The organism is Caproicibacter fermentans (assembly GCF_009746625.1).
GTDB lineage: Bacteria > Bacillota > Clostridia > Oscillospirales > Acutalibacteraceae > Caproicibacter > Caproicibacter fermentans.
Window position 1 is genome coordinate 1 of the sequence record NZ_VWXL01000058.1, and the last position, 57,671, is coordinate 57,671.

The window sequence follows — 57,671 nt, forward strand, 5'->3', positions numbered from 1 at the left end:
TCTGTAGCGTAGCCACTCCACTATGTTTTTAAGGCTTCATGATGAAGCCTTGTTTTCTATACCCTTTTTTAGATGCCAAACTGAGAAATTTTCTCCCGAAAAGGCTTGACATGTAATTAGCTGGACTATTTTAGCTAGCGGCTTGGGAAATGGAGGATTCCGATGTATCCAAAGCCGCATTTTCTTGTTCAGGAGGAGCTGACACTTGACAGTGTCGGCTGGATGTAGCAGAAGCTCTTCTTCATAATTTCAATAATTCATACCAATTCACAGGCGACTACTGCGCCCTTTTTTCATTCGACACCATTCGAGTAATTTTTCGGATTGGTGTTTTTTTGTACTTCGAGCCTCCGAAGCATAGCAGCCCCGGTTGCCGCTCTCCACCGCTCTCCGTTCATTACCCACTCACCCGCAAAAATGATGAACGGAGGAAAAACAATGGACAAGCCATTAGTAACAATAACATACAAAACCGCCAATGGAAGCCGGATTTGCGTTGAGGTATCAACTTCGGTGAAGGAACTGCTGGAACAGTCCGACCGACAAATCCGCTCCCAAAGGCGACAAGACAGGCGACATCTTGATTACATGGATTTCATAGACGGTTTGACAGGCGCGGCTATGAGCTATCCACAGGAGGACGCCGCCAATCTTCTGATAAGGATGGAAAGCTACCGCCAGCTTTATGCGGCGGTCAATCGCCTTTCCACAACACAGCGTCGGAGGTTACTTTTACACTTTTCGGATAATCTGTCTTACCGCCAGATTGCCGATTTAGAAGGTGTGAATCAGTCCGCAGTCGGCTGCTCGATCAAACGCGCCCTCCAGCAACTCTATAAGTACCTTTCCGACTAACGGCAATCTTGCCGGACGGCCCCGTCATTTTGGCGGGGCCGTTTGCTGTTAAAATTAGTTTATCAGAAAAGCACGGTATACGCAAGCGCGTATACGTTGAAGCGTATGGATTGATATGCTTATTCTGAAACTAACGGAAAGGCGGTGAGGGCATAAAGATTAAAGACGCTATTGCAGAGCGATTCAAACAACTGTGTGCGGAGCGCAATATTTCATATACGGAACTTGCGCGGTTGGCGGGAATAACGCCCTCAACTGTATACAGCATGTTACAGCCGGAACACAGGGATATAAGCGCGGTGACAGTAAAGAAGCTGTGTGACGGATTGGATTTGTGCATTATAGATTTTTACGATTGTGATCTGTTCCGAAATTTGCCCCCGGAAATTGAATAGCTCCCATATCAAAACGCCTTGCAGTAAAAACTGTCGGGCGTTTTTTTGTTGCACTTTTTTTAGCATCCGGGTGGTCAAAACGCTTTTCCCAGTCCTAATAAGCGAGAGGATAATTGCTTCTCACCTGATCTTTGACAATTTCATACCGATAACCCGGATACGTTCAAAGCATGAAGGAGCCGGGCCGCAGGACGCGCCATGACTGCCGTTTGACGGTACGAGCGACAAATGCCAACTGCGGCGGGGCGGGAAAGGTAAACCCGCCCGGCGACGATCTCACGCTTGATACAATGATACTTGCGACTTGAACGCTTCACAGCATTGGTCGCCGCGCCATCGGCATGGAGCGGGGTGGGATTCCCATGAGGGCGGTTGCCGCTGCCCGTCCGAGCTATCGTTTTTCATATATGAGGGTGAGCCGCGTCGGGAATTACTGTCTTGCGACAGGCCGAAACTTGCGGCGCGGCTTCTCCCGATTTTCATTTGATGAACGGAGTTTTCTTATGGATAAAGAATTACAGACATTGCTATATCAGCAATGGAGCAACGGCGCTTGCCGTGGCTATGTCATATACGCTATGGAAAACGGCGGCTTCTCTCCCGAAGATATTCAGCGTGTGGTGGGAGAACTCCACTACGTTTTCGATATGCGCGGCATAGAGGAAGCCGAACAGCATTACCAAAACAGCCCCTATTGACTTCGGGCCAAGTTGACCCGAAGTAGAGACGCACCAAAGGGCAGCACCTTTTAATGAGTGCTGCCCTTTGGCGTTTCCCTATGAGACACAGGGAGGCTTTCAGTATATCCGATTTCAACAAGGAGGCGCTTTGTATGGACGAGAAAACCACTTCTGCGGCTTCTGCGGAATATGAGGTCAGCGGTACAAAATATATCGTTACCCCTGTCTATAACGATAACGCACAGAAAGAGGCTCTTGAAGAAAAAATCCGGCGCTTAATTCTATCGGATAAGGCGCGGAAAGAGTAGGCGTGTCAGCACTTTGCGGCATCGACATCCTTAACATCACAGTCAGGCGAGGTATAATATAAGTGTAATAATCGTTTGTTTGACTGCCGGGAAGGAGGATTTATGAACAGCCAGTCAAACATTGTAACAGCCTTATATTGCCGCCTGTCCCGCGATGATGATGTGCAGGGCGACAGCAACAGTATTTCTAATCAAAAGAAGCTGCTTTCACAATACGCCAAGGAGTATGGTTTAACCAACACAAAATACTTCGTAGATGATGGGTATTCCGGCACAAACTTTGACCGCCCCGGTTTTATAGAAATGGCGGAGGCCATCGAAGCCGGATATATCGGTGCTGTACTGGTAAAGGATATGTCCCGGCTTGGCCGCGACTATTTGCAGGTCGGCATGTACACCGACAATTTTTTCCCGGAGCATAATGTGCGATTTATCGCGGTCAATGACGGTGTGGACAGCGCCGAGGGCGAAAACGAGTTTGCCCCGTTCCGCAATATTATGAACGAATGGTACGCGAGAGACATTTCCCGCAAGATACGCAGTTCTCAACGCTTGCGCGGCTCCGCCGGTGTTCCGCTTTCCCAACCCCTGTATGGGTACATAAAAGACTCGGAAAACCCAAAACGCTGGATAGTGGACGAGGACGCCGCCAAAGTCGTGCGCTATATTTACAAACTGTGTGTAGAGGGCTTGAGCGAATACCGCATAGCAGACCGCTTGGAAAAAGAGCAAATCCTTACCCCAACGGATACTGGAAAAGCAAGGGTATCCGCAGAAGCGGGAAAAAGGGCGGTTCGTTCAAAGACAGCCCCTACTATTGGTGCAAGACCACGATCAACAAAATCCTCAACGCCCGCGAATATATGGGGGATGTGGTAAACTTCAAGACCTACTCCAAATCCTTCAAGAACAAGCGCCGATATGAAAACCCGGAGGAAAATTATGCGATTTTCGAGGGCGTCCATGAGGCGATTATTGACCGTCAGACGTGGGAAATGGTGCAGCGTATCCGGGAAGGTACAAAACGCAGAGCGCCAAAGACGATGGAGAAGAATATGTTTTCCGGCCTTCTCTATTGTTCCGATTGTGGACGCAAGCTCTATTTCAATGTCAACCACCCGAACACCGACCTCAAGTATTTCAACTGCACCAACTATAAGGGCAACCGCGGCACCTGCAATTCTACCCATTACATCAGAGCGGACGCGCTGGAACAGGTGATGCTTTTGGAAATTCGGCGCATGACGGCCTTTTTGCAGGACAAAGAGGAAAGTTTTATCAAGCTCCTGATGGCTCAATCCATGCAGGAGGCCGAAAAGGACAGCAAGCGCAGGGAGCGGGAACTTCGGGCCATGTTGGCCCGCTGTGCCGAACTGGACAGCCTTTTCACCAAAACCTACGAGGACAACACAAGCGGAAAGCTCTCCGACGAACGGTTTATGATGATTACCAAACGCTATGACGATGAACAGCTTTCGTTGAAAAAGAAAATCTCCGCCCTGCAAGCGGAGATCGACGCGGAAGAAAAAAGCAAGCACAGCGCGGCGAGTTTTCTTCAGACGGTGAAAAAGTACACCGACATTCAAGAACTGACGCCAACGATCCTGAATGAGCTGGTTGAAAAAATTGTTGTCTATCAGGCGGAGGGAACGGGAAAGGGCCGGACGCAGCGGCTCGAAATCCATTATAATTTTATCGGAACCCTTGACACGCCGGAAGTGGCCTGTCTGCCGCAGAGTGTGATGATAGACACCCGACAGGGCGTAGCCGTTGAGTACATTACCCGCAAAGCCGGATAAAAAGAAAGATAGGAGCAATCTTTCGATTACTCCTATCTCCCGAATGTTCACTGTCCTTATGAACATTCGACATGGTGCGAGTGTTCTTACGGCATTTATTCAAAAAAGTCAGTAATACCAAGGGTTTACGGGCAATTAAGAAGCAGTATTTACCCCTAAAAATTGAATAACTTCATCATATTTTAAGGGCGTTCCGTGAAAAGGAACGTCCTTTTTCTATTTCAGCGGGAGGTGAAAAATCACATGACCAATGTAATTGCCGTTGCCAACCAAAAGGGCGGCGTCGGCAAGACCACGACTTGCGCCAATCTCGGCATCGGGCTAGCGCGGGAAGGAAAAAAGGTGCTTTTGGTGGACAGCGATCCGCAAGGTTCCCTGACCATCAGTTTGGGCAATCCCCAGCCCGACCAACTGTCCGTGACGCTAGCAACGATAATGGGTAAGGTGCTGAGCGAGGAACCCATTGACCCCGGTGAGGGACTTCTGCACCATGACGAAGGCGTTGACCTGATGCCCGCCAACATCGAGCTTTCCGGTATGGAGGTATCGCTCGTCAACGCCATGAGCCGTGAAAAAATCCTGAAGCAGTATCTGGACGGCGTGAAGCGCCAATACGACTACGTGATTCTGGATTGTATGCCCTCGCTGGGGATGCTGACCGTCAATGCGCTGGCCGCAGCCGACAGCGTGATCATTCCTGTTCAGGCGCAGTATCTTCCGGTCAAGGGCCTTGAACAGCTTTTGCAGACAATCAACAAAGTGCGGCGGCAGATCAATCCGAAGCTCAAAATTGACGGCATTCTGTTGACGATGGTGGACAGCCGCACCAACTACGCCAAGGAAATCAGCGCCCTGCTGCGGGATACCTACGGCTCAAAGCTGAAAGTATTTGACGTGGAGATTCCTCATTCCGTCCGCGCCGCCGAAATCAGCGCGGAGGGCAGAAGTATTTTCGCCCACGACCCAAAGGGAAAGGTTGCAGAGGCGTATCGGGAGCTGACGAAGGAGGTGTTGAAGATTGAAAAGCAGCGCCAAAAACATAAGTCTGAACAGCTACGATGATATTTTTTCCACGGAGGAAACCCGCGAGGATACCAAGCGGGAAAAGGTCACGAATATGCCGCTTTCGGAGCTGCATCCGTTTCCCGACCATCCGTTTCAGGTACGGGATGATGATTCCATGAAAGAAACCGTGGAAAGCATCAAGGAATACGGCGTATTGGTTCCCGCCATTGTACGCCCTCGCGCGGAGGGCGGCTATGAGCTAATTTCCGGCCACCGGCGCAAACACGCCTGCGAGCTGGCGGGGATTCCCACCATGCCGGTTATCGTCCGCGATCTGGACGATGACGCCGCGACCATTATCATGGTTGACAGCAACATCCAGCGTGAAAATATCCTGCCGAGCGAACGGGCCAAGGCATACAAAATGAAGCTGGACGCCATAAAGCGGCAAGGCGAGAGGACTGATCTAACTTGTACCCAAGTTGGGTACAAGTTAGAAGATGGCAAAAAGAGTGTTCAAATTGTAGCCGATCAAGCCGGAGAAAGTAGGACACAGGTGCAGCGTTTTATCCGGCTGAATGAGCTGACACCGCAGCTTCAGCAGATGGTGGACGATAAGAAAATTGCCATGACCCCCGCCGTGGAGCTGTCGTACCTCAAACCGGAGGAACAGACGCTTTTGCTCGACACCATCGAAAGCGAACAGGCCACCCCTTCACTCTCACAGGCCCAGCGGCTAAAAAAATTCAGTTCAGAGGGGCATTTGAACGAGGACAGTATGTTGGCCATCATGTCGGAGGAAAAGAAACCGGAGAAAAACGATCTGACCATCACGGGAGATAAGGTCCGAAAATACTTCCCGAAATCCTATACTCCCCAACAGATGGAACAGGTCATTATCCGGCTTTTGGAGGGCTGGCAAAAAAAGCGGCAGCGGGATCAGGAAAGGTAAAATAACCGTCGTTTCAGGCGTTCCGAAAGAAGCGCCTTTTTTCATGTCTGAATGAATGGAGGAAACCGCATGACAACTGAAAAAATCAACGAAAGCAAAGGTGAAAAGGAGGATAAAAAGCAAAAACGTAAATGGCCGTACATTCTTGCGCTTCTTCTGCTGTTACTGCTTCTATTGCTTCTCCTGTTGCGGAGCTGCGGAAATCAGCACCCTTGCCCAAACCCGCCGCCGTCCAGTTCCGCTCCTTCATCGTCCGCTCCGTCTCTGGACAATACCGGCAGTGCGGAATCGGGAAGCGGCAGCATCCCATCGCGGCAGGAAATCCTGTCCCGGCTTCAAAAGCAGGAAGTCACCGTCACCGACAAGGTGAGCGCGCAGGCTTCTTTTTCCAGCGGGGCGCAGGGCAGCACCGGCACATGGGAAGTGGAAAACCCGTCTTCAAACACCGTCATTATGCAGTGTGAAATTCTGCTGGACGGTAAAACCGTAGCGAAATCCGCACCAATCTATCCGGGACAGCACATCGACGGCCTTACTCTTTCCCAGCCAGTTTCATCTGGAAGCTACAGCGTGACCGCAGCAATCAAGTATTATAACAAAACAACTAAGGCATACCTCGGCATGGCTGACTACAAAATCCGTCTTTCCGTTTCGTAATCAGCCGGATGGTCCGGTTGATATAAAAATTTATAGGAGGCTTCTCAATGAAAAACAGGTTCAGAAAGATTCTTGCGGGCATCGTCACTTTTGCCATGCTCGGTGTGACGGCGGCAGTCCCGGCGTTCGCCGCCGACAAAACCGACACCGGCACGGGCATCGTCACGGGAGATGTGACGATCAACGGCTCCATCTCGCCGCTGACCATTTCCGTCACCCATCCGATCAACGTGGCCTATGCCATCAGCCCGGATGCCGAAACCTTTACCGCGCCCGACATCAAAGTGACCAACAACACCAAAGTCGCGGTGATCACCACAGTGGAATCCATGAAAGCTGCTTCGGGCGGTTCGCTGACTTTCATCGACGTTGATCCGTCCGCGAAAGCGTGGCGTTCTCTCAACCTCGCGGATTCCAAGAAGTACATTGCGCTCGGAATCTCCGCAAAGGCCAATTCCGGCTGGAACAGCGGGTACAGCACTTCCACCCATTGGGCGGTGAACGATTCGCCGTTGCAGGTCGGGACGCTGAACCAAAACACTTCCGGCACGCTGTCCCTCACGGCGGACTACGGTCTCGCGTTCGACGGGGCGTACACGGCCAACCATCAGCTCGTTTTCCAGTTCCAGCTTGCATAAAAAAAAAGCGCGGGAATTGGCCGGGATTTTCCCGGCCAACCTTCCACGCCGAAAGGGGGCTTCAATTTGAGGCAATCATTCAGGCGGCTTTTTCTCGTCCCGCTGCTTGCCGCCGGGATTCTGCTGTCCGGCGCTTCGCCCGCGTTCGCGGCCTCCGCTGCGCCGGTTCTGTCGCTGACCGCGATGCCGAATCCGTCCGGGAACTATGTGGCGCTGAACTGGACAAACAGCGACAAAAACCAACCGTACAGCTATATGCTCTATTCTAAGTCTGCACATGAATCGACCTTTCAGAGCATTCCCGCCAAAGACAGCGCGAAGGTTCTGAACATTTATCCAATCGTCGCGCCAACCGTTTCCTTTACGACATGGCAAGGCAAAAATTACACCCTTCCGAAGTCGGCATCCCTCAAAATGTGGATGGAAACGTCGAATGAATACGATCCCAAAGGCTACGGCAAGGGTCTCATTTCCGTGGATACCGTGTCGATTGCCGATTTCAACGCCAACCCGGACACTTACCTGAAAAATGCGGATGGCAGCTACAAATACGACGTTCTGTATTTCGGCGCGTGGGATGCTTTCGCAAGTCAGGATTTGTCCGCCGCAGCCGAAACCAAGGCAGACGCTTTTATCAAAACCGGGCGCGGCGTCCTGTTCGGGCATGACACGATGGTAGACAACGACCGAATTTCCATGCCGAATTTTTTCGAGCTCGCCCACTACTGCAATATTCAGACCATCCCCAAATACACGATACTCGGCGGTACACAGATCACAGTTGCCAAAAAGGGCCTGCTCACCAACTATCCGTGGAAAATCGGGAATGTGGGTACGGTCCTGAATGTTCCGATGTCTCATTCCAATCAGCTTGCTTTCGGGGATGTCTGGATGACGTATCAGCAGCCATACACCTATAGCGGCAGTACAGAAGCCAACGGAACGAACGGGCAAGGCACCAACACCTTTTATCTGACAAGCTGGTCTAACTGTGCCATGATTCAGACCGGCCATTCCGACGGCGAGGCCACGCCGGACGAACAGCGCGTTACGGCAAATACTCTGTTTTACCTTGCTCAGATTACAACCGACACAAGCTGGAACGACCACAAGGGGCAGGATCTGGATGCGCCGGACGAGCCGGCAATTTCGGGCGTTACGCACAATTTCGGCCGAACGCAGTACACCGTCAATTATTCTTCGCAGGACAATGCGACCGGCTATCAGTATTATGTGGAAGCCACCGGCCAGAACGACGGCGTGAAATATGATTCTCCGGTTATATCGACATCCCTAAAAACCGGGATGAAGGGTTATTCCATCGTGGTGGACAACAATCCCGATACCGTCCCTGACGGGAGCATTACCACGACATCCAGCAGTTACACTTTCCCTCGTCCGTCAGGGAGCAGCTTTTACATTCATATTGCCGCCGTGGACAACGCCGGGAACATTTCGGCTGTCACGCACTATCATACGGACGAGCTGGTATCCGTAACACACCCGATCAGTATCGGCTATTCCATTGACCCGAACAGCGATACGCCGTTCACCGCACCGGATATTCCGATTACCAACCATTCCACTTTCCCTATAAAGGTTTCCGTCGCGGGCCTGAAAGCAATTTCCGGTATCGGTGACGCCGCCCCCACGTCCTTTTCGGATTGGAACAGCCTGACGGCGGCACAGACCGGAAGCAGAATCGCGCTCGGTGTGGGGATCAGTAAAACCACCGGTTCCGGCTGGACGGCGGTTGACCGGGAATCTCCCGTTTACACGGGTGATCTTGTTTCGGAAGTGCCGTTGGGAACGCTCGGCGCGAATGGAGCGTCGGGGAATCTGGCGCTTACCGCCAAATTCGGTTTGGCATGGGCAAACGCGAAAACCGTTTCCCATGAACTGACGCTGGATTTCACGATTGCGGACTGAACCATCCGTACAGAAGGGAGTGATACAAAATGGCAGTTTTTCGTGTGGAGCGGACGCGGGATTACACGGTCATGAGCAACCATCACCTGAAAAACAGGGCCTTGTCCCTGAAAGCGAAAGGGCTGCTGTCCGTGATGCTTTCCCTTCCGGACGATTGGGATTACACCACGCGGGGCCTTGCCTCCATCTGCCGCGAGGGAGTGGACGCCATCGGAAAAGCGCTCAAGGAACTGGAAAACGCGGGCTATATGGAGCGCCGCCAGCTTCGCGGCAAAGACGGGCGCATCACGGACACCGAATACACCATTTATGAGCAGCCGCGCAAGCCGCCGGATACGCCTTTCCCGGATACGGATTTACCAGATACGGAAAAGTCGTATCTGGATAACCCGGATATGGGAAAACCGGATACGGAAAACCTCGCGCAATTAAATACTAAGGGAACTAATATTCCTAAAAAATCAAATACGTATGGAGTAAATCCTTATCAATCCAATCCGGTAGACCGAAAGCCGGAAGCCGACGCACCGGCTGATTCGATGGATGCGACGGATGCCTACCGCGAAATCATCAAAGAGAATATTTCCTACGACGTTCTGCGGCAGAGGTGCGACCCGGAACGCCTGGATGAAATCGTGGGCATCCTGCTCGACACCGTGTGCAGCCGAAAAAAGGAAATCCGGATCGCCGGTGAGAATATGCCCGCCGAAACGGTAAAAAGCAGGCTTTTGAAGCTCGACGACGGCCACATCGAATACGTGCTGGAGTGTCTGGACAAAAACACCGCCGACGTCCGCAATATCCGAAACTACATCCTTACCGCGCTGTATCAGGCTCCGACCACCATCAGCAGCTACTACTCGGCGCTGGTCAATCACGACATGTACGGAAACGGCCCACCCGGACGGTAAACGTCCCGCGCAGGCTGTTTTTGTACCCAACAAAAACCGGAAAGGAGTAATTTCACCATGAAACGACCCCTCGCATACATCACCGCCCCGTGGGGCGCGGATGAAATGAAAAACACCGAGGACGCGGCGCGGTACTGCCGCAAGGTCTATGACGCGGGCTTTTCGCCCATCTGCCCGGTCCTGTTCCTGCCGCTTTTTCTCAACGACGCCATTCCGCAGGAGCACAAGGACGGCGTTGACATCGCCTGCAACTTTCTGCGCCGTGCCCATGTGTTGGTGGTCTGCGGCAGGAACGTGGACGAAACCGTGAAAAACGACATCGCCACGGCGGAACGGCTGCACATCACCGTCACTACGCTGGACGGCGTCCTCACCGTCAAGGGACAGGGCCGGGAAAAAGGCGCAGAAAAGGAGCGGAGATAACGTGCCGGACTATCAGAAAATGTACCACTCGCTGTTCAACGACGTGACCGACGCCATCTCAAAGCTCCAGCAGGCGCAGCAGAAAACCGAGGAAATGTACATGGACAGCAAAGAAACCGTCCTCACACCGTTCCTGAAAAAGGGTGAGAAAAAAAGGCCGGACAGCCGGTCCGACGGGAAACCGGCTCCGGTAAAGAAAAAGCCGCCTTCCCATGATGAACGGTGACGGATGGCGAGTTTTCTCATGGCAGGAGGTGTTTTGATTGCAGGAAGAAATAGAAAATCGCTCCGTGACACTCATCATCAGTGGCACGAAGCTCACGGGCCGAGTGCTCAAAATGGCGATTACCAAGTATCTGGCTCACCGGAAAGAAAAGAAAAACTCCAAGGCCCGCACCGGTCCCGTGGTCCCCCACGGCAGGCAGACGGTGAAGCAGCTTGTCGGGCAGAACGCGGGCGTATCGAACATCGAGATTACCGACAGCAACATCCGCTCTTTTGACCGCGTGGCGCGGAAATACGGCGTGGATTACGCCGTCAAAAAAGACCGCAGCGTTTCGCCGCCCAAATATCTTGTCTTTTTCAAGGCACGGGACGCGGATGCCCTCACCGCCGCTTTCACCGAGTTTACGGCAAAAACGGTGAACCGGGCGAAAAAGCCCTCCGTCCTCTCACGTCTCCGGCAGTTCAAAGATCTGGTCAAAGCGAATACCGTTGACCGAGTAAAACATAAGGAACAGGAGCGAACGCGATGAAGACAAAAACAAATAAACTGCTCCTGATGAATCTTCCGTACCTGTTCGTCGCGCTTTTCGCCACCAAGTTCGGGCAGGCGTGGAGGCTGGCCGCAGGCGCAGACGCTTCCCTTAAGCTCCTGCACCTGATGGACGGCCTTACCGCCGCGTTTGCCTCCCCACTGCCGAGCTTTCATCCGACCGACCTCGGTGTGGGCGTCTTTCTCGCCACCGCGCTCCGGCTGGTGGTTTATGTGAAAGGCCGGAACGCCAAGAAATTCCGCAAAAATGTGGAATACGGCTCCGCCCGCTGGGGCAAGGCCGAGGACATCAAACCGTACATCGACCCGGCGTTTGAAAACAACGTCATTCTCACGCAGACGGAACGGCTCACCATGAACAACCGTCCCAAGGACCCCAAAACATCCCGGAACAAAAACGTGCTGGTCGTCGGCGGCTCCGGTTCCGGCAAGACAAGATTTTTCATCAAGCCGAACCTAATGCAGTGCGATTCCAAGGATTACCCAACCAGTTTCGTGGTCACGGACCCGAAGGGCAGCATTGTCGTGGAGTGCGGGAATCTCCTGCGGCGCAGGGGCTACCGCATCAAAATTCTCAACACCATCAACTTCAAAAAGTCGATGCACTATAATCCCTTCGCGTACATTCATTCAGAAAAGGACATTTTGAAGCTGGTCACGGCGCTTATCACGAACACCAAGGGCGAGGGCAAGGAAGGAGATGATTTTTGGGTGAAGGCCGAGACGCTGCTTTATACGGCGCTCATCGGCTACATCCACTATGAGGCTCCGGTCGAGGAACAGAATTTCGCTACGCTGATTGAATTCATCAACGCTTCGGAAGTTCGAGAGGATGATGAGGAATTCAAAAACCCCGTGGATCTCATGTTTGAGGCGCTGGAAAAGGAAAAGCCGAATCACTTCGCCGTCCGGCAATATAAGAAGTATAAGTTGGCGGCGGGCAAAACAGCAAAATCGATTCTTATTTCATGCGGCGCAAGAATGGCTCCGTTCGACATTCAGGAGCTTCGTGACCTGACGGCCTACGATGAATTGGAACTGGACACGCTGGGCGACCGCAAGACCGCCCTATTCATCATCATCTCTGATACGGATGACACCTTTAATTTTTTAGTTTCGATGGCCTACACGCAGCTTTTCAACCTGTTATGCGAAAAGGCCGACGACGTGTACGGCGGACGCCTGCCTGTCCACGTCCGGTGCCTGCTCGATGAATTTGCCAACATCGGGCAAATTCCCAAATTTGAAAAGCTGATTGCCACCATCCGCAGCCGTGAAATCTCGGCCAGCCTTGTTTTGCAGGCGCAGAGCCAGCTCAAGGCGTTGTACAAAGACAACGCCGACACGATCATCGGCAACTGCGACAGCGCTATTTTCCTCGGCGGCAAGGAACGCACGACCTTGAAAGAGCTGACCGAATCGCTTGGAAAAGAGACAATCGACACCTACAACACCGGCGAAAGCCGGGGCCGCGAAGTTTCCCACAGCCTCAATTATCAAAAATTGGGAAAGGATTTAGCTTCGGTCGATGAGCTGTCTGTCCTCGACGGAGGCAAATGCATCCTCCAGCTTCGCGGCGTCCGGCCCTTCCTTTCTGACAAGTACGACATCACAAAGCATCCGAACTACAAATACCTGTCCGATTATGACCCCCACAATGCTTTCCATATTGAGAAGTTTCTGTCCACCAAATTGAAACCGAAACCGGACGATGTGTTCAACACGTATTCCGTTGACCTCTCCGGGGACCAGAAAGCCGCAGAATAGTGGCTTTTTTTCATATATACAACTTAAAAAATGGAGGTAATATTATGAGTTTCTTTCATTCCGCAATCGGCGTTCTCCAGACCCTTGTAATCGCCCTTGGCGCGGGTCTTGCCATTTGGGGTGCAATCAACCTTCTGGAAGGTTACGGCAACGACAATCCGGGTGCAAAAAGTCAGGGCATTAAACAGCTCATGGCAGGCGGCGGCGTAGCCCTGATCGGCATTACGCTGGTTCCGCTGCTCTCCAACCTGTTCGGCTGATGCCGACGCCAAAACACTCCGCGTCCCTATTTACGGGGGTGCGGGAAAGGAGGTGATGCCGTTTGGATTTCATTAAGCAGCAGATTACCGAATGGCTGAAAGAAATACTCGTCGGCGGCATCATGAACAACCTGTCGGGCATGTTCGACAACGTGAACACACAGGTCGGGCAGATCGCCTCTCAGGTGGGAACGACGCCGCAGGCATGGAACACCGGCATTTACAACATGATCCGGACTCTTTCCGAAAACATCATGATGCCCATCGCAGGCCTGATCCTCGCGTTTGTCATGACGCTGGAGCTGATCCAGATCATTACCGACAAAAACAATTTTCACGACATAGAAAGTGCCGTTTTTTTTCGTTGGATTTTTAAAACGGCCTGCGCCATCCTCATCGTGACCAACACATGGAATATCGTCATGGGCATATTCGACGTGGCGCAGAGTGTGGTCAACAGCGCGGCTGGGATCATCGTCTCCGACACGTCCATCGACATCAGCTCCGTCACGGCAAACCTTCAAACGCGGCTCATGGCAATGGACCTCGGCCCCCTGTTCGGGCTGTGGTTCCAGAGCATTTTCGTGGGCTTTACCATGTGGGCGCTCACAATCTGCATTTTCATCATCGTGTACGGCAGGATGATCGAGATCTATTTAGCCACTTCCATCGCGCCGATCCCGATGGCGACGATGCTGAACCGGGAATCGGGCGGCATGGGCCAGAATTATCTGCGCTCCCTGTTCGCGCTGGGGTTTCAGGGCTTTCTCATCATCGTCTGCGTGGCGATCTACGCCGTTCTGGTAAAAAGCATCAGCGTGAGCACGGACATCAGCAAGGCGATCTGGACGTGCATGGGCTACACAGTGCTGCTGTGCTTCACGCTTTTTAAGACCGGAAGCCTTGCAAAGTCCATTTTCAACGCGCACTGATTTTACGGCCAAATGACAAAACAAAACGGATGCCCCGCCGGGTCGATCATGGTTGTCCATTTATCTTCGCCGTATTGCGTCTTTGCTTTCACAGCGCCGCAGGAAATCGCATGCTGCACCGCCTGTTCCATGTGTTCTCCGTTTTTCACTGTAAAATCCAAGTGCGCCATTTGCTGCGGAGCATTCGGTTCTTCCGGCCATACCGGAGGAACATAATCCTCGTTGTGCTGAAAGGCAATTTTGACATTACCGATCGGAGAAGAAATATCAGCCCATTCTTCGCCCTCGTCGTAATTTCTTTTCCATCCCAACAGCCGAATATAAAAATCGGATAATGCGGCAACATCTTTGCAATCCAGCACAACGGCGTCCAGCGCAATCGGCAATAAATTTTCCGTGTTCATAAAGATTTTCTCCAATCTCAGTTTTCTTCCAGTATACCACAAGCCAATTCTTTTGTAGGAGGTGTTTTTTTGGCTTATGTTCCCGTCCCCAAGGACCTGACCGCCGTAAAAACCAAGGTCCTGTTCAATTTAACGAAACGGCAGCTTGTCTGTTTCAGCGGCGGCGCGCTTGTGGGCGTACCGCTTTTCTTTTTGCTCAAAGGGCCTGCGGGTTTCAGCGCCGGGGCCGCTTCCCTCTGCATGGTGCTCATCATGCTGCCGTTTTTCCTGATGGCCGTCTATGAGAAAAACGGCCTGCCGATGGAAAAAATCGTCCGCAACATTGCCCGTGTGCTGTTTCTCCGGCCAAAGCAGCGGCCCTATCAGACCAACAACTATTACGCCGTGCTCGCGCGGCAAAGCCAATTAGATAAGGAGGTGCGTCGGATTGTCAGTAAAAAAGCAAAAACCGGTCATGAGATCATTGTCCCGCGCCGAAAGGCGCCAGATCGAAGCCGCCGTCGCAAAAGCACGGCAGACCGATAAGAAAAAGCAGTCGGCACAGGACAGTATCCCGTTTGAGCGTATGTTCCCGGATGGCATCTGCCGCGTGACCGACAGCTATTATACGAAAACCGTTCAGTTTCAGGACATCAACTATCAACTCAACCAGAACGAGGATAAGACCGCCATTTTTGAGGGCTGGTGCGATTTTCTCAACTATTTCGACAGTTCCATCAAGTTTCAGCTCTCGTTTCTGAACCTTTCCGCAACGCGGGACAGCTTTGCGAAAAGTGTCACCATCTCGCCGCAGGGCGACGATTTCGACAGTCTGCGTTCGGAGTATACGGGAATGCTCCGGAACCAGCTTGCCAAAGGCAACAACGGCCTTATTAAAACCAAATACCTGACCTTCGGCGTCGAGGCGGACATTCTGAAAGCGGCCAAGCCCCGGCTGGAGCGTATCGAGATCGACATTCTGAACAACTTCAAGCATCTCGGCATAACAGCCGCTTCTCTGAACGGCGAGGACCGTCTGCGGCTGCTGCACGACATCTTCCATATGGACGCGCCGGAGCCGTTTCGTTTTTCGTGGGATTGGCTGGCTCCTTCCGGCCTGTCCGTCAAGGACTTCATCGCGCCGTCCTCCTTCGAGTTCAAAAGCGGAAATATATTCGGCATGGGGCGTCAGGTGGGCACGGTGTCATTTTTCCAAATCCTCGCGCCGGAGCTGAACGACCGGATGCTGGCCGATTTTCTCGATATGGAATCCAGCCTCATCGTCAACATGCACATCCAATCCATCGACCAGGTGAGCGCCATTAAGACGGTGAAACGGAAAATCACGGACCTCGATTCCATGAAGATTCAGGAACAGAAAAAGGCCATCCGTTCCGGTTACGACATGGACATTATCCCATCCGACCTCGCCACCTACGGCGAGGAAGCGAAAAAACTGTTGCAGGATTTACAGTCCCGCAACGAGCGCATGTTCCTTGTGACCTTCCTCGTCCTCAACGTGGCCGAGAACCGGCAGCGGCTCGACAACAACGTGTTTCAGGCAAGCTCCCTCGCGCAGAAATACAACTGCGCACTGACCCGGCTCGATTTCCGTCAGGAGGAAGGGCTGATGAGCAGTCTGCCGCTCGGTTTGAATCAGGTGGAAATCCAGCGGGGCCTGACCACATCAAGCACCGCTATTTTCATCCCGTTTACCACGCAGGAGCTGTTCCAGACGGGGCGCGAGGCGCTGTACTGCGGGCTGAACGCCCTGTCCAACAACCTCATCATGGTGGACAGAAAGCTCCTGAAAAACCCGAACGGTCTGATTCTCGGCACACCGGGCGCGGGCAAATCCTTCGCCGCGAAACGGGAAATCGTCAATGTGTTCCTCGTCACAAACGACGACATCATCGTCTGCGACCCGGAAGCCGAATACGGCCCGCTGATTGAGCGCCTGCACGGGCAGATCATCAAAATATCGCCCGCGTCCACCGATTACATCAATCCGATGGACATCAACCTCAACTATTCCGAGGAAGAAAACCCGCTGTCGCTCAAGTCCGATTTCATCCTTTCGCTCTGTGAACTGATCGTCGGCGGCAAAGAGGGCTTGCAGCCGGTGGAAAAGACCATCATCGACCGCTGCGTGAGGCTGGTGTACCGGGATTACCTGAACGACCCGCGCCCGGAGAGCATGCCGATTCTGGAAGATTTGTATAACGAGCTGCGGCGGCAGGATGAAAAGGAAGCGCAGTACATCGCCACGGCACTGGAAATCTACGTCACCGGCTCCCTCAACGTGTTCAACCACCGCACTACTGTGAATGTAAAAAACCGTGTCATCAGTTACGACATCCGGGAGCTGGGCAAGCAGCTCAAAAAAATCGGGATGCTCATCGTGCAGGATCAAGTCTGGAACCGCGTCACCGTCAACCGCGCCGTGGGAAAATCCACGCGCTACTATATCGACGAGTTTCATCTGCTCCTAAAAGAAGAACAGACCGCCGCCTATTCCGTGGAAATCTGGAAACGGTTCCGCAAGTGGGGCGGCATCCCGACCGGGATCACGCAGAACATCAAGGATCTTCTTTCTTCAAGAGAAATCGAGAACATCTTCGAAAACTCGGATTACATCTATATGCTCAATCAGGCTTCTGGCGACCGGCAGATTCTCGCCAAGCAGCTCGGCATTTCGCCGCATCAGCTTTCCTATGTCACCCATTCCGGCGAGGGCGAAGGGCTGCTGTTTTACGGCAACGTCATTCTGCCGTTTATTGACCATTTTCCGAAGAACACGGAGCTGTACCGTATCATGACCACCAAGCCGCAGGAAGTGGCGGCAACATGAGCATTCCTATTCAGCGGGACAGGAGGTGACTGTGATGGAAAAACGAGCGCCCCGCCTGCAATTCACGAAGGAGGAACGCGCCGACCCCACGCTGGAAAAACACATCCGGAAAGTGGACAGGACGGCGGTAAAAGCTGACCGCGCACAGGCAAAAATGCCAAAAAAGAAAGTTCTTTGCAAGCAGCGCACCTTTGATAAGCCTACGGGTAAAGCAAAGATGCGCTTGTATTTTGAGGAAGTAAACAAGAAAAAGCCGTCCAAGCTCACCCACGCCGTCCGGGACGCACCCGGGAACGCCGTCTTGATGCAGTTCCACCGGGAAATCCGGCAGTCCGAGGATGAAAACGTGGGCGTGGAGGCCGCGCACAAAAGCGAGGAAGCCGCCGAAACGGGCGGGCGTCTGGCGCGCAGCGCCCATTGCTCCCACAAATTGAAACCCTACCGGGAATCGGCCAAAGCGGAAAAACGGCTGGACCGCGCAAACCTCGGTTATTTGCAGAAAAAGGCCGCGCAGGATAATCAGCAGCCCTCCGGCAATCCTTTGGCCCATTGGCGGCAGAAGCGGGCCGTCAAAAAACAGTACGCCGCCGCGAAACGGGCCGGGCAGTTTACCGGTTCCGCAGGGAAAGCCGCCGGAAACACTTCTAAAGCGGCAAAGACGGCGGCGCGGGAGGGCAAGCGGGCGGCGGCTTTTGTCGGACGGCACCGGAATGGTTTTCTTATTACCGCAGGCATTTTTCTGGTGCTTGTCCTGCTTCTGAACATCCTATCTTCCAGCTCGGTTCTGCTGGAGGGGGCACTGTCCGGCGTTACCGCGTCCACCTATCCTTCCACGGACGACGCCATGCTCGGCGCGGAAGTCGCCTACGCCCAAAAAGAAGCAGATCTTCAGGACGAAATCAACCATTACGAGCAGAGGCACGGCGGGTACGACGAATATCACTATACGCTCGATAAAATCGGTCACGACCCGTATGTGCTGATCTCCATCCTGACCGCGTGGCACGGCGGCGAATGGACGCTGGATGAAGTCCGAGACACGCTTTCCACGCTGTTCTCAAAAGAATACCAACTGACGCAGACCGTGGAGACGGAAACCCGAACCCGCACGGAAACGGATACCGTGACGGACCCGGACGGCACAACTCACACCGAAACCCGGCAGGTCCCCTATACCTATACTATCTGTAGCGTGAAGCTGCACAACGAGGATTTGTCCCATCTTCCTATTTCGATTATGAACGAGAACCAGATCGGCATGTACTCGATGTATATGGCGACCCTCGGCAACCGGCCCGATCTATTCCCCACATCGGCCTATCCAAACGCATCCACTGTCAAAAAGCCAACGGAGTACGATATTCCCCCGGAGGCGATGGCGGACACACGGTTCGCCGCCATGATGACGGAGGCGAAAAAGTACATCGGCTATCCCTACGTCTGGGGCGGCAGCAGCCCAAAAACCTCGTTCGACTGTTCCGGCTATGTGTCGTGGGTGGTCAATCACAGCGGATGGAACGTGGGACGGCTGGGGGCGCAGGGCCTCTGCAACATCTGCACTCCGGTTTCTACCGCCGACGTAAGACCCGGCGACCTTGTTTTCTTTGAACACACTTATGACACCGACGGCGTGTCCCATGTGGGCATCTATGTGGGAAACGGCATGATGCTCGCTGCGGGTGACCCCATTGGCTACTCGAACCTCAACACAAGCTACTGGCAGAGCCATTTTTACACGTTTGGCAGATTACCGAACCCATAAACAGATTGGAGGAATGAACCGTGAATCCGAAATTCAAAAAAATCGACGCCGAGTATGAAAAGAACGCGGAAAAAATCTCAGCGCTGCAAGATCGGCAGAAGGAACTGGAAAAGCAGCGCCGGGAACTGGAAAATCTCGATATTATCGGCTTGGTGCGGGGTATGGGCATGACGGCGGAGGAACTGTCCGCGCTCATGAAAGCATCCCGCGAGAATCGCCCCGTGCTCGATCAGAACAAACAGGAGGAAAGTCATGAAGAAATCTAAAATCCGCATATTCGTCTGCCTGATAGCCGCCGTGTCCTGCACGGCGGCTTTTTCCGTCAACGCCCTCGCCTACAGCGAAGGGAAAACCTCTCCAACTTTGAGCAGTTCCAGCGCCGCGCAGAGCAATACTGCTTCGTCGTCGGCGTCGTCCCCAACGTCTTCCGGAACATCTCTCAAACCGCTGACGCCGGACGGCACCGGGACGGTGATCGACAACGTAACCAATGAGGACGGCAAGGAGTTTTTCACGATTACCACGCCGAGCAAGCACGTCTTTTACCTGATTATCGACCGACAGAAAAACGCCGAAAACGTTTATTTCCTCGACGCCGTGACGGACAAGGACCTGCTTGCGCTGGCAAAGAGCGACAACGAGGATGTTTCCGGTTCTTCCTCGTCCAAGACAGTTTCCAGCCCGGAGGTATCCTCCGCGCCGACCGCATCAACGCCCACGGCTTCATCCGCTTCCCGACCGGAAAAGCAGAACGGCAGCGCCGGAATCGCGGCGGTTGCCATTCTTGCGGCCGTTCTCGTCGGTGCGGCAGTCTGGTTTTTCAAATTCCGCAAGCCGGGTAAAAAAGATAAGAACAAACCTGACCCGGACGATTACGATTATACCGAGGACGAGGATGAGGAATCCGGGCAGGAAGTTCCTGATGAGGAAACAGAGCAGGAAGACGGTTCCGAATCATCCGACGATGAAACGGAGCGTGAGGGCGAATGACTTTTTTCACCGACAGCCCTTTCGAGCGGATGATGGTGCAGAAGCCTCAGTACAGGCGGGAGGAACGGCCTCCCGCCCCGCCGAAAGGCCAACCTGACCGCTCACATGACAGTTATCGCGACCTTATCATCACACAGAAAAGCATCAAGCCGGAGCAATAACGTTCCGGCTTGCTTCGGATAAGTCTGTGTGATAAAATATTCTATAAGGATATGTATTACTGACTATTTGTTTTGCGAATTCTTGATGCTTTTGAAATTAGGAGCATCGTTTGTTATAAGGAAGTGATGGTATGCCACCCAAGAATCGCTTATCCTCTGTACAAAAATGAAACACAAATTGTACAGAGGAGTGCATCGTAAATGATGAGACTAGATAAACCAGCTTTTTCAAGTGAAACAATTCGAGCAATGGAGGATATGTCGTTTTTTACCCATTCGCTGATTTTTGATGACCTGCTAATTATTGCTCAAAGAGAAACAAACTGCTTCGTATTAAAGACGGATGATGGATTGATTATCATTGATGCCATTTGGCCGTCGAAAAAAGCTTTTGATGCTATCGTAGCTGCGATTAAAGATGTAGGATGGAATCCGGACACCATTAAAAAGCTGCTTCTAACGCACGGCCATGTTGACCATACAGGATGCGGTAAATGGTTTGTTGAACGATATCATGTGGACACATATCTCTCCAAAGTAGATGATATTTTCTGGCAGGAACATCCGACAAAACCGGATAGACCTGAAACATGGAAAGATTACGATATTGATCACTATCTGCAAGATGGAGATACCATAAAATTAGGCAACAAGACAATATTCGTCTACAGTACGCCTGGTCATACCCCTGGCTGCCTGAGTTATATATTCCCCGTAACAGAAAGCGGAGAAAATCACATGGCAGCATTATGTGGAGGTACTACGCCACCTTGGACAAAGGCTGAAGTGAAACAGTACCTGAAATCATTGGATTATTTTGTAGATGTGTCAATGCGCAAAAATGTAGATGTGGCTTTAAGCAATCACACGGCTATCGATAATGGTCTGGAACGCATTGAATATTCTAGAAAAAGATTAGCTTATATGCCGAACATCTATATCATTGGCTCGGATGGATTTAAAAAATACTGCCAGGTCTTTCGGACAATGAGCCATGAAATGCTCGAAAGATTATAAACGTTATACGAAGCCAAAGATCTAGTATCTCAAAGTGAATAGTTGTTACCATGAAGGGCAATCGAGAAATCGGTTGCCTTTTTTCTATGTTTGCACGAAAGGAGAAAAAATTGAAACTTGTAATCAGTGAAAAGCCCTCTGTTGCCCAAAGTATCGCCGCCGTGATCGGTGCAAAGCAGCGCGGCGACGGGTCTCTGGAGGGTAACGGCTACATCGTTTCATGGTGCCTCGGCCACCTCGCGGAGCTGGCCAGCGCCGACACCTATGATAAAAAATACGCGAAATGGCGGCGCGAGGATTTACCCATTCTACCGGAAAACTGGCGGTTTGCCGTAAGCGGGGACAAACAAAAGCAGTTTGCTATTCTCCGCGACCTGATGCGCCGCGACGATGTGAGCGAAGTTATCAACGCCTGCGACGCTGGACGCGAGGGCGAACTTATCTTCCACACTGTGTACGACATGGCCGGTTGCGTAAAGCCAATGAAACGGCTCTGGATTTCTTCCATGGAGGATGAAGCCATCCGGCAGGGATTTGCCGATCTGAAACCGGGCCGGGACTACGACGGGCTGCATCAGTCCGCGCTCTGCCGCTCTAAGGCCGACTGGCTGGTGGGCATCAACGCTACGCGCCTGTTTTCCGTCCTTTATCACCGCACTCTTAACGTCGGGCGCGTCATGTCTCCGACGCTGGCACTCATCGTGCAGCGGGAAGCGGAGATTTCCGCATTTCAGCCAGAGCCGTTCTATACGGTTAACCTCGACTGTGGTGGTTTCACCGCAACCAGCGACAAGCTGAAAGCGAAACCGGAGGCTGAAGCGGTCGCCGCTGCCTGCAAAGGCAAATCGGCTACCGTCAGGGACGTGAATCGGAAGGAAAAAGCCGAAAAGGCTCCCGCGCTATACGACCTGACCACCCTCCAGCGCGACGCCAACCGTCTGCTCGGTTACACGGCCCAGCAGACGCTGGACTATCTGCAATCGCTCTATGAAAAAAAGCTCTGTACCTATCCCCGCACGGACAGCCGGTTCCTGACAAACGATATGGAAGGGACCGTCTCGGCGCTTGCTTCCGTTGCAGCCTCGATCTGCGGCGCGGATGTTTCCGAAAACCTCAACGCCGGTCAGGTCTGCGACAGTACGAAGGTCAGCGACCATCACGCCGTCGTTCCCACCTCCGGTGCGGGCAAAGCGAATGTTTCCGCGCTGCCTGCCGGGGAACGTGAAATCCTGCGGCTGGTTTCCCGGCAGCTTCTCTGCGCGGTCGGCAGTCCGTACCAATACGCCGAAACCGCCGTCACGCTGGACTGCGCCGGGTATGACTTTACCTCCAAGGGCAAGACGATCCTCATTCTCGGCTGGAAAGCCTATTTGCGGGAACAGGCCGACAAGTCCCTGCCAGAGTTGACGGAAGGGCAAAGTGTCCCTGTTTCCTCTGTTTCCATCAAGGAGGGCAAAACCTCGCCGCCCAAACACTACACGGAGGATACGCTTCTTTCCTCGATGGAGACAGCGGGTGCAAAGGATATGCCCGATGACGCGGAAAGAAAAGGCCTCGGCACCCCCGCCACCCGCGCGGCCATTCTGGAAAAGCTCGTTACCACCGGATTCGTGGAACGGAAAAAGGCCAAGAAAACCGTCAATCTTATCCCGTCTCAGGTCGGCGTATCGCTCGTCACCGTCCTGCCGGAACAGCTTCAATCCCCGCTGCTGACCGCCGAATGGGAAAACCGACTCAAACAGGTGGAGCGCGGCGAGTTGGAACCGGACGCCTTTATGGACGGCATCGCCGCGATGCTCCGGGAACTTATTAAAACCTATGCACCGGTCAAGGGCGCGGAAGTGCTGTTCCCCTCCGGGCGCGAGGTAATCGGCAAATGTCCCCGCTGCGGCGGGAGCGTGACCGAAAGTAAGAAAGGCTTTTTCTGTGAAAACGACGATTGCCAGTTCGGGCTTTGGAAGGACAACCGGTTTTTCGCCGCCAAGAAAAAGACGCTGACAAAATCTATTGCCGCCGCGCTCCTGAAGGACGGGTGCGCGAAGCTCAGCGGATGTTATTCCGAGAAAACCGGCAAGACTTACGACACCACGGTGATTTTGGAGGACACCGGGGAGCGCGTCAACTTCAAACTGGTATTTGATTCGGGGACGAAAAAGCGTGGCAGATCATGAAACTTACGAAATATGAGCGGGAGACGATCATCTGCTATAACGAGGAAGAAGCGACGGCCAGCGTTTTCACGCACAACAATCAGCTCATCAAAAAGCTCAAACGGCTGGCCGAGAAATACCCTGACAAGGTGAAGCCGGAGCGCCCGGAGCATTGCGAAGCCGTCAGCTATCTTGTTCCCAAACGCTGTATTTCCGTTCGGGAACCGTACAGCGACCGGCGGCGCGAAGCCGACAGTTTGCGGGCAAAAGCAACGAAAATACGCCCTCCCGGCAGGAGCATATGCTCCAAAAACAAATAATGAGTCCACTCCCGCGTAGGTTTTACCCCAGCCTGTGCGGGAGCGTGCTTTTTTCAATTCTATGATCTGCGAAAGGAGCAAAACTATGGCCGAAAAGAATAAGGAACGGCTGAAAGAAATTACCGACAGCATTGAACAGGGCATCAAAGACCTGTTCCAGAGCGACCGATACGCGCAGTACCTCCGCACCATGTCCCGTTTTCACCACTATTCCGTCAATAACACCATGCTCATTTATATGCAGAAGCCGGGGGCTACTTTGGTCGCTGGTTTTAATAAATGGCACGATCAGTTCAGCCGAAACGTGATGCGGGGCGAAAAGGGAATCAAGATCATCGCGCCCACACCGTTCAAAAAGAAAATCGAGGAAGAAAAGCTAGACCCTGAAACCAAAACTCCCATGCTGGACGCAGACGGCAAGGTCATCATGGAGAAAAAGGAAATCAAAATCCCCATGTACAAGGTGGTATCGGTCTTTGACGTATCGCAGACCGAAGGAAAGCCACTGCCGACGCTTGCAAATGATCTCATGGGGAACGTGAAGCAATATGAGATTTTCATAGAGGTGCTGCGGCGTTCTTCTCCCGTTCCGCTTACTTTTGAAACGATGGAGCCGAATACGGACGGCTATTTCAGCGAAAAAGACCAGCGCATCGCCATCCGGTCCGGCATTAGCGAAGTGCAGACCGTCTCCGCTGCCGTCCACGAAATCACCCACGCCACGCTGCACAACTACGAACAGGCTCGGCTTGACGCCGCTAAAGAGGATGGAACCGCCGAGCCTCCCAATCCAAAAGACCGGCGCACCGAGGAAGTGGAGGCCGAAAGCGTTTCCTATGCCGTTTGCCAGTATTACGGCATCCAGACCGGAGAAAACAGCTTCGGCTATATCGCCTCTTGGAGCAAGGACAAGGAACTGCCGGAGCTGCGGGCTTCTTTGGAAACGATCAACAAGACTGCTTCCGGCCTGATCTCCGACATTGACCAAAATTTCTGCGAGGTTCAGAAAGAGTATGACAGCATACTGGAACAATTCGCCGCGGACACATATCGGTACACAACTTCCGTCATGGAACCGCCGTTTCCTCTGAATTCTATTGAGGAAGAAATCCCGGCCACCGTGGAAGATTTGAAAAGCGGTTACGGAAAAGACACCCGTGCGGCAATCCTCAATGCTGCCAAGGTCGAGGGCGCGACGTCCCCGAACGAGCTTCTGCGGCAGTTGGACGAAATCGAAAAAATCTACCCGCCGAGGGAAACTGAGGCGATGTATCTGCTGGATAACGCCGCCTACCTTTATTTGAAGGAAAACGAGGACGGATACGGCTATACCCTTTACGATAAGGAAAATCTGCGGGAAACGGCAAGCGGGTTTGCCGATGAGGGCGTCAGTTCCATTCCGACCGCTTACGAACAGGCGCTTGCCCTTGAACACTTGGCCCCTGCAACCTCGGAAAAGGTGCCGCTAGACATTCTCAGGGATATTGCCGCCGTGCATGAGCAGGATGTACAGGAATATATCCGTAAAAATCATATAAGCATGGGTGATCATCAAAATCCCGTGCCAGGGGCACAAGATGCCCCTACATCTTCAAAAGAAGCCGGTATGCTGCCGGACGCACCGGAGCTGGCGCTCGACGAATACCCCATGCCGGATTTAGAACTGACCGTGGCCGATCTGGAAGCCTGCGGGTATCTGGATGGCGACCTGCTGCCCCTCTCCAAAGACCGGGCGCTGGAACTTTTTGAGCAGGACCTCACCGTTTACATGATTGAGGACGGCGGCGCAAGCATGGCTTTCGACCCGGATGAGATTCAGGCACACAGCGGCCTGTTTGCCGTGAGCCGCGAGGAGTGGGAGGAAAGCCGGGAGTTTTCATCCGCTATAGAGGACCGAATGAAGCATCAGGAGCAGCGGGAAGCCGCCTTTTTAAAAACCCCTCAGGACGCTTTCGCCATTTATCAGGTGAAGGATAAAGACGAACTGCGGGACATCCGGTTTGAACCGCTCAGTTGGCTGGAATCCAAAGGCATTTCCGTGGATCACGGCAATTATGATCTTGCCTATACCGCCCCTCTCACCGATAAGGGCAATGCAGAGGAAAAACTGGCTGTTTTGTGGGACAGGTTCAACAACGATCATCCCGCCGATTATCACAGGCCGAGCCTGTCCGTCAGCGACATCGTTGCCTTAAAGCAGAACGGCGTTGTATCCTGTCATTACGTGGACAGCTTCGGTTTTCAGGAGCTTCCGGCTTTTCTGAAACCGGAGAATTACCTGAAAAACGCGGAAATGGCAATGGAAGACGACTACGACATGATCGACGGCATCATCGACAACGGAAAAAATTCCACCGTCGCGGAGCTGGAACAGCAGGCCAAAGCCGGTCAGCCGATCTCCCTTCTGAAGCTTGCCGAGGCGTCTCGGCGGGAACACGACGAAAAGAAAAAATCCGTCGTGGAACAGCTCAGGAACCAGCCAATCAATCGGGAACACAAAAAAGCAGCGCCCGACAGAGGCGCGGAAATGGAGCGGTGATATGTTTGCCAACGACGAAATCAACCTGATGTGCATTTACAATACCGGGACGCGGGAGGGTCTGATCACGGAGCTGACGCAGATGCGCGGCTATCTCGGCGCGGAGGAAACGGAGCTTCTGGCCCTGACGGATTCCGCACTGGGAAAACTCCGGAATATGAGCGATGCTGAATACGCCGAGTTTGACCTGTTCCCGGACTTTGAAAAAGAAGATGAAAAGTAGTTTCAATTTTATGGTGACATTATACTGATAGATAAACCTGAATTTGTCTGAGTGAGATTGTTTGTATTTCCTACGCAAAAACTAATGTTGGCATGGCGGTATATTTTTAATATGAGAATATACTCTTTGTTTTAGTTTTCGTATAATGATGCTATATCATGTATTCTACGCTTCATTTCTGCGCGGATATGCAACGGTTCTAAACACTCGCATTTATCCCCAAAACTTAAAAGAATATCGTAGTAGTATTCTTTCTCTATGAAAGGAAAACTAACAATGTAATACTCATCACCGTCGGACGAAAAATCTTCATAAGAGCAAAAATCAAGCACTCTATCCATCACAGATTTATGAATACGGATTTTGATTTTTGTTTGCATAGTTTCCAAAATATCCGTAAAGTCTAAAGTCGGTTTTTGATAATCTCGTAGTGCAAAAGTTTTCTCTTGCATTTGTAGGTTCGACATGCGAGATAGTCTGAACAAGCGAAAATCATTTCTTTTATGGCAATACCCTTGTAAATACCAATGACTACTTTTCAATACAAGCTGATATGGCTCGACTGTTCGTGCGGTTCTGTTTCCGTGGTGAGCTATATATTCAAACGAAAGTAGCTTGCTTTCCTGCAAAGCCGTTTTGATAATTTCTAAGTATGGTTGTATGTTCCTGTTGCCCATCCACGGACTTAAATCTATGTTTATTTGATTTACTTTTAATTCAATGTCTTTCGCTCTGTCAGCGGGAATAAAACTCTTGACTTTCGCAAGCGCGTGTACCAGCTCATCACCTCGTATCATGCCCGAAAGACTGGAAAGTCCCATCAAGAGGGCGGAAAGGTCGGCAGTTGAAAAAACCTTTTTATCAATCTTGTATTTTTGCATGATTTCAAAGCCGCCGCCCACTCCCGATGTAGAGCGAACAGGAATTCCTGCCATGTTGATCGTGTCTATGTCGCGGTAAATTGTGCGGGGCGATACTTCAAACATATCTGCTAACTCCTGTGCGCCTATACGCTCTTTATCAAGGAGTATCATAATAATGCTAACAAGTCTCTCAACTTTCATCTGTTCACCGCCGTTCAAAATTTTTTTGATTATTGCCATACTGTTGTCAACGATTACATGGTACTATAAAAATGCAAACAAATCAATGAAACAATAAAACGGAGGAAGTTTATGTTTACAATCTATGTTTACGTTCTGGATACTTTAGCCGACTGGGAATTGGGGTATGTTACTTCGGAACTGAATTCCGGCCGATTTTTCAAAAAGGACGCGCAACGGGTATCACTCAAAACGGTCAGTGCTTCCAAAGAACCGATCAGGACAATGGGCGGGCTGACAATCGCGCCCGATTGCTTGATCGATGATATGGTTGTGAGCGAAACAAGCGTGCTGATATTACCGGGTGCAACTACATGGAACGACCCGAAGCATAGCGCGATCATCGAAAAAGCAGGCGGATTTCTTTCTATAGGCGCGACGGTGTGCGCAATCTGCGGGGCTACCGCTGCGCTTGCCAGCTTCGGGCTATTGGATAACCGCCCGCATACCAGTAACGGGCTGGGATTTCTTGAAATGGTTGCTCCCGGTTATAAAGGGCAAAGCTTTTATGTAGACCAGCTCTCTGTGGTGGATCATAACCTGATTACGGCAGGCTCCGCCGGAGCTTTGCTGTGGGCGAAACAAATTATCGGACATTTAGGTGTTTTTCAGTCAGACACACTGGAAATCTGGTATGAATATTTCAGTACCGGGAAGCCAGACCGTTTCTTTGCCCTTATGCAGACTTTGCCGTCTGGCAATGAAAACTGACCACCTTTGTCATAAAAAAATTTCGATTTATTGAGCAGATAAGATCATTTCAACAAAACGAAAAGAGCAGCCTTCGGGCTGTTCTTTTTTTGTCCAAAACACTGGAAGGAGGAATTTCAATATGCCGAGTAATGTGCAGGCTCTGGCGCAGATGGCCGACCGCGCGGCGACGCAGATCACCGCCAGTCATGAAAGCTGGACGGATTTTCTGAGGACAGCCGCGCGGCTCTACAAGTATCCGTACCATGAGCAGCTCATGATCTACGCCCAGTGCCCCAACGCGATGGCCTGCGCCGGTTATGAGGTCTGGAACGAAAAAATGCGCCGGTACGTCCGGCGCGGCAGCAAAGGGATTGCGCTCATCGACGCATCCGGCGACAGGCCGGGAATCCGGTACGTCTTTGATATTTCCGATACGGGCGGCAGGGAAAATTCCCGCCGCCCTTACCTTTGGCAGTACCGCTCGGAACATGAGGACACGGTTACGGCGGCGCTGGAACAGGAATACGAGGTTCCCGGCGAAAAAGGTCTTGCCGATCAGTTGGAGCAGATCGCCGGACAGTTGGCAAACGAATATTGGCAGGAGCATCAGTACGATATTCTTCACATCGTTGACGGCAGCTTTTTAGAGGAATATGATGAGTTCAACATCGGAGCGCAGTTCCGAAATGCCGCCTCTGTCAGCATCACTTACGCGGTTTTGTCCCGCTGCGGGCTGGAACCCGACGAATACTTTGAGCATGAGGACTTTCTGAGCATCTTTGATTTCAACACGCCGGATACCGTCGCCGCCCTCGGCTCGGCGGTCAGTGAGGCAAGCGAACGGGTGCTGCGGCAGATCGAAGTCACCGTTAAAAATTATGAGCGCGAACACATCGCGGAAAGGAGCGCTACACATGGAGAACAACCTGACTTACAACCGGAATGGGGATTACCTAATTCCGGACCTGATCATCACGGAGCCGACGGAGAGCATCGGGAAATACGGGAGAATGCGCAAGAATTACCTGAAAGAACACCGCCCGGTCCTGTACAGCAGCCTGCTGCTGTCGGAGGAACTGTACCCGCACCTGTTGGAGATCGAGCGGACGGCGACGGCGCGGCTGGAACGCATGATGCCGGAGCTGATGAAATCGGCGGGCATGACGGAGAGCCTGAAAGCCTCCGACCCGATGCGCTGGGTGGGCCTCATGAACGGCCTGAAAGCGCAGGCCGAGGAAACGATTCTGACGGAGCTTATCTACAGCTAAGTTTCTTTCCGTCGGAGCAGGAACAAATACAGCGGATTGATGAAGCGGAGAGCGAAAAGCCCTCCGCTTTTTCTGTGCCCGCACAGCAGAAGCCGGAAAAGCGCAGTACGGTCCAGACCGACATTGACGCCGCCCTTCAGGAATGGAACGGTAGCACTGATAGCAAAAACGCCGTTGTTGAGTATATGCGGGAACATGCCCGTGACAAGAACACGGCGGCATTTCTGCGCGCCGAGTACGGCGACGATCTCCCCGCTTTTCCCGTTACCGTTGGTCACACATCGACGGATTTGCCGTGGCCGAAGGTGCAGCGGCGCATCGCCCAGCTCATCCGGAAGAATCGTTTTTACGCACCGGAAGAACAGCCCGTGCCGCCCGATTTGAGCGGTCAGCCGATCGCCCGCACCGGCGACACCATAACCATCGGAAACGGCGTCGCTTCCCAAGAAGTGGATATAACGCTTTCCGACGAGCAGTGGGCGGTGTTACAGCGCGCGGTTCCCGACAGCGCCACAATCCAACTCCCCTACAAGGTAGGCGACACGGTATATCTGGATAACAAGCCCTTTGAGATCACCGACATCGGCACTTCCAATGTTCAGCTCCGCGATCCGGCGCTTGCCTATCCCATCTTCCGCGCAGAGAGCCGGGAGAACTTTGAGCGCCTGCTGCGTCAGGATTCCCGGAACGGCTCAATTACAGAGTTTCTGGCTGCAAATTTGGAACACACGGACGCTGATCTGCGCGAGGCCCTGACTTCCGGCCTGCTGGAACAGCGGGACAAGGAAAATATCGCGGGATATTTCCGCGAAAACGAGGGCAATACCCGCGTGGCCCAGCGCCTTTCCAAAACCTACGCCGGTACTTCCGATACGATGGAACTGACCACCGGCGACACGGCGGACTTCTTTGCCACCACCACGGGTTTCGAGGTCAATATTCACGACAAATACAACAGCAAGCGGAGCGCCCGTTGGGAAGAAATCGCCCCCATCCTCCGCACCCTGTATCAGCGGGAACAGGACGGTTTTTCCCATGAACCGGTCCTGCGGGAGCCTGTAAGTCTCGCGGGCGAACCGTCCTATCAACCGGGCGATCACGCGGTGCTGGATTACGGCGGGCAGGAGCTGTCCGGCACCGTTGGGTACGTCGGGGAAAAGGACGTGCGCATCGACACCGGCCCCTATTCGTGGAGCCATGAAGTGGTCAACCGCGACGCCTTTGAAAACGGCATCCGGCAGGATGAACGCAACACCGCCCTGTTTACGCCGGAGCAGCCCGCCGCCGAAAACTTCCGCATTACCGACGACCATTTGGGCGAGGGCGGCGCGAAAACCAAGTACAACTTTAATATCGCGGCCATCCGCACCCTGAAACAGATCGAGGCCGAGGGCCGGACGGCGACGCCGGAGGAACAGGAAACGCTCTCCCGCTATGTCGGCTGGGGCGGCATCCCGCAGGCGTTCGACCCGAATAATGCTTCATGGGCCAAGGAATACACGGAGCTGGTCGGCGCGCTGACCGCCGAGGAATATGAAATGGCGCGGGCCTCCACCCTGAACGCCCACTACACCAGCCCCACGGTTATCAAGGCCATTTATGAAGCTGTGAAAAATCTCGGCTTTCAGACCGGCAATATTTTGGAACCGGCCTGCGGCGTCGGCAATTTCTTTGGGTTACTTCCCAATGAACTGTTTGGAAGTCATTTATACGGAGTGGAACTGGACAGCATCACGGGCCGGATCGCCAAACAGCTTTACCCAAATGCCAACATCACCGTGGAGGGCTTTGAAACCACCGACCGGAAAGACTTTTTCGATTTGGCAGTAGGCAACGTACCGTTCGGCAGCTACAAGGTTTCCGACCGGGTTTATGACAAGCTCGGCTTTCCGATTCACGATTATTTCTTTGCCAAAACGCTCGATCAGGTGCGTCCGGGCGGCGTGATTGCGTTCGTAACCAGCCGTTACACAATGGATAAACAGTCTCCGGATGTGCGGCGGTACATCGCGGAGCGCGCGGAACTGCTGGGGGCAATCCGGCTTCCCAGCAACGCTTTCAAGGCCAACGCCGGAACGGAAGTCACCACCGACATCCTCTTTCTCCAGAAGCGCGACCGGCCCATCGACATCGAGCCGGATTGGGTGAATCTGGGCCAGACCGAGGACGGAATCCCCGTCAACAGTTATTTTGCCGATCATCCCGAAATGGTGCTGGGAACCATTCAATGGGACGATAAGATGCACGGCGATAAAAAGGAAACAACCTGTGAGCCATTTCCCGATACCGATCTTTCCGAACAGCTCCACGAGGCGGTTTCCCACCTTCAGGGACAGATGGCCGAAGCGGAACTGCCGGATCTCGGTGAGAACGAGGAAATCGACGATTCCATCCCGGCAGATCCCGAAGTAAAAAACTATTCCTATACCGTCGTGGACGGTAAAGTGTACTACCGGGAAAACTCCCGCATGGTGCGGCCGGAGCTGAACGAAACAGCCAAGGCCCGCGTCATGGGCATGGTGGAGCTGCGGGACTGTGTGCAAAATCTCATCAACCAGCAACTCGACGAATACGCCTCCGACACAGAAATCAAAAGAACACAAGCGGAGCTGAACCGGCTCTATGACGCTTTTTCCTCAAAATACGGCCTCATCAATTCGCGCGGCAACAGCCTTGCGTTCGCGGAGGATTCCTCGTACTATCTGCTCTGCTCTCTGGAAGTGATTGACGAGGACGGCAAGTTAGAGCGCAAGGCCGACATGTTCACCAAGCGCACCATCCGCCAGCGGAAAATCGTCACGTCCGTGGACACGGCGTCGGAAGCTCTCTCGCTCTCCATCGCGGAAAAGGCGCGGGTGGATATGGATTACATGGCCTCCCTTACCGGAAAAACACCGGAGGCGCTGGCCGACGAACTGCGGGGTGTCATTTTCCGCGACTTGGGCGAACAGAACCCGGCAAGCGTTCCGAAAGCATTTTATAATCTGGAGAAGATTCCGTTCGTCACCGCCGACGAATACCTGTCCGGCAACGTGCGCCGCAAGCTGCGGCTGGCAAAGGCCCTCTCGGAAATGCGGCCCGACCTTGCCGAGAAAATCGCCCCCAACATTGAGGCGCTGGAAGCCGCACAGCCGAAGGACCTCGACGCTTCGGAAATCGAAGTGCGCCTCGGCGCGACGTGGATCGACAAAGAGTACATCCAGCAGTTCATGGAGGAACTGCTCAACCCGCCGTCCGGTGTGCGGGACGGCATCCGGGTAAACTATTCCTCGTTTACAGCGGAATGGTCTGTTTCCAATAAAAACAGCGTCGGGTACAACAACGTGGCGGCTTACGTCACCTACGGCACCGACCGTGCCAACGCCTACCGGATTCTGGAGGATTCTCTGAATCTCCGGGACACGCGGATCTACGATACCGTGACCGACCCGGACGGCAAGGAACGCCGCGTCCTCAATTCCAAGGAAACCACTCTCGCCCAGCAGAAGCAGCAGGCCGTCAAGGACGCTTTTCACGACTGGATATGGAAAGACCCGGAGCGGCGTCAGGCCCTGACGAAAAAATACAACGAGCTGCTCAATTCCAGCCGCCCGCGTGAATACGACGGGCGGCATCTTGTATTCCCCGGCATGAACCCCGAAATCAAGCTGCGGGAGCATCAATTAAACGCCGTGGCGCACCAGCTTTACGGCGGGAACACGCTGCTGGCACACGTTGTGGGCGCGGGCAAAACCTATGAAATGATCGCCGCCGCAATGGAGGGCAAGCGGCTGGGGCTGTGTCAGAAATCCCTGTTTGCCGTTCCGAACCACCTGACGGAGCAGTGGGCCTCCGAGTTTCTGCGGCTGTACCCCTCTGCCAACATCCTCGTCACCACACGAAAGGATTTTGAGAAGCGCAACCGCAAGAAGTTCTGCGCGCGAATCGCCACCGGCGATTACGACGCGATCATCATGGGACACTCGCAGTTTGAAAAAATCCCTGTCTCTCTGGAACGCCAAAAGAGGCTTATTCAGGAGCAGATTTGGGAGATTGAAAACGGGCTGGAAGAACTCAAAGACAGCGGCGCGGAGCAGTTTACCATCAAGCAGTTGGAGCGCACGAAAAAGGGACTGGAGGCCCGGTTGAAGCGGCTCAACGACAACTCCCGCAAGGATGATGTCGTGACCTTTGAGCAGCTCGGCGTGGACCGTCTGTTCGTGGATGAAGCGCACAACTACAAAAATCTATTTCTCTACACGAAAATGCGCAACGTGGCGGGCCTCTCCACCACCGACGCGCAGAAATCCAGCGATATGTTTCTGAAATGCAGGTATCTTGACGAAATCACGCACAGCCGGGGCGTCGTATTTGCCACCGGGACGCCGGTCAGTAATTCCATGACGGAATTGTACACGATGATGCGCTACCTCCAGTACGAAACTCTGAAAGAGCGGAACCTCGTTCATTTCGACTGCTGGGCCTCGACTTTCGGGGAAACCGTAACGGCCATCGAGCTGGCTCCGGAGGGAACCGGCTACCGGGCGCGCACACGCTTTGCCCGGTTCTACAATCTGCCGGAGCTGATGTTGCTGTTCAAGGAGGCAGCGGACATCAAGACCGCCGACCAGCTCAATCTTCCTACACCGACGCCGGTGTACCACAACGAAGTCGCGCAGCCCTCTGAAATTCAGAAAGAGATGGTAAAAAAGCTTTCGGAGAGAGCCGCCGCCGTTCATTCCGGTTCCGTCGACCCACATTTGGACAACATGCTCAAAATCACGTCGGACGGGCGCAAGCTCGGCCTCGACCAGCGCGTCATCAACCCGATGCTCCCCGACAATCCCGGCAGCAAGGTCAACCTGTGCGTCAACAACGTTTTCCGATTCTGGCACGACGGACAGGACAAAAAGCTGACGCAGCTTGTTTTCTGCGACATTTCCACCCCGAAAGGTCACGCCGCCAAAGAAAAACGGGCGGTTCTAGCCGGTGGTAAGCTCGCGGGCGGCACGGAGCTTCACGCTTTGCAGGACGCCTTGCCGGAGGCCGACGCGCCGGAAGCGTTCAGCGTTTACTCGGACATCCGGGATAAGCTCATCGCGCGGGGCGTCCCTGCCGGTGAGATTGCGTTCATCCACGACGCCGATACCGAAGTGAAGAAAAAAGAGCTGTTCGCAAAGGTGCGCGCCGGTCAGGTGCGCGTCCTGATGGGCAGTACCGCCAAAATGGGGGCCGGGATGAATGTGCAGGACCTTCTGATCGCCTCCCACGATCTGGACTGCCCGTGGAGGCCGGGAGATTTGGAACAAAGATCAGGCCGTATCATCCGGCAGTACAATACCAACCCCGAAGGGCATATTTTCCGTTACGTCACCGAAGGGACATTCGATTCGTACCTCTGGCAAACTGTGGAAAATAAGCAGAAATTCATTTCGCAGATCATGACTTCCAAATCGCCGGTGCGCTCCTGTGAGGACATCGACGAGACGGCACTTTCCTATGCAGAAATCAAGGCGCTGTGCGCCGGGGACGAGCGGATTAAGGAGAAAATGGACCTCGACATGGACGTAGCGAAGTTGAAACTCATGAAAGCTAACCATCAGAGCCAACAATTCCGGTTAGAGGATAATCTGCTCAAATATTTTCCGGAGGAAATTGAGCGCAACAAAGGTTTCATCAAGGGTCTGGAAACGGATATGGCAACGCTGGAGACGCACCCGCACCCGAAGGACGGGTTTGCCGGGATGGTGGTGCGGGGCGATTCTCTCACTGACAAGGACAATGCCGGTGCCGCCATTCTGGAAGCCTGCAAAGAAGTCAAGGGGCTCGAGCCGATGGAGATCGGCAGCTACCGGGGCTTTACCATGTCTCTGTCCGTGGAGGGTTTCGGACAGGATTTCATCCTCACCCTCAAAGGGCAGATGACCCACCGCGTCACGCTCGGCAAGGACGTGCGCGGCAATCTGATCCGCATCGACAACGCCCTTTCCGATATGCCGATGCGGTTGCAGAATGTTCACTCCCAGCTTGACAATCTTCATTCTCAGATAGCGGCGGCAAAAGCCGAGATCGGCAAGCCGTTTCCGCAGGAAGCGGAGCTTGCGCAAAAGAGCGCCCGCCTCGCGGAGCTGAACGCCCTGCTGGACATCGACAGCCGCGCCCCCGCCCAGCGGCAGGCGTCGGAAGTTCTGGAGAAAAGCGAAAGACCCTCCGTGCTGGAGAGCCTGAAAACGCCCTGCGTCTGCGGGACGGGAAAAAAACTGAAACATGAATTGGCCCGATAAGAAAAGACTCCGGCACGGAATCATTTTGTGTCGGAGCCGTCATTTCGGGCGGCTGCGGCTTTTGCCCTGCGTTTCTGCTTTTGTTCGGATTTCTTCCGGCGCTTTTCATCTATTTCATGCAGCCAAACGCTGACCGGCGCTTTCCACGGCTCGCTTTTATTGGGGATGTTTTTGACGAGGCTGCGCGGATTCAGGCCGAGCCTTTTCGCCAGTTCAATGTCCTCGTTATTCAGGCGGCATTTCTTTTTCGCGTCCTGCCACATCTGTTCACTGTATGCCATTTGCACACCCCCATTTCCTATCGCAAATTATATCATAAATCAGGACAAAAAATCAGGAGGTTAAAAATGAATACGATACCCGTCTACAAATATCCCGCCGCCTATGCGCGGGAACATGGCGAGATAGAACAATACCGCGTATCCCACAAGGCGAACATTGCCTGCCGGGATGCCATCGACGATGCTATCCGAGACAATTACCGCAATAATTGTCTCGGCAGCGACAGCGCAAAACAGGTCATTGCCAAGTTTGGATTTGACCGCACTCTCTATGTGCTTGCGAACACTGTCCGCGAGAAAGATTGGGATGGGCGCATTGACCGCAGAAATAAGGATTGGGCGCGGACAATTCCTGTCTTTGACGATGAGAACGGCTTTGGGGATAATCGAAACCGGGAATTTATCGTAGATAGAGCGCATCCCGGTCTGGTAGACCTTTTCATCAATCAGGCGCGGCGCGAATATCTGTTGACCCAGCCTCTGACCAAAGAGGACATTCAGTCGGAGGCCGCGCGGCTGCTCCGGCGTCTGCAATCCGAACGTGAGCCGAACAGTCCCAGCGGGACGCATTTCATGGCGCAGATTTCGCCGGATTTTCTGATCCGCGCTTCCACCAAAGATCAAGACCGGCTGTTCGCGCTGCTGCCGTTCAAGTCCCTGTCGTTCTCCGCGCTTAAAGACCGGAAGGGAATTTTCGCGTTCATCCGAAAGGATGAAAACCGCGACCAGCCGCTTCGTCAGCACAAGCCGTCCGTGCGCAAAAAGCTGCAAAAAACACAGGTCGAGTCAAAGTCGCCCGCCTCGTCCAAGGGCAAGGAAAAGGAGCTGTGACATGGCGAATCGCAACCGGCAAATCCAGCTCAAGTTTCGCGTCACTCCGCAGGAGCGTGAAATGATTGAACAGAAGATGGCGCAGCTCGGCACGAAAAATATGGCGGCGTATCTCCGCAAAATCTCCATCGACGGGTATGTGGTGAAGCTCGAACTGCCGGAGCTGAAGGAGATGGTTTCCCTCCTGCGCCGGTCCAGCAGCAATCTGAACCAGCTTACCAAGCGGGTGCATGAAACAGGGCGCGTTTACGACGCGGATTTGGAGGATATCGTCCAGAATCAGGAACGGCTGTGGCAGGCGGTTAACGATATTCTTGCTGTACTTGCGAAGTTGAAATAGGGGCATATGCTCTGGAACGTGGGGCGGTTTACACCATGTAAGCCGCCCCGCTATTTTTTTGCCGCATCCTTGCAAAAAAACATATAAAACAGTATGGTGGTCTCAGAAATAAAAAAGGGGGCCGATTTTATGAGACTGATACTGAAAATACTCGTCGCTCCGGCCATTGTGGTTCTGACCGTTTTCGTCTGGATCTGTTCCGCTCTGCTGTACTGCTCGGCGTGGGTGTTCGGCCTTGCCGGAACGGTCCTCGGCATCTTCGGTGTGCTGGCGTTGATTACCCATCAGGTTACAAACGGGATCGTCCTGCTAGTAATGGCGTTCCTCGTCAGCCCATTCGGAATTCCAATGGCGACGGCGTGGCTGCTCGGCAAGATACAGGACTTGCGGTATACGATTCAGGACCGGGTTTACGGGTAAGACGAATAAGCATTGATTATAGCTATTTCATAGGCTTACTCATGAACAACATACTCCAATGGACGTATCATGCCTTCAATCATATTAATCTCATCTTCCGTGCAATGATAACGCTCATATAGCTGAGCATCAGTCCACGTATGTTTATAGTCAAGATATGGGACAAAGCGGAAATTGCTTTTTGAAATATTCATTGAAGAATAAGTCTCATGAAGTAAAAATCTTGGGAATTTCAAAGTCATATACTTCGCAAAATTTTCAGCTTCCAGTTTCGAATCGAAAGCTGATAACAACAGATAAGAATCCGTAAATGCTGAGTTCGGATAAAGAAGCTGTACAGTTGAAATAACGCGATACCCAATACTGGGATCAACGCCAACCTCACCGCCACGTGGAACGACCTTACCAATTATAACTTTATATTTTGGAAGCAAATCCTTTTGTTTTCCTACTTGGTCTTCATTAATATATGTTACTGCCATACTATTGCTTTTTTGGCTGCAAAACAATGCGATCGTATGCTTTGCATCAGGTTCGTCTTGTCCTCGAAAATCAGATGAAATTCTGAACACATTTCTGGTATAGACGTAATCACCCATTTTTTTATCTGAACATTCTTCTACACGTTTCATGAGCTGTACAGATTCATTATTCCGTATAAAAATATCGTATTCAGACAGCTTTCGGAACAAAGTTGTCACTTTATTACCGCGAACAGATACCACCTCGCAGTCACCATCATATGTGTTATCCCAAAGAAAATAATTGACGCCACCAACAATTGCAACGCCTTTAAAAAGCACTTCATTATCAGTGTAATCTACAATTTTTCGTAAGTGCATATCTTGTAGCATTACAGCTCGGAATTCATCAAGTCCTTTTCCACCTGCAAACCAACGGGATGGGGTAATCATAGACAAATAGTCAGGATTAAGATTTTTCGCCTGCTCAACAAACAATTGATATACAGGTTTTGCACTATATCCTTTTCCTCCGCCATCCATGACTTGATAGGGCGGATTACCTACCACTGCATCAAACTTCATATTTCCACCACAGTCCTTATTCCAGTATGTACATTTGAGAACTCTCTTTGTAAAGTTCTCCGGCTTATTTTTAAGCATGTTAATAAGGTCGTCGAAGTAGTGTGCATTAACCTTGGCATCCCTGTAGCCGACCAGTGTACGTCGCGTGATAAATTTTGCCATCGGCGTCTTACAGATAACGAATACATTTTCGCGCACAGTTTCATCCCAGAGTTTTTGCTGCAATTCCTCATCGAGTTGTTCCGCCGAATGTGCGGAGCATTTTGTTCGGTAAATGCTGTAGGTAACATAGAGGGGATACAAACCGGTTTTTGAATTAATCTCCAGTATCTGCGCTTTTGTATTGGAAAATGTGTCGGCTGTCACCTTACCGCGATCCACAAATCTCGGCTCGTTCAAAAGTTCCGTATGCGTTTCATTGTAGAAGTCATACCCACCGATGCAGTCGCTCATGTGCATATTTACAACACGCCATGGGGTCAGCACGGTTTCCTTATCCGGGTTTTTGAAGCAGGAGAACAGAGCGGTGATCTTCTTCACGCGCTCCAGAGGAGGAAAGCTATCAGCATTGTATGCTTCAGCTCTGATCTTGCGTCCGGCAGCAATAAAAACTTCCGGATCATAGTATTTAATAAAGCTTTTGAAAGTCGCTTTTGTAACTCCGGCAGGCATAAATTCATCCCATGATTTATCATCTACGATAGCGGTAAGCTGATTAATGGTGATATCTTCAGTGATGTTGATGTCAGCTCCATAAATCAGAAGCGGTATCCTAATGGAAATGCCGCGCAGGATAGAAATAGCGTCTGACTTCTGCTTGCGTTTTTCCTGGAGTTCCTTTAGTCTTGCCTCTTCCTCCGGAGAACGATCCTCTCTACTCTTTTTCTTGATACGTTCGATTTCTTCATATTGCTCATCAGTAAAGCCCTGATGGTTTATATCAATCTCATTGGTATTGGGCGCTGCTTTTGATACGCCCATAATACCCTTTAGGTCTTTGAATTTCTCAAGATCAAGCTTATCCAGCTTGAGAAGTTCATCATTGTAAAGATTGACGTCATCAAAGCCATTCTGCACAGCTCTCTCGGCATAAGCGCGCTTGAGTTGTTGCAGAAGCTTGTTTGTATCATATTGCCTCATCTCTGTGCCACTGACAGAAATCACTGGGCAGTAATTGAGGAATTCGCCCATAATGACCTTGTCCGATTCCGTGGCTTTTCCGGCTTTCGTCGATAGCGCAGCAGCCTCTGCAAGCATTTTCAGAGTACGGTCGGGAGCAAAGTCAAAAACAAAGCAGTTCTGCTTGACCTGTCCATCTTTTTTGCAGGGGGATTGCACGCGGAATATGGTCTGCAAGTAGCTCGACGCAGAGGTTGAAAAAGAGCCTGCAAGCATGAATACTGCAGTCCATTCTGGCACAGTCACACCGGTGGTCAGTTTGCCACAGGAGAGCGTGATGGTATAGCCATCGTCACCGGCTGCGGCGATAGCATTCTGAACCTTTTTTAGGGCATCCTCAGATTTTTCTTCCTCATCGCCATCTCCGGCAACATTCACAATATCAAATGCTCCGCTGCCGAATACAGGGTGCTTTTTCAGCAGTTTGCTGAGTGCCTTTGCCTCCCGAACGCCGGGAACCATCCAGAGCGTATGGCGAAAAAGCTTACGATATTCTTCGTTGGAATATGGATAACAACTTGTTTCGTTCTCCGTTGTAATCAGGTTCAGAAAGCTCCACACATCTTTTTCATGGTAAAAGTCTCCGACACTCTTTCCGGCTGGAATCCCGGCTCCGTCATGGTGCAGACTTCCTGTCCATGTGCGGAAGAATTCATGGAAATTGAAAGCCTTATCTTCTAATTCAACATAACGAGCCTCTGAAATAATCTGACCAAGATCATATGTGTAAATCCAAAGCTCCGGGAGTTCGTCATAAGGGTTGGAATCGCCGAAATGTTCAGCATCCCAACCTTTTTTGCTCCGTTGCTCCATGACATAATCCCATGTATAGATATTGTCATCATAGTCTTTTAAGATATTGAACGGAGTGCCAGATAGCGCAAGGAACTTCGTATTATATCCACTGTTCTCCTTGACGATTTTTTTGATGACTTCATCGCCAAGGGCTGTAGTCGTACCTTCATGAGCTTCGTCGACGATAACCAAATCCCAGTTCTGCGCGAATACCGTATCGTTCTTATCAAACTTACCGCCGACAGTTGCAGAACCTCTCAAATCTTGAATTGAGGCAAAATACACGAATTTCTTGCCACTTGATAGCAAATAGTCAATATCCGTTCCGGTATTTTTTGAGCCGTAGAGGTAATTGTCCGCACCGTGAAAGATTTTGCCGAAGTCCTCATACCAGCCTTTATCAACAACAGGGCGATGCGTAATGATAATCGTTTTGGAATACCCGGATTTCTTTACTACGTCGAGGGCTGACAGCGTTTTGCCGAAGCGCATTTTTGCGTTCCAGAGCATACGGTTGTTGGTTTTAAACTGCTTAATGGTCTTGAAAATGGCATCTTCCTGTTCCGGCCTGAATATGATCGGCACAAAATTTTCAGCACCCGTGTTGGTGAAATTAGGCTGATCTTTTTTGACTGCATCAATTGCTTTCTGTATGGTCTGAAAATCGGTCTCGAACCACTCTCTACTGGTCGAGTTTTTCATCTTCTTTTTTGGAATTCCGGAATTTTCAAGCACGCGATGAACATCATAATCGCGGAATGGTTTCAGTTCATAACTGCCTTTATCGTTTTTGACTGTGCGAACAGCAAGTTCCGTGTGCAACAAATGAGGCATCAATCCGGCAGTATTCGTGTATTGCCGGATTCGCTTGAGCGCTGCTTGATTCAATTCTTTGCTGTTGGGAGAAAGACTGTCGATTGGACTATCCGTGTAGAGCGAGGCGTCGCCCACCTTAAGCAGTCCCTTATGCGTTTCAGAGTTAATTTCAAAGACATAAATGACCTTATAGCAAAAAGCCGAGCCGAATTTTTTGCTCATGGTCTTGCCTCCTTCACCAAAGATTTATATTCCAGAATCACTTTCGAACGCCAATCTTTTATAAGACAAAGTTTAGCAAATACTTCATTCTGGGGTTCCATTGAACCATTTATATAGCCCTCATCAAACAGACTCAATTGATTACTGTCTTCTTTAGCTTCACCGTAAGGGATGGTATATGTCATGCCGTCCATTTGCCATAGATTCCATGAGATGATTGTGGCGATTGATTCTAATTCATGTATGGTCGGATCGCGTTGAAGTTTAAATCGAACGTTATCAATAAAGGTATAAAGCAAATTTTCTCGCGCCAACAGAAGATTGTCACCTTGAAATTCATAAGCATATACGCTTTGAAAGGCCCGTTTCGTCCATTTGAACCATTCTGATTCTTCGTCAGTGTTTTCATTGACAATGCGAAGTTTTCGGTCTAATAGTCCAATTCTTGATGGCAAAGCAATTATTTTTCCCGTAGTGGTATCGTATCTGCTTACCAGATATGGAGCTTCACCGCAGGAGATTTCCATGCGCTTTGCATCGACATACTTTTGCCATGTGCAGCCTTTTTTATTGGGAAATACAATCGGCTTGGTTTTTGCTACCCAAGAAGTGCCTCGCGGTGTATTGAATATATTTTTTCTGCCAAACCATGCCTCATCAATAAGGTTGTTCTGAGCATTACATATCCAGGACGGAGTGAATACCTCTGCTTTGTCCCTTGTACGAGAGATTTGATCTGTTTGTGCCTTAGTTATCCGGGGCTGTATAACCTTTGAGTAATTCCCTGTTATTTGCGTTGCTTGTATCGATTTTTTCGCCCCATATTCTTCACCGAATTGAGCGTAGTCTTCCGTGGCCCAAATGATATTTCTGCCCGTAGTATGGTCAAGGAGGATAATGTGAAGCAGCAAGCTGCTGTAATCAGCTATATCCCGTTCAAGAATATCAATTTCAGGATTAACTTGCACTTGCTCACCTTCCAATATAATTAAGATTAACTATTGTCAAATACTCTGCCGTATCAGCTCGTCGAGTGTTTTACCGTCCTTGCTCTTCCATTCGACCCAGCCGTTGTTGCTACCGCCGAGGACAAAATCAGCGGCCCCGCTGGGTGTTTTGAATCCTATTATTTTTTTGAGATAATACTTGCCGTCACTCTGCTTAGTAATAGTTCCATCACCAAGTAGCGCCTTGCGTCGAGCATTATAGCTTTCTAATTTTGCCGGATGTGAAAAGTCAATTTCAGAATTCGGTTGCACCTCAAAATGTTCACCAGTATAGACACCATAGGCAACCACTCCCCGTCTTGACGTGGTAAAGACATTTTGAGCATCAACACCACTCATCCGATAACCCAGTGTTGCCATAACAAATTCGATTTCCTCATAGATTTCCTCTATCAACGGAAAATCATATTCTGAAATTTTGTATTTTGGAACTGCTTTGTTATCCACGCGGTAACGATTAGCATCAATGGCACGTTGAATCGAATATTTTTCAAGTCCACTGATTATATTCAGCGTAAAATGTTCGTCGTTTGCCAGAAACAAAATGGCCTTATTCCAAAAATCTTTTTTTGCATTGTGATCGTCAAGTCTCGTAATGCCATTTCGGGTCTGCCCTATGTATATCTGCGTCAACGCTCCGGTTTCATCATTGATGAGGAAATATACACCGGGGTTGTCAGTGCCGGTCAAAGCCTTTGCTTCGTTGAGATACGGGCGCGGTACTACAAATGCTTTGATTGTGGAAAGTGGACGCATATAGATTCGGATGCCATCTGGTTCTCCGTTGTGAAAAATGATCTCTATTCTTTTTGCCTTACCCATGGTGCGCCTCCACTGCCGTCTCATCTTGAATTAAGTCTATAATATCGCCGATATTCACATGAAGCGTAGCACATATTTTTCCTAGTATTGCAAGTGAAACTTCTTCGTCACGACGCAGTTTCGTCATTGTATTGGGAGCAATTCCAGCGGCTTTCCGCAAGTCAGCTTTGCTCATCTTTTTATCCACCAACAACTTCCACAGCTTGTTGTAAGAAACGGTCATTATTGTGACCTCCAGTTTCATCGCTAAATCGCATAATATAACAACATTATACAATGTTTATTGCTTGCACTCAAGTTGATTTCGCATAATTTTGCGAATCTATCGCAATTTTGATGAAAACATCTTCACAGGGGATTCCTATTTTTGTAAAGGAGGTTCTGCTCATGGCAACAACGCGGCTGATGCCGCTGCATACCGGTAAGGGACGGGACGTCGGAACGGCAATCAGTGACATTATTGATTACGCAGAGAATCCGGAGAAAACGGATTATGGTAGGCTCATCACCGGTTATGAATGCGACAGCCGGACAGCCGACGCCGAGTTCCTTTTTTCCAAGCGTCAGTATGCCGCGCTCACCGGCAGGACGCGCGGCGCGGACGATGTGATCGCCTACCATCTCCGTCAGTCCTTTGCCCCCGGTGAGGTTACGCCGGAAGAAGCGAACCGGATCGGCTGTGAGCTTGTCAAACGCTTTACGAACGGGAACCACGCTTTCATCGTCTGCACCCACATCGACAAGCACCACATCCATAATCATATCATCTGGAATTCCACGTCCCTCGACTGCACCCGGAAATTTCGAAATTTTTGGGGCAGCACAAGAGCCGTGCGGCGGCTGAATGATACGCTGTGCATCGAGAACGGGTTGTCCATCGTGGAAAATCCCAAGCGTCACGGCAAGAGTTACAACAAGTGGCTGGGCGATCAGGCAAAGCCCTCAAACCGAGAGCTTTTGCGTGTGGCATTAGACGCAGCTCTTGCCCAAAAACCCGCCGATTTTGACGCGCTCCTGAAGCTCTTGCGGGTCGCCGGATATGAAATCAATGTAGGAAAAGTCCCCGCTCTGCGCGGAAAAAATCAGAAGCGGTTTATCCGGCTGGATACGCTGGGCAGCGGCTACAGTGAAGCGGAACTTCGTGCTGTCCTCTCCGGCGAAAAAGCACACACACCGCGTAAAAAAATCATCCGGCCCATGCCGGAAAAACAGGTCAATCTGCTGGTAGATATTCAGGCCAAACTCCGCGCCGGAAAAGGCATCGGTTACGAACGCTGGGCCAAGGTGTTCAACCTCAAGCAGATGGCACAGACAGTGAACTATCTGACCGAGCACAATCTGCTGGAATACGATGCGCTGGCCGCTAAAACGGCTTTGGCAACCGCCCGGTACAATGAGCTTTCCGCACAGATCAAGGCGGCTGAGACACGGCTGGCCGAGATTGCCATTCTGAAAACGCAGATCATCAATTATGCCAAAACCCGCGATACCTATGTTGCCTATCGCAGGGCGGGCTACTCTAAAAAATTTCTCGTAGAGCATGAGAGCGACATTCTTTTGCATAAGGCGGCAAAGAAAGCGTTCGACGAACTGGGCGTGAAAAAACTTCCCACCGTCAAGAGTTTACAGGCCGAATATGTGGCGCTTCTGGCAGAGAAAAAAGCGGCTTACGCTGACTATCGCAAGGCCCGCGATGAAATGAAAGAGCTGCTGACCGTGAAAACAAACGTCGATCATCTGCTTGGCCCCGACAGGCGCGAAGCGGAAAAAGAAAAAGAGCATGGGCAGCGTTGAGCTGTCCATGCTCCCGGAAGCGTCCGCAGGACGCGCAGCCGCGCAATTTATTGTGCGATCAGAGGGGATTGGGGGCCTACCACCAACAAGCAATTTCACGGTTTTCGCGGAAGCGAAAAATCGGGAAATGGGCATCGTGGGTACCACGATGCATTGCTTGCTGGTACAGTTGAGTTAGAATAATCAGGCTATGTTGAACCCGGTGAGCCTCTGTGTTAGCATTGAAAAAACGGGACTGAAAATACAAAAAATTGCTTGCTGGGTTTCCATGCATTTGGAATTACTCATAGTGTAGACTGTCCGTTCATCCTGTGAGGACAGCATGCAAACATTATTGTACTCTATCCGTTAAGGCCATTATTATTGGAAAAGTCTAATCATTTGAACAATACTTTTTCAATTTCCTTTTAACGAGGCAACCCATGCCTCGATTGTCTGAGCCAACATTAACTGTTGCTGTAGAACCGCCATACCAGTCTTCGGAATTTCCGGGACATCTTTTTTTGTGCGGAGGCTTTCCTCCAGCTCGGATCTGAGCGTTTTGACCTGAGCTTCGATATTCGACAGACAGGTCTTCTGCGCTTCCGGCGGAAGACTTGCCAGATTTACGATGACTGCGTTGAAATCCAAAAAAAAGTGAATGGGACTTTCGGAAATTTCTTCCATCAGATCCTCAAACTCTTTTTCTCCGGCAGCAGTTAGGGAGTAGATCGCTTTTTCCGGCATTTTACCTTCTTTGACAATACTGCTTTTGACATATCCCTTTTCCTCCAACTGTATAACCTTTTTATAAATAGATTGGGTGCTAATTCTTACCCATTTGGAAATATTGCGGTACTCCACTAATTTTTGAAGTTCATAGGCACTCCGGGGTTCCTGTTTTAGCATCCCCAATACGATCAAATCAATCGTTGCCATAAAAAGCCCCCTTTACTATCTTGACAAGTACTATAATTTATAGTATTATATGCTTTGCTCAACTTAGTGCTAGTAATTATAGTACTTAATTTTTCACTATCTGTCAAGAGAAAGGGGATATTTATGGACAGTCAAAACAAGAAGATGGAATTATTGGGGAACGCGCCGATACCGAAGGCATTGTTGGCAATGGGACTTCCCACCATGATTGGCATGATGATTAACGCCTTATACAATCTGGTGGATGCTTATTTTGTGGGGGGACTGGGAACCAGCCAAATGGGGGCGATTTCCGTAGCATTTCCACTGGGACAAGTCGTCGTGGGATTAGGCTTGTTGTTCGGAAACGGCGCAGCATCCTATCTCTCCAGATTGCTGGGACGCGGCGAAAAAGAAACTGCTAACAGGGTCGCCAGCACAGCTTTATACAGCAGTGTTTTCGCAGGAATTGTTATGATCTTATTCACTATAATCTTTCTGAAACCGATTCTAAGAGTTTTGGGTGCCACAGAAAGTATTTTGCCCTACTCGATGACTTATTCCAGCATTTTCATAATAGGTTCTATTTTTAATGTGTTTAATGTCACGATGAATAACATCGTGACAAGCGAGGGCGCTGCCAAAACTACGATGTGCGCCCTGCTAATAGGCGCGGTGCTGAACATGGTCTTGGATCCCGTCTTTGTCTATACGCTGCATCTGGGTGTGGCCGGTTCTGCCATCGCAACCGTTATTTCTCAGTTCGTTTCTACGCTGGTCTATTTAGCCTACATATTTAGAAAAAAGAGCGTTTTCAGCTTTAGGATAAGTAAATGCTGCTTTTCCAAAAGTATTCTATCTGAAATCTTCAAAATCGGTGTTCCTACGCTGATTTTCCAACTACTCACAAGCCTGTCTATTGTACTGGTCAATGCGCAGGCAAAAAGCTATGGTGATTCTGCAATTGCGGGAATGGGATCTGTGACCAGGATCATTGCTATGGGGAGTTTAATAGTATTCGGATTTATCAAAGGTTTTCAACCTATCGCGGGTTACAGCTACGGCGCTAAAAAATTCGATCGTTTGCATGAAGCAACAAAGGTTTCCGCAATTTGGTCAACTGTGTTTTGCGTTGTTTTCGGATTGGTCATGGCACTGTTTTCTACGGCAGTCGTGTCGCAATTCACGAAAGGCGATACGGAAATGATTCGAATTGGACAGAATGCTTTGTTGGCAAGTGGAATTTCTTTTATGCTATTTGGCTTTTCCACCGTTTACTCATCACTATTCCTTGCGTTGGGAAAAGGAAAAGAAGGATTCTTCCTCGGCGCATGCAGGCAGGGAATCTGTTTTGTACCAGTCATTTTGTTGCTCCCGACGGTTTGGGGAATCAACGGTATTCTTTACGCACAGCCAATTGCAGATGTGCTTTCTGCCATAATTACCGTTTTTATGGCAATGCGGTTGCACAAAGAACTGGTTCATGCAAAATCCAGTATGGATACTCAATACAGGGAAATCACAAAAGCAGACTAGGCCTTGTTTGAAAAATAAAAGTTGCACAAAAGGGTAAGATTATGTAAGCTGTGTTATGCTATTTATATCATACCGGATCTCAGTAGCTGCTTACCACAAACGGAAATAGGAACGAATTATTTGAACGTGAACAAGAGAGGGTGTTGTCATGAAGACATTGAAATGGATTATTTTATTAATTGTATCAGTAGGGGTTGGCTCGTTTATTGATGTAAATATATTGGAAAAGATAGATATAAACGTTTGGCTTTCCCGGGGCATTGGTTGTCTTGTTACTGTGATTATTGCACTTCTGATGCATCATTGCTTTTTCAGAAAAAAGTCTTCAAAATAGTATAAGCATAATATGCGCTTTGACCATATAGGCGGCGTCCTTACATACTTTAGATACCTTTATCACATAGTGTTTTAGCGTTTTCGTGTTAGTTCATCTGAAATAGCCTATTGACAAATAACGAGCCCTTTCATATAATTAAACCGGCAGACGGTTTAATTATATGAAAGGAGTATACCATGTCCAGATCAAATATTCACTATATAGAAAAACGCGACGAGTTGGCAAGAAGGGTTTTTGATATCTTTATAAAAAATGGATATGAGAACACAACACTTTCGTTGATTGTTAAGGAGCTGAGAATCTCAAAAGGGGCCCTCTATCATTATTTTACGACCAAAGAGGCTTGCGCAGACGCGGCCGTAGCTTTGTGTTCAAAAGACTGCTATGAAAAGGTCGTCTGTCAAATAGATGATAATATGTCGGCAGAGAGCAATTTTAAGAGCCTTATCCTTTCCTGTTCCACATTATTTCGGGACAATGAAAAAAGCATAGAAAACATCAACACTCCTTCAAATGCCATTTTCCATCAAAAACTGATGGCTGCTTTGGTTAAATCCTTGGCGCCTCTCTATGCGAAAGTCATTACGCAAGGTATCCATGAAAAAATATTTGACGCAGAATTTCCGCTTGAGACGGCACAAATGATTCTGACGTTGACAAACTTCTATTTTGACGCAGATATGTTTGGTTGGAAACCAGAGGAAATGCCCGTAAAATTAAAGGCTTTTGAAGGTTTCCTCACAAACGCATTGAAAGCGAAGCCCGGTTTGTTCTCATTTCTTCACAATTTTGAATAAGGAAGTATTACTATGAACGTATTGATTGTCGGCACCGGTGTGATTGGAGCGCTGTATGGCTGTGCCTTATCCCAAAAGCATCATGTTGTTCACTATGTCCGTCAGGAAAAGCTCACGCTTTTGGACCAAAAGGAAATCACCTTCGATTTTATTGATGAGCGGCAGGATAAAAAGCATCAAAACACAAACGGCAGTTATACTTATCATTGTGTAGCCAATGCGAGCGATAATTATGATTTGATTATCGTCCCCGTCAAAACCTTTCAGCTTGCGGAAGCGCTGCGGACGCTGACCGCGCAAGCCCCAAACGCAAATTACCTTCTTATGACGCTTGATTGGAACATGAGCGGCGAATTTGACAAAATACTTGGCAAAAGCCATTATGTTCTTGGATATGCAGGCGGAGGCGGCACTTTCCGCGGAAATCAGCTTTGGGCCAATTTGGGAAATGACGTGATGCTTGGGGCGGTCTATCAGGAGCAGCAACCGCTTCTGAACAGCGTGAACGAAATGTTTAAGAGCTGCGGTATCATTCCTAACATCGAAGCAAACCCATTGCATTGGCTGTGGGTTCATAACGTCGGATCGGCTCCATTGGGAGCAGCTCTTGCAAAATACCACGATATGAGCCGTCTGCTGAATGATAAACGCCTTATCAAAATATCATTCAAAGCTATGCGGGAGTGCTATAAGATCTGTGAAAAGCGAGGTGTGGATTTAAAGAAGTATGACGAGGTAAAAATGATGTCCATACCGCTTTTTGTCCTCTGCCCGATGTTCCGACTGAATTTCACCAAAAATCCTGCTATGCAAAGATATACTGCCCATGCAGTGGACAGCATTGATGAAATGGTGCAGAATTTCAAAGAAATTTTTGCAACGGGCTCCTCACTCGATGTCGATATGCCTAATATGCGGTTCTTGATGAAACTTGTTTCATTTGTCGATGGTTCTGTAAATACAAAGTAATATGCGGATGAAATTATGAATGATCTCATGATATGGGGCACGCAATAATAACAAAACAATTAACAGAAAATAAAGGGCTTTCATAATCTCCCACCACGAACTGAAGCGTCTACTTGGATATTAATTTCTCTTCTACTAAACTCTTCCAATAGCGGCAGCGTCCGGTGGCTTGCCAAAGAGAAGTATACATAAGAACAGCATCGATTTCTTATCAAGGAATCGATGCTGTTTATTTCCATGTCCATTTGTTCAATTTAAATACAGGTTAATCTTATCACAAATTTCTAAATCGGGAATATAGCTTAATTATTTCCCCAAAAACACACGAACCGTTTGGCTTACAAAAAGCTCACTCTCGTTCATCCACGGGCTGTGTCCGGAATGCTCGAACCATACAAGACCTTTTTTGGGGGGCAACAAGCGAATCGTAATATTGCTGTGTCAAGGAAACCGGAGCGTTCGCATCGTGCCTTCCAAGGAAGAAATAAACCGGAATTTTCAGCTTTGCATACTTCTTTCTCAGATCAATATCATAAAGCTGCGGGTACACGTGATTGAAGGTATGAATCACACCCCTAAGATAATTAACGGAGTCCACAAGGCCATATTCCGGTGACAACATATCCCTCAATGTATGATAACCGCCGTTGGTTATCTGAGGGTCTTTTTCCATATAATCAGACAGATAATTCAGATAGACAGCTGACTTCCATGTAACGTCTTGACCATAATAAGGCGGAATACCATTGGTAACCAGCTTTTGCACGGTTTTTTCATCGTTTCTTGCCTTTGCCAGCTCCATCACCTTTTTGTAGTCCGTTATTTCTGTCTCTTTAAAGTCTACCATCTGGCCGGTACCAATAAAGGCGTGATATTTTTCGGGAGCCGCGTCTGACAGAAAAATTCCCAGTGCACTGCCCCACGATTCTCCCATGAGATAGATTTTCTCAGTTCCAAAGCGTTTTCGCAAAAGTTCTGTAAGAGCAAGGCCGTCTTTGACATATGTACCAACCGTAATTGTTTCGTTTGAAACAGCGTTGTATGACTTGCCGCTGCCCGGCTGATCCCAGTTCACGACGACAAAGCGTTCCTCCAATCCTGCAAGTGCATAGCGTGTTGCCGCCATCTGCGTCCCTCCGGGGCCGCCTGCCAAAAACAAAAGCACTGGATTGCTGCGGTTCTTTCCCCGAATGCTGATCCATTCCTGATGACCGTTCAACTCGACTTGATAGAGTTCCGCGATACTGTTTGCCTGTACCTTTCCATTTTGATCCAGTATCTGCGGCGTGTGGGCAGCAAATTGGCTGAGCGCAATGAGAATTGTCATTAATACAGCCAAGCTGGCTAAGAGGATGGCAGTTTTTTTCAAACGAACCCCCGCCGTTTTCGGCGAAACCCTTTTTCGCTTGCAAATTGCAATTTGAACAGCACAAACCAGCGAGATAATCAAGCTTATAACGACTGCTGCGAGCAGAATTGCTGCAATGATAGCCATAACCATTTCTTTTTCATTCCTCATTCCACATGTATCTGTTGTTCGACCGACGGTCGAACAATGAGATTATACTATTTTTTCGACCGCTGGTCAAGTATGCTTTTTTGCGTTATACTATGTTGTGGAAGGTGAAAAAGATGGATAAAGCAAACATCATATTAGACGCGATGAAGACGCTTCTGGAACAGGATGATGGAGCATCTTGTTCCGTAAGCGATATTGCAAAAAAAGCAGGCATCGGCAAAGGCAGCATTTATTATTACTTCAAATCCAAGGATGAAATATTTGATGCGCTGGTGGAAAGGGAATATCATCAAATCATTGAAAATTGCAGAGTTCTGATGAACCGCAGTTATGCCGATGCGGCTCAAAAATTCGCGCTGCTGTTTCGAAGCTACCGCAGTTCAACCAGTCTGCTTGCGATGGATCATTACTTGCATCAGCAACAAAACGCAGCCATTCATCAAAAATCGCTTGCAAAGATATTGTCTTCCCTTTCACCAATCGTAGCGGATATTATCCGGCAAGGAGTGGAAGAAAAATCATTCCGTTGTGAGAAGCCTCAGGAAACAGCAGAAATCATTTTATCGGTTTACTGCTTTCTATATGACCCCGGAATCTTCAAATGGACACCGGAACAGTTAAAAGAGAAAGCATCCGCATTGGCCACCTTACTGGAGAACGGTTTATCAGCGGCAAAGGGAAGTTTCCAATTTCTTTATCAAACATAATTTCTTCTGAAATCGGGGATTTTTCTTTATTTCAAATGCCCAAGCAGTTTGCGGCCTATTGACATCATATAAATATTTGATATAATGATAACATACGTTGCGCAACATAAGTTACCTATTTACGCACAGCTGGTTTCCTTTGGGAGCCAGTCTGATTATGGTACATCGTTATTCAAACGAAAAAGGAGTTTTTGAGATGCCGCCAAAGCCAACGACCAGCAAAGAGGAGATATTGAGCGCCGCTATTTCCTTGGTACGAGAATATGGCATGGAGAGTGTTAATGCTCGGAGCATTGCTTCAAAGTTGAACTGTTCGACGAAACCTTTATTTCGTATCTATGAAAATATGGACGCTCTAAAAAAAGATGTCATTGCTCAACTCGACCTATACTATAACACGTTCATGGAATCTCGAATGAGTGACGATAATCGTCTGCTAACGCAAGGAATTTCTTACATTGAATTTGCAAGACAAGAAAAAAATATATTTAATACTCTTTTTATGGATAAAAACTGTGCGGGAAAAAGCATTGAAGAAATCCTTGATGCTGATTGGAACCAACGTTCCATTATGAATGCCCAAAAAATAACGGGACTTAGCTTGGAAAACACTCGAAACCTATTCCGGGATGTATGGCTTTATTCGCACGGAATCGCAACTCAAATTGTGTCAGATGATATCAATTTACCATCAGAAGAAGTTGTTCAACTGATAAGAAATGCTTTTAAGCGATTTTCTATTGTAATGAAGGAGAATGAACATGAATGAAATGCCAGAAGAAATGATAACTTTCTTTAACACACGAGCCGAGATATACGACGCTCAGCAGATTAAAAATATCGACGGAGGTAAAAAATGCTATCACGAAATAGCTCAATATATCCCCGATCATGCAAAAACACTATTGGATCTGGGATGCGGGACAGGATTAGAATTGGAGTCTATTTTTAAGAGATTTCCTGAAATAGATGTAACGGGCATTGACCTCGCAGATAAAATGCTAGAGAAACTGGCTGCAAAATATTCAAGATATTCGATCAATTTAATCAATGGCAACTACTTGTCTGTGGATATGGGTGCAGGAAAATATGATGCGGCGATATCAGTTATGTCCTTTCATCATTTTACTCATTCGCAGAAACTGAAGCTCTACACCAATATTTGCCGCTCGCTAAAAAGCAATGGAGTTTTTATTGAATGTGATTATATGGTTGGGTCCAATGACAGTGGCATAGAGGCACATTTTTTATCGGAGAGAGAAAAACTCCTGACGGATCATAATCTCACGGAAGATCTCTATCACTATGACATTCCTTTTACGATAGAACACGAAGTGTCGTTATTAACCGAATCCGGGTTTCAGTCAGTCAAGAAGGTATGGGGTGTTGAGAACACGATTATGCTTTTGGCAACGAAACAGGAGAAAAAATGAAGAGACTGATTTTTGTCAATGGGACTATGGGAGTCGGAAAGACATCGACTTGCAAAGAACTTCTCGGTATACTACAACCAAGTGCGTTTTTGGATGGAGATTGGTGTTGGTGCATGAATCCCTTCCGAGTTACAGATGAAACAAAGCATATGGTAGAAAGCAATATTTGCTTATTACTGAATAGTTTTCTATCTTGCTCAGAGTATGAAAACGTAATCTTCTGCTGGGTTATGCATCAGGAATCGATCATAAATAGTTTGTTGGGCAGATTGAATTTGACAAATGTTGATGTATACAAAATTACGCTGTCTGTTTCAAAAGAAGCACTTACGCAAAGGCTCAATAGAGCTGTTGAAAATGGTGAAAGAACGTCCGATGTTTTACAAAGAAGTTTGGATAGACTTCCATTATATCAAGAGATGAATACTATTCACATTGATGTAAGCAATATTTCACCTGTTCAGGTGGCCGGGAAAATAATAGAAATTATCGGTAATTAGGGAATGTTAGCATAAGTTTAGATATACAATCTGCCATTTGCGGCAATAAAAAAAACCGCAGTTTTGGCAGATCATTAAGTATGCTAAAATTGCATATTTAGAAACCAAGCAGCGGTTTTGAAATGAAATTCAAGGCCGCTGCTTCTTTTTGAAAAAACAGTGTGCAGAGGACGTAATAACTGTGCTCTTTTTTAACCATTGATACAGCGGCGGTTTTGGGACAGGAGATCTTTATGTACCCAAAGTCGATGCTTCTCGTATGGGAGGAACCGTTACACCACCGTAACGGTTTGGTTTAGCTGACAGCCTAATCCTTCGTAATTTCAAAAATTCCATTAAATTCACGGGCGAATACTGTGCCCATTTTACATTTAACACCTTGCGGGACTTTTCCTGCATAGGTGCTTTTTTATTTCTTGTTTCGGTATCAGAGGACAAGCCCCCTCACTTCGAGCCAACTTGGCCCGGAGTCCGCGTCGGCCCTGTGCGTCATATTTTTTACTGTTGCCGGTCCCCACCTTCCTTTGTTTCGATTTGCCCCAACCCAAAAATCGAAACGGAGGAATATAAAATGGTCAAAATCAATCTACGGAAATACTATCCCGATTTCTATACCACCGACTGCATCATTGAGGTGCCGGACGAGGTTGCGGCGCTCATGGATTCTTATGAACACGCCGAAGCTGCCTACTATTTGCGGAGATACCGTCACAAGGCGTATTACTCTCTGGATCGCGGCGATGGCATTGAGCATGACATCCTGTTCGTATCCCTGTCCCCCTGCGAGATCTATGAGCGCAAAGTGACGGTCGAGCAGCTTCATGCCGCCATCGCCGCTCTGCCGGACAAGCAGGCCAAACGCATCTATGCCTATTACTTCTTGGGGATGAGCAAAAGCGCCATTGCCAAGACAGAGCACGTTAATGAGTGTACGGTTCGCGAATCTATTACATCCGGACTGAGAAATATGGAAAAATACTTAAAACACTTTGTCTGACCCCCGAATCAGCCTCAAAAATGAAAAGGTTTATGAGGGATAGGTTTTTATCCTTCACTGAACCTTGAAAATTTTATAAGGGACAAGCCGGATACATACCGCGAGCAGCGGCATGCAGGGAGCCGGGCGGCGGGTGCGCCACGATCTTTCCTTACGCGGGAGAGGGTGATTGGATATCAGCGTAACGGGAAGGGAGCGAAGAACACAATCACCGCAGGCAGAGCAGCGTCTTTCAGACGCAGGGCAGCTCTGTGGCAATCATCTGTATGTAATGAAACTTCCGTTCAGTCACAGTCCGAGCGTGATAAAACCGTCGCAGGCAATGAGAACGGCCCGCCATCAGCATGGGGGGAGGTGCGATTCCTATGGTAACAGGTACGCCGCCTGTTCGTCCGGAATGTCTGTAAACACAAAAAAGCAATCGAAACAAAGGTACAGCCGCGCCGTAATTGCTCCGCATTGCCCACGATGGCAATGCAAATACGAAATATGCGGCGCGGCTGTCTTTATTTAGACGGAGGCATAACGGTGAAAAAAACGAAAGCTACTGCTTACAACAGCAATATACCGCCCGGAACTTCGGGGCGCAATCGTCTAGATCAAACATCTACCTATAAGGTAGATGGCAAGACTTTCATTGTTGAGCCTGTTTTTCAGACAGAAGGGCATGACACGCTGGGAACCATTTTAATACGACTGATGAGGGCCGACGCAGATCGGCTTTGATAATAAGTGCCAATGCGGCAAGCGTGACAATCGGCGGTCAATATGGTATACCTTTCACTGTAAATACTGCTTATTTGACTGCCGGAAAGGAGAATTTATGAAACAGTCAAATAGGAGAAAAAACCGAGAAGACACAGCCTTCCTTTATGAGCGGCTGTCACGCGATGACAACCTTGAGGGTGAAAGCTACAGCATAAGCAATCAGAAAAAACTTTTAATAAAGGTTGCCAAAGAAAAGGGATATACCAACCTTATCCACTTCTCGGACGATGGCATTTCCGGTGTTACAATGGAGCGACCCGGTTTTGTGGCGATGATTCAAGAACTTGAGGAAGGCCATGCAGCGGCTGTTTTCGTAAAAGATATGTCGCGCTTGGGCAGAAACTACATTGAGGTTGGAAAACTCACGGAGGAATTTCTCCCCGATCATGACATCAGGCTTGTCGCGGTTTCCGACAACGTGGATACCGCCGAGGGAGAAAATGAACTGACACCGATCCGCAATCTGTTCAACGAATGGTATGCCCGTGATATCAGCAAGAAACGGCGCATCAGCAATAAAATCAAGGGAAATGCCGGGGAACCGATGGGACAGCCGCCTTACGGTTACATCAAGGACCCGGATAATCCAAAGCGCTGGATTGTGGATGAGGAAGCCGCCACCGTAGTTCGCCGGATTTATCAGATGACGCTGGACGGCTTTGGACCGGAGCAGATCGCCGCCGCACTGGAAAGGGACAGTATCCTGACTCCAATATCTTATTGGCAAACACGAGGCGTTAACCGCCCTGGCAAGCATAAAGATGCGCCGCCTACAAAATGGAACAGTTCGACCATCACGAAGATTCTTTCCTTACAGGAGTATTGCGGGGACGTTCTCAATTTCAAGACGTACAGCAAATCCTATAAGAATAAGAAGCGAATCGAGAACGATCATGACAATTGGGTTATCTTTAAGGATGTGCATGATCCGGTCGTTGATCGCGCCACATGGGAGAAGGTGCAGCAGAAACGGGGTAAAATCCGTAAGCGGAAAACAAATGAAGGGGAAACCAATATGTTCTCCGGTTTACTAGTCTGTGCCGACTGCGGACACAATCTGCATTATCACTTCAATCAGGGCAACCCGGATATCAAGTATTTCAATTGTTCCAATTACAAGGGTAATCGGGGTACTTGCACTTCTACCCATTATATCCGTGTTGACTTTCTGGAACAGGTCGTGCTGGGGGAAATCCGCAGGCTCACAAAATTTGCGAACAAATATGAGGATGAATTCGTCAAAGCGGTTATGGGGCATTCCCAACAAACGTTGGAGCTTGATCGGCAGAAAAAGCAAAAGGAATGTAATTCTCTGTTGGCCCGCGATAAAGAGATTGACCGACTGTTTGATCGAATGTATGAGGACAATGTGGCCGGGAAAATTTCCGACGAGCGGTTTTCAAAAATGACCAAGCAGTATGAAGATGAGCAGAGCGGATTAGCAGGGCGGATAAAAACGCTGAGGGCCGAGCTTGATAAAGAAAGCCGTCAATCTGTGGGCACGGATATGTTTATTGCCACTGTGCGTAAATATACCAGAGCCAGAAAGCTCACGCCGCGTATGCTGAATGAGCTGATCGACCACATTGAAGTTCATCAGGCCGAAAAGGTGAACGGCGTATACGTCCAGAAGCTGACCATTCATTATA

The 57,671-nt window shown here is 49.9% G+C and carries 57 protein-coding genes and 2 pseudogenes (1 of these 59 running past the window's edge); 48 read left to right on the plus strand and 11 right to left on the minus strand.

Annotated elements, in window-relative coordinates; translation table 11 throughout:
* Positions 1–438: 438 nt before the first annotated feature.
* The 18 genes from CAFE_RS10665 to CAFE_RS10745 all read left to right on the plus strand — a co-directional run bounded on the left by CAFE_RS10665 (position 439) and on the right by CAFE_RS10745 (position 14,286).
* The gene (locus CAFE_RS10665; RefSeq protein WP_066644347.1) at positions 439–855 is read left to right on the plus strand and encodes an RNA polymerase sigma factor; all 417 of its coding nucleotides are present in this window, start codon (positions 439–441) and stop codon (positions 853–855) included.
* 170 nt (positions 856–1,025) lie between these two features.
* A complete protein-coding gene (locus CAFE_RS10670) occupies positions 1,026–1,250 on the plus strand; it encodes a helix-turn-helix domain-containing protein (RefSeq protein ID WP_330593954.1) in 225 nt (74 codons plus the stop codon).
* 503 nt (positions 1,251–1,753) lie between these two features.
* Entirely contained in the window at positions 1,754–1,948 is a 195-nt protein-coding gene (locus tag CAFE_RS10675) for a hypothetical protein (RefSeq protein WP_066644351.1), read from the plus strand.
* A gap of 134 nt (positions 1,949–2,082) precedes the next feature.
* Entirely contained in the window at positions 2,083–2,238 is a 156-nt protein-coding gene (locus tag CAFE_RS10680; protein WP_156990638.1) for a hypothetical protein, read from the plus strand.
* A 102-nt stretch (positions 2,239–2,340) separates the two neighbouring features.
* On the plus strand, positions 2,341–3,117 hold the full coding sequence (locus CAFE_RS20075) for a recombinase family protein (protein WP_233452780.1): 777 nt from the start codon (positions 2,341–2,343) through the stop codon (positions 3,115–3,117).
* Positions 3,006–4,037, plus strand: coding sequence for a DUF4368 domain-containing protein (locus CAFE_RS20490; RefSeq protein WP_330593955.1), 1,032 nt, complete (start codon positions 3,006–3,008; stop codon positions 4,035–4,037). The genes CAFE_RS20075 and CAFE_RS20490 overlap by 112 nt, the downstream gene beginning before the upstream one ends.
* A gap of 243 nt (positions 4,038–4,280) precedes the next feature.
* Positions 4,281–5,099 carry a ParA family protein gene (locus tag CAFE_RS10690; RefSeq protein WP_156990639.1) on the plus strand — a complete coding sequence of 273 codons (819 nt, stop codon included), beginning with the start codon at positions 4,281–4,283 and terminating at the stop codon, positions 5,097–5,099.
* Positions 5,056–5,994: a ParB/RepB/Spo0J family partition protein gene (locus CAFE_RS10695; protein ID WP_156990640.1), complete on the plus strand. Its 939-nt coding sequence runs from the start codon at positions 5,056–5,058 to the stop codon at positions 5,992–5,994. The genes CAFE_RS10690 and CAFE_RS10695 overlap by 44 nt, the downstream gene beginning before the upstream one ends.
* A gap of 69 nt (positions 5,995–6,063) precedes the next feature.
* Positions 6,064–6,651 carry a hypothetical protein gene (locus CAFE_RS10700; protein ID WP_156990641.1) on the plus strand — a complete coding sequence of 196 codons (588 nt, stop codon included), beginning with the start codon at positions 6,064–6,066 and terminating at the stop codon, positions 6,649–6,651.
* Between the two features lie 47 nt (positions 6,652–6,698).
* A complete protein-coding gene (locus CAFE_RS10705) occupies positions 6,699–7,289 on the plus strand; it encodes a hypothetical protein (protein WP_156990642.1) in 591 nt (196 codons plus the stop codon).
* A gap of 66 nt (positions 7,290–7,355) precedes the next feature.
* Entirely contained in the window at positions 7,356–9,218 is a 1,863-nt protein-coding gene (locus CAFE_RS10710) for a DUF5057 domain-containing protein (RefSeq protein WP_156990643.1), read from the plus strand.
* Between the two features lie 29 nt (positions 9,219–9,247).
* Entirely contained in the window at positions 9,248–10,129 is an 882-nt protein-coding gene (locus CAFE_RS10715; RefSeq protein ID WP_156990644.1) for a DUF6017 domain-containing protein, read from the plus strand.
* Between the two features lie 57 nt (positions 10,130–10,186).
* Positions 10,187–10,552 (plus strand): DUF7768 domain-containing protein, encoded by a 366-nt coding sequence (locus CAFE_RS10720; protein WP_156990645.1) that lies wholly within the window; start codon positions 10,187–10,189, stop codon positions 10,550–10,552.
* A gap of 1 nt (position 10,553) precedes the next feature.
* Positions 10,554–10,778, plus strand: a complete 225-nt coding sequence (locus tag CAFE_RS10725; RefSeq protein WP_330593937.1) for a hypothetical protein — start codon at positions 10,554–10,556, stop codon at positions 10,776–10,778.
* Positions 10,779–10,815: 37 nt separating this feature from the next.
* On the plus strand, positions 10,816–11,307 hold the full coding sequence (locus tag CAFE_RS10730) for a PcfB family protein (protein ID WP_156990646.1): 492 nt from the start codon (positions 10,816–10,818) through the stop codon (positions 11,305–11,307).
* A complete protein-coding gene (locus CAFE_RS10735; protein ID WP_156990647.1) occupies positions 11,304–13,094 on the plus strand; it encodes a VirD4-like conjugal transfer protein, CD1115 family in 1,791 nt (596 codons plus the stop codon). Before CAFE_RS10730 ends, CAFE_RS10735 begins: the two co-directional genes overlap by 4 nt.
* A 44-nt stretch (positions 13,095–13,138) precedes the next feature.
* Complete coding sequence (locus CAFE_RS10740; protein ID WP_013485766.1) at positions 13,139–13,354, plus strand: Maff2 family mobile element protein; 216 nt, start codon at positions 13,139–13,141, stop codon at positions 13,352–13,354.
* 122 nt (positions 13,355–13,476) lie between these two features.
* Positions 13,477–14,286 carry a VirB6/TrbL-like conjugal transfer protein, CD1112 family gene (locus CAFE_RS10745; protein ID WP_413814430.1) on the plus strand — a complete coding sequence of 270 codons (810 nt, stop codon included), beginning with the start codon at positions 13,477–13,479 and terminating at the stop codon, positions 14,284–14,286.
* Positions 14,287–14,288: 2 nt separating this feature from the next.
* Here the strand turns inward: CAFE_RS10745 and CAFE_RS10750 are convergent, their stop codons facing one another.
* Entirely contained in the window at positions 14,289–14,690 is a 402-nt protein-coding gene (locus CAFE_RS10750) for a VOC family protein (protein WP_156990649.1), read from the minus strand.
* Positions 14,691–14,759: 69 nt separating this feature from the next.
* Between CAFE_RS10750 and CAFE_RS10755 the strand changes: the two genes are divergently transcribed.
* From CAFE_RS10755 to CAFE_RS10805, 11 genes are all read left to right on the plus strand, one after another.
* Positions 14,760–15,215 carry a PrgI family protein gene (locus tag CAFE_RS10755; RefSeq protein WP_156990650.1) on the plus strand — a complete coding sequence of 152 codons (456 nt, stop codon included), beginning with the start codon at positions 14,760–14,762 and terminating at the stop codon, positions 15,213–15,215.
* A complete protein-coding gene (locus CAFE_RS10760; RefSeq protein ID WP_156990715.1) occupies positions 15,145–17,520 on the plus strand; it encodes a VirB4-like conjugal transfer ATPase, CD1110 family in 2,376 nt (791 codons plus the stop codon). Before CAFE_RS10755 ends, CAFE_RS10760 begins: the two co-directional genes overlap by 71 nt.
* Positions 17,521–17,554: 34 nt before the next feature.
* On the plus strand, positions 17,555–19,282 hold the full coding sequence (locus CAFE_RS10765) for a C40 family peptidase (RefSeq protein WP_156990651.1): 1,728 nt from the start codon (positions 17,555–17,557) through the stop codon (positions 19,280–19,282).
* Positions 19,283–19,302: 20 nt separating this feature from the next.
* Positions 19,303–19,548, plus strand: coding sequence for a DUF4315 family protein (locus CAFE_RS10770; RefSeq protein ID WP_330593938.1), 246 nt, complete (start codon positions 19,303–19,305; stop codon positions 19,546–19,548).
* A complete protein-coding gene (locus CAFE_RS10775; RefSeq protein WP_156990652.1) occupies positions 19,535–20,272 on the plus strand; it encodes a DUF4366 domain-containing protein in 738 nt (245 codons plus the stop codon). The genes CAFE_RS10770 and CAFE_RS10775 overlap by 14 nt, the downstream gene beginning before the upstream one ends.
* Entirely contained in the window at positions 20,269–20,433 is a 165-nt protein-coding gene (locus tag CAFE_RS10780) for a hypothetical protein (RefSeq protein WP_156990653.1), read from the plus strand. Before CAFE_RS10775 ends, CAFE_RS10780 begins: the two co-directional genes overlap by 4 nt.
* A 201-nt stretch (positions 20,434–20,634) precedes the next feature.
* A complete protein-coding gene (locus tag CAFE_RS10785) occupies positions 20,635–21,450 on the plus strand; it encodes an MBL fold metallo-hydrolase (RefSeq protein WP_156990654.1) in 816 nt (271 codons plus the stop codon).
* Positions 21,451–21,560: 110 nt separating this feature from the next.
* Positions 21,561–23,621 (plus strand): DNA topoisomerase 3, encoded by a 2,061-nt coding sequence (locus CAFE_RS10790; protein ID WP_156990655.1) that lies wholly within the window; start codon positions 21,561–21,563, stop codon positions 23,619–23,621.
* On the plus strand, positions 23,618–23,920 hold the full coding sequence (locus CAFE_RS10795; protein ID WP_156990656.1) for an immunoglobulin: 303 nt from the start codon (positions 23,618–23,620) through the stop codon (positions 23,918–23,920). The genes CAFE_RS10790 and CAFE_RS10795 overlap by 4 nt, the downstream gene beginning before the upstream one ends.
* An 85-nt stretch (positions 23,921–24,005) precedes the next feature.
* Positions 24,006–26,459, plus strand: a complete 2,454-nt coding sequence (locus CAFE_RS10800; protein WP_156990657.1) for a YodL domain-containing protein — start codon at positions 24,006–24,008, stop codon at positions 26,457–26,459.
* Between the two features lies 1 nt (position 26,460).
* Positions 26,461–26,682: a transposon-transfer assisting family protein gene (locus CAFE_RS10805; protein WP_156990658.1), complete on the plus strand. Its 222-nt coding sequence runs from the start codon at positions 26,461–26,463 to the stop codon at positions 26,680–26,682.
* A gap of 131 nt (positions 26,683–26,813) precedes the next feature.
* On the opposite strand, the gene CAFE_RS10810 is transcribed toward CAFE_RS10805, so the two are convergent.
* Positions 26,814–27,746, minus strand: coding sequence for a helix-turn-helix transcriptional regulator (locus tag CAFE_RS10810; protein WP_156990659.1), 933 nt, complete (start codon positions 27,744–27,746; stop codon positions 26,814–26,816).
* A 111-nt stretch (positions 27,747–27,857) separates the two neighbouring features.
* Between CAFE_RS10810 and CAFE_RS10815 the strand changes: the two genes are divergently transcribed.
* On the plus strand, positions 27,858–28,496 hold the full coding sequence (locus CAFE_RS10815) for a type 1 glutamine amidotransferase family protein (RefSeq protein ID WP_156990660.1): 639 nt from the start codon (positions 27,858–27,860) through the stop codon (positions 28,494–28,496).
* Between the two features lie 49 nt (positions 28,497–28,545).
* On the opposite strand, the gene CAFE_RS20090 is transcribed toward CAFE_RS10815, so the two are convergent.
* Entirely contained in the window at positions 28,546–29,103 is a 558-nt protein-coding gene (locus tag CAFE_RS20090; RefSeq protein WP_233452781.1) for a hypothetical protein, read from the minus strand.
* An 18-nt stretch (positions 29,104–29,121) separates the two neighbouring features.
* On the minus strand, positions 29,122–29,394 hold the full coding sequence (locus CAFE_RS20095) for a hypothetical protein (RefSeq protein WP_233452782.1): 273 nt from the start codon (positions 29,392–29,394) through the stop codon (positions 29,122–29,124).
* Here CAFE_RS20095 and CAFE_RS20100 point away from each other — a divergent pair.
* The gene (locus CAFE_RS20100; RefSeq protein WP_233452783.1) at positions 29,393–29,746 is read left to right on the plus strand and encodes a TnpV protein; all 354 of its coding nucleotides are present in this window, start codon (positions 29,393–29,395) and stop codon (positions 29,744–29,746) included. The two genes, CAFE_RS20095 and CAFE_RS20100, sit on opposite strands and share 2 nt — an antisense overlap.
* A gap of 185 nt (positions 29,747–29,931) precedes the next feature.
* Positions 29,932–36,009, plus strand: coding sequence for a DEAD/DEAH box helicase family protein (locus CAFE_RS20785; protein ID WP_461950002.1), 6,078 nt, complete (start codon positions 29,932–29,934; stop codon positions 36,007–36,009).
* A gap of 20 nt (positions 36,010–36,029) precedes the next feature.
* On the opposite strand, the gene CAFE_RS10825 is transcribed toward CAFE_RS20785, so the two are convergent.
* Entirely contained in the window at positions 36,030–36,290 is a 261-nt protein-coding gene (locus CAFE_RS10825) for a hypothetical protein (RefSeq protein ID WP_066647768.1), read from the minus strand.
* Positions 36,291–36,356: 66 nt separating this feature from the next.
* Between CAFE_RS10825 and CAFE_RS10830 the strand changes: the two genes are divergently transcribed.
* From CAFE_RS10830 to CAFE_RS10840, 3 genes are all read left to right on the plus strand, one after another.
* Positions 36,357–37,121 (plus strand): DUF3849 domain-containing protein, encoded by a 765-nt coding sequence (locus CAFE_RS10830; protein WP_156990662.1) that lies wholly within the window; start codon positions 36,357–36,359, stop codon positions 37,119–37,121.
* A gap of 1 nt (position 37,122) precedes the next feature.
* A complete protein-coding gene (locus CAFE_RS10835) occupies positions 37,123–37,461 on the plus strand; it encodes a plasmid mobilization protein (protein WP_066647763.1) in 339 nt (112 codons plus the stop codon).
* Positions 37,462–37,590: 129 nt separating this feature from the next.
* Entirely contained in the window at positions 37,591–37,881 is a 291-nt protein-coding gene (locus tag CAFE_RS10840) for a CD1845 family protein (RefSeq protein WP_066647760.1), read from the plus strand.
* A gap of 35 nt (positions 37,882–37,916) precedes the next feature.
* Here the strand turns inward: CAFE_RS10840 and CAFE_RS10845 are convergent, their stop codons facing one another.
* Genes CAFE_RS10845 through CAFE_RS10860 form a run of 4 tightly spaced genes read right to left on the minus strand, consistent with a single transcriptional unit; the run spans position 37,917 to position 43,991 of the window.
* The gene (locus tag CAFE_RS10845; RefSeq protein WP_156990663.1) at positions 37,917–41,939 is read right to left on the minus strand and encodes an Eco57I restriction-modification methylase domain-containing protein; all 4,023 of its coding nucleotides are present in this window, start codon (positions 41,937–41,939) and stop codon (positions 37,917–37,919) included.
* Entirely contained in the window at positions 41,936–42,907 is a 972-nt protein-coding gene (locus CAFE_RS10850) for a restriction endonuclease subunit M (RefSeq protein ID WP_330593943.1), read from the minus strand. The genes CAFE_RS10845 and CAFE_RS10850 overlap by 4 nt, the downstream gene beginning before the upstream one ends.
* Before the next feature lie 36 nt (positions 42,908–42,943).
* Positions 42,944–43,768: a GIY-YIG nuclease family protein gene (locus CAFE_RS10855; RefSeq protein WP_066647751.1), complete on the minus strand. Its 825-nt coding sequence runs from the start codon at positions 43,766–43,768 to the stop codon at positions 42,944–42,946.
* Complete coding sequence (locus CAFE_RS10860) at positions 43,761–43,991, minus strand: helix-turn-helix domain-containing protein (protein WP_066647747.1); 231 nt, start codon at positions 43,989–43,991, stop codon at positions 43,761–43,763. The genes CAFE_RS10855 and CAFE_RS10860 overlap by 8 nt, the downstream gene beginning before the upstream one ends.
* Positions 43,992–44,155: 164 nt before the next feature.
* Here CAFE_RS10860 and CAFE_RS20790 point away from each other — a divergent pair.
* Positions 44,156–44,807: pseudogene (locus CAFE_RS20790) on the plus strand (relaxase/mobilization nuclease domain-containing protein); the annotation flags it as partial.
* Positions 44,808–44,866: 59 nt separating this feature from the next.
* Positions 44,867–45,562, plus strand: a pseudogene (locus CAFE_RS20795) (relaxase/mobilization nuclease domain-containing protein); the annotation flags it as partial.
* Between the two features lie 396 nt (positions 45,563–45,958).
* Here CAFE_RS20795 and CAFE_RS10870 read toward each other — a convergent pair.
* Complete coding sequence (locus CAFE_RS10870; RefSeq protein WP_156990666.1) at positions 45,959–46,480, minus strand: PadR family transcriptional regulator; 522 nt, start codon at positions 46,478–46,480, stop codon at positions 45,959–45,961.
* A gap of 123 nt (positions 46,481–46,603) precedes the next feature.
* Between CAFE_RS10870 and CAFE_RS10875 the strand changes: the two genes are divergently transcribed.
* From CAFE_RS10875 to CAFE_RS10885, 4 genes are all read left to right on the plus strand, one after another.
* Entirely contained in the window at positions 46,604–47,995 is a 1,392-nt protein-coding gene (locus tag CAFE_RS10875; protein ID WP_156990667.1) for an MATE family efflux transporter, read from the plus strand.
* A gap of 148 nt (positions 47,996–48,143) precedes the next feature.
* Positions 48,144–48,329: a protein-tyrosine phosphatase family protein gene (locus CAFE_RS19685; protein WP_166525114.1), complete on the plus strand. Its 186-nt coding sequence runs from the start codon at positions 48,144–48,146 to the stop codon at positions 48,327–48,329.
* Positions 48,330–48,508: 179 nt separating this feature from the next.
* Positions 48,509–49,129, plus strand: coding sequence for a TetR/AcrR family transcriptional regulator (locus CAFE_RS10880; RefSeq protein ID WP_156990668.1), 621 nt, complete (start codon positions 48,509–48,511; stop codon positions 49,127–49,129).
* A gap of 12 nt (positions 49,130–49,141) precedes the next feature.
* Entirely contained in the window at positions 49,142–50,098 is a 957-nt protein-coding gene (locus CAFE_RS10885; RefSeq protein ID WP_156990669.1) for a ketopantoate reductase family protein, read from the plus strand.
* 349 nt (positions 50,099–50,447) lie between these two features.
* Here CAFE_RS10885 and CAFE_RS10890 read toward each other — a convergent pair whose 3' ends face one another.
* On the minus strand, positions 50,448–51,617 hold the full coding sequence (locus CAFE_RS10890; protein WP_233452784.1) for an alpha/beta hydrolase: 1,170 nt from the start codon (positions 51,615–51,617) through the stop codon (positions 50,448–50,450).
* A gap of 5 nt (positions 51,618–51,622) precedes the next feature.
* Between CAFE_RS10890 and CAFE_RS10895 the strand changes: the two genes are divergently transcribed.
* From CAFE_RS10895 to CAFE_RS10925, 7 genes are all read left to right on the plus strand, one after another.
* Positions 51,623–52,324: a TetR/AcrR family transcriptional regulator gene (locus CAFE_RS10895; RefSeq protein WP_233452785.1), complete on the plus strand. Its 702-nt coding sequence runs from the start codon at positions 51,623–51,625 to the stop codon at positions 52,322–52,324.
* A 157-nt stretch (positions 52,325–52,481) separates the two neighbouring features.
* A complete protein-coding gene (locus CAFE_RS10900) occupies positions 52,482–53,093 on the plus strand; it encodes a TetR/AcrR family transcriptional regulator (protein WP_233452786.1) in 612 nt (203 codons plus the stop codon).
* Positions 53,086–53,757, plus strand: coding sequence for a class I SAM-dependent methyltransferase (locus CAFE_RS10905; protein ID WP_166525115.1), 672 nt, complete (start codon positions 53,086–53,088; stop codon positions 53,755–53,757). The genes CAFE_RS10900 and CAFE_RS10905 overlap by 8 nt, the downstream gene beginning before the upstream one ends.
* Positions 53,754–54,257, plus strand: coding sequence for an AAA family ATPase (locus tag CAFE_RS10910; RefSeq protein WP_156990671.1), 504 nt, complete (start codon positions 53,754–53,756; stop codon positions 54,255–54,257). The genes CAFE_RS10905 and CAFE_RS10910 overlap by 4 nt, the downstream gene beginning before the upstream one ends.
* Before the next feature lie 571 nt (positions 54,258–54,828).
* Positions 54,829–55,254, plus strand: coding sequence for a sigma-70 family RNA polymerase sigma factor (locus tag CAFE_RS10915; RefSeq protein WP_156990672.1), 426 nt, complete (start codon positions 54,829–54,831; stop codon positions 55,252–55,254).
* Between the two features lie 528 nt (positions 55,255–55,782).
* Entirely contained in the window at positions 55,783–55,980 is a 198-nt protein-coding gene (locus tag CAFE_RS10920; protein ID WP_156990673.1) for a hypothetical protein, read from the plus strand.
* A gap of 97 nt (positions 55,981–56,077) precedes the next feature.
* Positions 56,078–57,671: the 5' portion of a recombinase family protein gene (locus CAFE_RS10925; protein ID WP_156990674.1), read on the plus strand. 116 nt of this gene lie beyond the right edge of the window; only the first 1,594 of its 1,710 coding nucleotides appear in the window; its start codon is at positions 56,078–56,080; its stop codon lies beyond the right edge, outside the window.

Bases quoted from the DNA above. Each gene is read 5' to 3' on its own strand.
- CAFE_RS10665 (WP_066644347.1), top strand. From the start codon at position 439: ATGGACAAGCCATTAGTAACAATAACATACAAAACCGCCAATGGAAGC.
- CAFE_RS10675 (WP_066644351.1), top strand. From the start codon at position 1,754: ATGGATAAAGAATTACAGACATTGCTATATCAGCAATGGAGCAACGGC.
- CAFE_RS10680 (WP_156990638.1), top strand. From the start codon at position 2,083: ATGGACGAGAAAACCACTTCTGCGGCTTCTGCGGAATATGAGGTCAGC.
- CAFE_RS20075 (WP_233452780.1), top strand. From the start codon at position 2,341: ATGAACAGCCAGTCAAACATTGTAACAGCCTTATATTGCCGCCTGTCC.
- CAFE_RS10690 (WP_156990639.1), top strand. From the start codon at position 4,281: ATGACCAATGTAATTGCCGTTGCCAACCAAAAGGGCGGCGTCGGCAAG.
- CAFE_RS10700 (WP_156990641.1), top strand. From the start codon at position 6,064: ATGACAACTGAAAAAATCAACGAAAGCAAAGGTGAAAAGGAGGATAAA.
- CAFE_RS10705 (WP_156990642.1), top strand. From the start codon at position 6,699: ATGAAAAACAGGTTCAGAAAGATTCTTGCGGGCATCGTCACTTTTGCC.
- CAFE_RS10715 (WP_156990644.1), top strand. From the start codon at position 9,248: ATGGCAGTTTTTCGTGTGGAGCGGACGCGGGATTACACGGTCATGAGC.
- CAFE_RS10720 (WP_156990645.1), top strand. From the start codon at position 10,187: ATGAAACGACCCCTCGCATACATCACCGCCCCGTGGGGCGCGGATGAA.
- CAFE_RS10735 (WP_156990647.1), top strand. From the start codon at position 11,304: ATGAAGACAAAAACAAATAAACTGCTCCTGATGAATCTTCCGTACCTG.
- CAFE_RS10740 (WP_013485766.1), top strand. From the start codon at position 13,139: ATGAGTTTCTTTCATTCCGCAATCGGCGTTCTCCAGACCCTTGTAATC.
- CAFE_RS10745 (WP_413814430.1), top strand. From the start codon at position 13,477: ATGAACAACCTGTCGGGCATGTTCGACAACGTGAACACACAGGTCGGG.
- CAFE_RS10750 (WP_156990649.1), bottom strand. From the start codon at position 14,690: ATGAACACGGAAAATTTATTGCCGATTGCGCTGGACGCCGTTGTGCTG.
- CAFE_RS10760 (WP_156990715.1), top strand. From the start codon at position 15,145: ATGAGATCATTGTCCCGCGCCGAAAGGCGCCAGATCGAAGCCGCCGTC.
- CAFE_RS10765 (WP_156990651.1), top strand. From the start codon at position 17,555: ATGGAAAAACGAGCGCCCCGCCTGCAATTCACGAAGGAGGAACGCGCC.
- CAFE_RS10775 (WP_156990652.1), top strand. From the start codon at position 19,535: ATGAAGAAATCTAAAATCCGCATATTCGTCTGCCTGATAGCCGCCGTG.
- CAFE_RS10780 (WP_156990653.1), top strand. From the start codon at position 20,269: ATGACTTTTTTCACCGACAGCCCTTTCGAGCGGATGATGGTGCAGAAG.
- CAFE_RS10785 (WP_156990654.1), top strand. From the start codon at position 20,635: ATGATGAGACTAGATAAACCAGCTTTTTCAAGTGAAACAATTCGAGCA.
- CAFE_RS10795 (WP_156990656.1), top strand. From the start codon at position 23,618: ATGAAACTTACGAAATATGAGCGGGAGACGATCATCTGCTATAACGAG.
- CAFE_RS10800 (WP_156990657.1), top strand. From the start codon at position 24,006: ATGGCCGAAAAGAATAAGGAACGGCTGAAAGAAATTACCGACAGCATT.
- CAFE_RS10805 (WP_156990658.1), top strand. From the start codon at position 26,461: ATGTTTGCCAACGACGAAATCAACCTGATGTGCATTTACAATACCGGG.
- CAFE_RS10810 (WP_156990659.1), bottom strand. From the start codon at position 27,746: ATGAAAGTTGAGAGACTTGTTAGCATTATTATGATACTCCTTGATAAA.
- CAFE_RS10815 (WP_156990660.1), top strand. From the start codon at position 27,858: ATGTTTACAATCTATGTTTACGTTCTGGATACTTTAGCCGACTGGGAA.
- CAFE_RS20100 (WP_233452783.1), top strand. From the start codon at position 29,393: ATGGAGAACAACCTGACTTACAACCGGAATGGGGATTACCTAATTCCG.
- CAFE_RS20095 (WP_233452782.1), bottom strand. From the start codon at position 29,394: ATGTGTAGCGCTCCTTTCCGCGATGTGTTCGCGCTCATAATTTTTAAC.
- CAFE_RS20785 (WP_461950002.1), top strand. From the start codon at position 29,932: ATGCGGGAACATGCCCGTGACAAGAACACGGCGGCATTTCTGCGCGCC.
- CAFE_RS10825 (WP_066647768.1), bottom strand. From the start codon at position 36,290: ATGGCATACAGTGAACAGATGTGGCAGGACGCGAAAAAGAAATGCCGC.
- CAFE_RS10830 (WP_156990662.1), top strand. From the start codon at position 36,357: ATGAATACGATACCCGTCTACAAATATCCCGCCGCCTATGCGCGGGAA.
- CAFE_RS10835 (WP_066647763.1), top strand. From the start codon at position 37,123: ATGGCGAATCGCAACCGGCAAATCCAGCTCAAGTTTCGCGTCACTCCG.
- CAFE_RS10840 (WP_066647760.1), top strand. From the start codon at position 37,591: ATGAGACTGATACTGAAAATACTCGTCGCTCCGGCCATTGTGGTTCTG.
- CAFE_RS10845 (WP_156990663.1), bottom strand. From the start codon at position 41,939: ATGAGCAAAAAATTCGGCTCGGCTTTTTGCTATAAGGTCATTTATGTC.
- CAFE_RS10855 (WP_066647751.1), bottom strand. From the start codon at position 43,768: ATGGGTAAGGCAAAAAGAATAGAGATCATTTTTCACAACGGAGAACCA.
- CAFE_RS10860 (WP_066647747.1), bottom strand. From the start codon at position 43,991: ATGACCGTTTCTTACAACAAGCTGTGGAAGTTGTTGGTGGATAAAAAG.
- CAFE_RS10870 (WP_156990666.1), bottom strand. From the start codon at position 46,480: ATGGCAACGATTGATTTGATCGTATTGGGGATGCTAAAACAGGAACCC.
- CAFE_RS10875 (WP_156990667.1), top strand. From the start codon at position 46,604: ATGGACAGTCAAAACAAGAAGATGGAATTATTGGGGAACGCGCCGATA.
- CAFE_RS19685 (WP_166525114.1), top strand. From the start codon at position 48,144: ATGAAGACATTGAAATGGATTATTTTATTAATTGTATCAGTAGGGGTT.
- CAFE_RS10880 (WP_156990668.1), top strand. From the start codon at position 48,509: ATGTCCAGATCAAATATTCACTATATAGAAAAACGCGACGAGTTGGCA.
- CAFE_RS10885 (WP_156990669.1), top strand. From the start codon at position 49,142: ATGAACGTATTGATTGTCGGCACCGGTGTGATTGGAGCGCTGTATGGC.
- CAFE_RS10890 (WP_233452784.1), bottom strand. From the start codon at position 51,617: ATGAGGAATGAAAAAGAAATGGTTATGGCTATCATTGCAGCAATTCTG.
- CAFE_RS10895 (WP_233452785.1), top strand. From the start codon at position 51,623: ATGTATCTGTTGTTCGACCGACGGTCGAACAATGAGATTATACTATTT.
- CAFE_RS10900 (WP_233452786.1), top strand. From the start codon at position 52,482: ATGGTACATCGTTATTCAAACGAAAAAGGAGTTTTTGAGATGCCGCCA.
- CAFE_RS10905 (WP_166525115.1), top strand. From the start codon at position 53,086: ATGAATGAAATGCCAGAAGAAATGATAACTTTCTTTAACACACGAGCC.
- CAFE_RS10910 (WP_156990671.1), top strand. From the start codon at position 53,754: ATGAAGAGACTGATTTTTGTCAATGGGACTATGGGAGTCGGAAAGACA.
- CAFE_RS10915 (WP_156990672.1), top strand. From the start codon at position 54,829: ATGGTCAAAATCAATCTACGGAAATACTATCCCGATTTCTATACCACC.